Genomic DNA, 53621 nt, shown 5'->3' with positions numbered 1-53621 from the left:
GGGGGCGGGGGTGGTGACCGCTTCGGCGTTGGCGGCGTAGCCGCAGGTGTGGCAGTTGACGAAGGTGTCCTCGCCGGTGGGCGTGGGAGCCAGGAACTCCTCGGAGGCCGAGCCGCCCATGGCGCCGGAGGTCGCGAAGACGATCTTGTAGCGCAGGCCCAGCCGGTCGAAGATCTTGATGTAGGCCTCGCGGTGCTGCTCGTAGGAGCGCTTGAGGCCGTCGTCGTCGAGGTCGAAGGAGTAGGAGTCCTTCATCACGAACTCGCGCCCGCGCAGGATGCCGGCCCGGGGGCGGGCCTCGTCGCGGTACTTCGTCTGGATCTGGTAGAGCGTGACGGGGAAGTCCTTGTAGGAGGAGTACTCGCTCTTCACCATGTCGGTGAACAGTTCCTCGTGCGTGGGACCGAGCAGGTAGTCGCCGCCCTTGCGGTCCTTCAGCCGGAAGATGTTGTCGCCGTACTCGGTCCACCGGCCGGTGGCCTCGTAGTACTCGCGGGGCAGCAGCGCGGGGAAGAGCACCTCCTGGCCGCCCATGCGGTTCATCTCCTCGCGCACGACGCGGGCGACGTTCTCCAGGACGATCTTGCCCAGGGGCAGCCACGAGTAGATGCCGGGGGCGACGCGGCGGACGTAACCGGCGCGGACGAGGAGCTTGTGGCTCGGCACTTCCGCGTCCGCCGGGTCGTCCCGCAGGGTGCGAAGAAACAACGACGACATACGCAGCAGCACGGTGAGCTCCTCGGTCGGGCCGGAAGATGACGGCCTACGGGTTCATGAGTGCCTACAGGCTATCGACTCCGCGGCACCGCCGCCGCGCCTTATCCGGCCCACGGCCCCAGCAGGGCCAGCGCGAACAGGCCCGAGAGCGCGAGGGCGACCCCCAGCGCGCGCAGCCGCCCGCCGACGGTTCGGCGCAGGCCCAGCGGCAGGCACAGGGACAGGACGGCGAGCCCGGCGGCCGGCCAGGGCCAGAAGCCCGGCTCGTAGTCGAGGAAGCCCTTGCTCGCCCGGTCGATCACGTCGCTGACCAGCAGCGCGGAGATCGCGCCCGCGGCCAGGTCGCCCCAGAGGTCCGCCCGCCGGCTCGCGTAGCCCAGCAGGCCGAGCGCGACCAGGAGCACCACCAGGACGTTGAGCCCGGTGGCGTCGCCGCCGACGGAGTTGAGGTCGAAGTCGCCCTGCAGCGCGCCCGCGCCCATGGTCCCCACGACGCTGGAGGTCGCGGCCAGGAAGACGGCGAGGGCCGCCCAGGACAGGCCGCTGGCGGTGGCGCCCACCGCGATGATCAGCGCGAGGTAGGCGTAGGGGTCGTAGAGGCTGGCCAGTTGACCGGACGGGAGCAGGCCGAGCAGGCCGACGGCCACTCCCCCAAGGAAGGCGGTCAGCAGGTGGCGGAGGATGCCGCGCTGGCGCCGGTCGTACTCGGCGTAGTCGGCATATTCGACGGTGCTGCTCTTCATGATCGATTCTGGCCGTTTCACCTGTTCATCGCAAAAGGCCATACCGAACGATATGTGGTCTTACAGAAAAAGTAAATTTCGGTCAACCCTAAGTCAGTTGAGCAATTGCTTGGTTAAGATATCGCGGGTGAGCGACCCCGAACTCCCTGCCGCCGTCCGCTCCTATCTCGCCGCCCGGCCGGCCGCCGGCTGGGCCGCCTTCGCCGCCGACCTGGGGGTCGGCGGCCTCACCGTCCCCGAGGAGTACGGCGGGGCGGGCCGCCCCGACCTGGCCGAAGTCGCGGTCGTCGCCGCCGAGCTGGGACGGGTCCTGTCGCCGCTGCCGTTCCTGCAGAGCGCCGTGCTGGCGGTCGAGGCGCTCCGGGCGGCGGGCTCGGACCACCGGCTGGGCGAGCTGGCCGAGGGGTCGGTCAGCGCCACCGTGGTCTTCCCCGGCCCGCTCCGGCTGTCCGGGGGGCGGCTGTACGGCGTGGCCCGGCACGTGCTGGAGGGGGAGGTCGTGCTGGCCTACGCCGGAGGGGCGCTGGTCGAGGCCGTGCCTTCGCGGCGGGAGCCGTACCGCACCATGGACGCGAGCCGGCCGCTGGGCGAGCTGGTCTTCGACGGCGTGCCCGCGCGGGTGCTGGGCGACGGCGGCGGCTGGGAGCGGGTGCGCGACCTGGGGATCGTGGCGCTGGCGGCCGAGCAGGCCGGCGGGGCGGCGCGGTGCCTGGAGGCGGCGACCGCCTACGCCAAGGTGCGCGAGCAGTTCGGGCGGCCGATCGGGGCCTTTCAGGCGATCAAGCACAAGCTGGCCGAGGTGCACATGGCCGTGGAGACGGCCCAGGCCGCGGTGGAGGCGGCGGCGCGGGGCGAGCTGCCCGCGGTGGCAGCCGGGTCGGTGTGCGGAACGGCCTACCTGCTGGCGGCCGGGGAGAACATCCAGGTCCACGGCGGGATCGGGGTGACCTGGGAGCACGAGGCGCACCGGTACTTCAAGCGGGCGACCGCCGACGCGTGCCTGCTCGGCTCCCCGCGCGAGCACCGTGCCCGGCTGGCCGGCACCCTCTTCTAGCCTCCCTTCCCGACGGCCCGCCTTCCCGACGGCCCGCCTTCCCGACGGCCGCTCCTCAGGAGGCGCCTCGGGCGAGGTCAGCCGCCGAGGAGTTCCTCCCACGGGCGGCGGCCCGCGGTGGAGCGGGAGGTGTCGAGGGCCTCGGCCAGCCGCCAGAAGTTCTGCCGCCCCCGCGACCCGGTCGGGTCGATCGCCCGCAGCTCGACCCGGACGCCCATCACGTCGAGCACCGCGCTCGCGGGACCGCCCGGCCCGGCCAGGGCGGCGAGCGAGCCGTCGAAGCCCGGGTCGCGCACGCCGGCGATCAACGCCTCGGCCACCTCGTGCGCGTACGGGCCGTCCCGCCACTCCAGGTGCCAGGCGTGGTCGGCGCCGCGCCACCAGGTGAGGTCGCGGCACGACTCGATGATCTCCGCCTCCGCCGCCAGGGCCGCCATCACCCGGCCGAAGGCCTCGTACCTGCGCGCGCTCGCGAGCGCCGCCTCGTCGGCCGCGACCCGCCCGCGACGGAATCCCCTCATGGATGGGAGCGTGCCATCTTTCGGCCGCCTCAGGGCGTGCTTTCGCTTCACGATCATCCACTCTGATCCCCCGCGCACTTCCCGGCAACCCCCTCTACTGCTACGCTCGACCCAAGCGAGCGCTTGGTTAAGTGGGGAGGCAGTTGATGCGGATCAGCTTGGGATACGAGCTGGAGGTGCGGGGGCGCACGCGAGAGGTCGAACAGCAGGCGTTCCGCAACGTGATGGAGCAGGTCGTGCTGGGCGACCGCCTCGGCTACGACACCGCCTGGTTCGTCGAGCACCACTTCACCCGCGGCTTCTCCCACTCCTCCGCCCCCGACCTGGTGCTCGCCGCCCTGTCCCAGCGCACCGAGCGCATCCACCTCGGCCTCGGCGTCGTGCTGCTGCCCTTCCAGTCCCCCATCCGTACGGCGGAGCGGATCGCCACGCTCGACGTGCTGAGCGGCGGCCGGGTGGAGTTCGGCACCGGCCGCGGCGCCTCGCCCCTGGAGTACCAGGCCTTCCAGCGCCCCTTCGAGAAGTCCCGGCAGATCTGGGAGGACTCGCTGGAGGCGGTCCTGGCCCTCTGGTCGGCCGACGGGGAGCCGATCAGCCGGTCCAACGAGTTCTTCGAGATCCCCGACGTGGCGGTCTACCCCCGGCCGGTCCAGCGGCCCCACCCCCCGGTCTGGGTCGCCTCGACCTCGCTGGAGGGTTTCCTGTCCGCCGCCGCGCACGGCCACAACCTGCTCGCGATGACCATGCTCAAGGGCATCGACGACGTGGCCGAGGACATCGCCCGCTACCGGGAGGCGCTCGCCGGGCACGGCTTCGACCCCGACAGCCGGCGGGTGGCGCTGATGATCCCCTGGTTCGTCGGCCCGACCCGGGACGAGGCGGCCGCCACCGCCGCCGACGCGGTGCTCTGGTACATCCGGCGGCAGGTCAACCTGGTCACCCCGCCCGGCTACTACGACGCCCGGCACGCCACCCACCGGGTGCTCGGCCAGCTCGCCGCCGGGATGCCGCCCGCCGAGGCGATGGCCACGCTGCGCGAGCACCTCATGGTCGTGGTCGACGACGCCGAGGGCTCCCGCAAGGCGGTGGCCCGCATCGCCGAGGCCGGGGCGACCGACCTGATCCTGCAGGCGCAGGTCGGCGGGCTGGCGCACGACCTGGTGTGCGACTCGATGACGCGCTTCATGAACGAGGTGATGAGGTGACTCCAGCCCGTCCTCAGGAGCGGGGTGACGACGTGACCCGGCCCGTCTTCGTGACCGAGGTGATGAGGTGACCGGGTCCATCGGCGGGTCCGGGGGGCGGTGGCTGGTGCGGGACGACCTGGCCGCCGCGGCCGGCACGGCGACCGGGCTGCTGCTCGCCTCGCCCGACGCCGGCTCCGTCGTCACGCTCTCCCCCGCCGACCATGAGCTCACCGCCGCCGCCCTGACCGCGGCGGGCGTCGGCCCGGCCGACCGCGTGGTCGTGGCTCTGGCCGAACCGGCCGGGGCGCTGTGGGCGTCGGCCGCCGCCGAGGTCGCCGCCGCGGCCGCCGCCGTGGGACCACGCGGCCGGCTCCGCCTCCAGCACCTGCTCACCACGCTCAGGGCCACCACACTGGTCACCACCCCGACCGGGGCAATGGACCTGCTCGCCCGGCTGCACCTGGAGTTCCTGCTCGACCCGCTCGACCTGGGACTGCGGCAGATCGTGGTCACCGGGGAGATCGCCGCCCCGCACACCCTCGCGCACCTGGCCGCCGAGTTCGAGGCGACGGTCACCGAGGTCTACGCCAGCCCCTTCTCCGGGGCCGCCCTGGCGTGGCGCTCGGCCGCCGCCGACCCGCTCACCCCGCTGCGTGACGGGCTGGTACGGCACGCCGCCCTGGCCAAGGACGAGTTCGCCGCCGAGGGGCGGGGGGAGCTCGTGCTCGTGCGGGAGGACGCGGTGCTCCGTACCGGGCAGGTGGCCGCCCAGCCGGGTGCGGCGCCGGCGCACACGGTCGGCGAGCACCTGCTGGTGCGCGGGGTGTGGCTGAGCCTGCCGCGGCTGGACAAGGCCCTGGCCAGGATCGACGGCGTCGCCGCATGGGACCTGACGGTCAGCCGGCCGGGCACCCTCGACGTCGCGGTGCTGACCGTGCGGTATGCCCGTGCGGGGCTGGTCGGGAACCCGATGTGGAAGGCGCGCGTCGAGCAGGCGCTCCAGGCGTTGACCCCGGTCAGGATCGCCGTGGAGATCGACCCCGAGGTCGCCCCGCGCGGCGCCGGGGTGGTCACCGACCTCCGCGGCCAGCACCTGGGCCGCGACCGCGCCCTCGTCTGAGGAGGCACGGATGGAACCGGTGCCGGACTGGGGGACCGTGCCGCGGATGGTGCTGGAGCAGGCCGCGCGGCACCCGGACGTGCCGGTCCTGGACGGGGTGACCTATGCCGGGCTGCTGGAGCGGGCGCTGGCGGTGGCCGGGGATCTGCTGGCGCTCGGGGTCGAGCGGGGCGACCGGGTGGCGGTGTGGGGGCTCAACGACGCCGCCTGGGTCGTGCGTGCGGTCGGGGTGTGGCTCGCCGGGGCGGTGATCGTGCCGCTGTCGGCCCGGTTCAAGGCGCTGGAGGCGGCCGACGTGCTGGCGCGGACCGGTGCGAAGGCCCTGCTCGCCGCCGACGGCTTCACCCCACCCGACGGCTTCCCCCACCTGCTCACCGCCGACGGCTCCGCCCACCTCCGCACCCCCGAGGGCTCCGCCCGCCTCCGCACCCCTCGCCCCGTACGGCGGAGCCACCGGGCTGCCGTGCTGGAGCGGGCCGGAGCGGTCGAGCCCACCGACCTGTGCGAGATCATGTCCACCTCCGGCACGACCGGCACCCCCAAGGGCGTCATGCTCGACCACGCCCAGGTCCTGCGCGGCTACTGGGACTGGGCCGAGATCGTCGGCCTGCGGGCGGAAGACCGCTACCCGGTGATAGCGCCGTTCGCGCACGGTTTCGGGCTGAACGCGGGCCTGCTGGCGTGCCTGTTACGCCGGGCGACGATGATCCCGGTCCCGGTGTTCCGCCCCGAGCTCATCATCGACCTCCTCGAATCCCGGAAAATCACCGTCCTGGCCGGCCCGCCCACCCTCTTCCACCGCCTCCTGGACGAGCTCGACCGCGCCCCGCACGACTTCTCCTCCCTGCGCGTGGCCATCTGCGGCGCGGCAGCCGTACCCCCCGAGCTGGTCAGGCGGCTCCTCGACCGCACCGGTCTGGAGCGCATGATCAACGCCTACGGCCTGATGGAGGGCACGGTCGTCTCGATGACCCGGGCGGAGGACCCGGTGGAGGTGGTCGCGGGCACGGCCGGGCGGCCGGTGCCGGGCATCGAGGTCAAGGTCGTCGACCCGGCCGGGCACGCACTCCCGGCGGGCGAGCGCGGCGAGATCCTGCAACGCGGTTACGGGGTGATGCGCGGCTACTGGGACGACCCGGTCCGCACCGCCGAGGTGATCGACGCCGACGGCTGGCTGCACACCGGGGACGTGGGGTACCTCGACCCGTCGGGGAACGTGGTGCTGGTGGACCGGCTGAAGGAGTTGTACATCGTCAACGGGTTCAACGTCTCGCCCGCCGAGGTGGAGGCGCTGCTGTTGCGGGAGGGGTCGCTGGCGCAGGTGGCGGTGGTGGGGGTGCCCGACGCGCGGAGCGGTGAGGCGGGCTGGGCCTTCGCGGTGCCCCGGCCGGGGCAGGAGGTGGACGCCGCCGCGGTGCTCGGGTGGGCGCGGAGGCACCTGTCCTCGCACAAGGTCCCCAAGCACCTGACGGTCGTCGAGGAGCTGCCGCTCAACGCCACGGGGAAGGTGGACAAACAGGCCCTGCGCCGGCTCACCGCCTCCTGACCGGGGGACACACGGGGGGGCTCCTCGCCCACCGTCTCCTGGCCGGAGAGGCACCACCCGGGGCGGTTCACCTGGGCGGTGCGGGGGCGTTCGTGGGGGCCCCGGCGGGGTATGAGGCCGGTACGCGCCTACCTCGGGAGCCGTGCGATGTTGCGCCTGCTGGCCGGGGAGGCCGCACGCCGGTTCGGGGCGCGCGCGGCGGTCGTCTCCGGTTCCATGTCCCTGTCCTTCACCGAGCTCGACCGCCTGTCCGACCAGGTGGCGGCGGGCCTGACGCACCGCGGGGTGCGCGTCGGCGACCTGGTCGCGCTGGCGCTGCCGGACGGGCCGGAGTTCGTGCTCTGCTACCTGGCCGCGGCCAAGATCGGCGCGCTCACCGCAGGGTGCGGCCCAGGGAAGCTGCCCGACGGGCTGAGGCCGGACCTCGTCATCACCGAGCCGGGGCCCTCGCCCGCGCCTCCGGGGGTGGAGGTGATCACGCTGCCGGTGCGGCGCGGCCTGCCGTACAGCCTGAGAGGGGTGGCCCGCGACGAGCGCCCGCCACCGCCCTTCCCGCCCGACCCGGAGCGTCCGGTCGTGGTGGCGTTCACCTCGGGCCGGACCGGCCCGCGCAAGGGCGCGGTCTTCGGCGACCGGCAACTGGCCGCCATCCGCGCGCACGGCGCGGGGACCCGCTGGGGCACCGGCGACGCGCGGCTGGTGACGCAGCCGCTCGGGCACCTGTCGTTCGCCACCCGGCTGCCGATCTTCCTGCAGACCGGCCGCACCAGCCACCTGCTGCCCTGCTGGGAGGCCGGCGCGGCGGTGGAGGTCCTGCGCCGGCACCGGATCCGGGTGCTGCAGGGCAGCCCGCGCCAGCTCGCCGAACTGCTCGCCACCGGAGCCGAGCTGCCCGACCTGACCCTGGTGCTGAGCGGCGGCGCGCCAGCCCCGCCGGGCCTGATCCGGGCGCTGCGCGAGCGGTACGGCGTGCCGGTCTGCAACCGCTACCTCTGCACCGAGGCCGGGCTCGGCCTGGGCACCCGGCCGGACGACCCGCCGGAGGACGCCGAGGAGTCGGTGGGCCGGCCGCGGGCCGGGGTGGACGTGGCGATCCGCGACGCCGCCGGACGACCGGTCGAAGAGGGCGAGGAGGGCGAGGTGCTGCTGCGCTCCCCGGCCGTCATGACCGGCTACCTGGAGAGATCTCGTGATCGTTCGGTGTTCGCCCGAGATGGGTTCATCCGCACCGGGGATCGGGGATATATCGACCACACCGGCCGCCTGCGTCTGGCGGGACGCACCCTCCCCAGCGGCCCGGTGAGTTGAGGAGGCGGCACGGTGACGCTGACGGTCGCAGTCGTGGGCTCGGGCCCGGCCGGGATCTACACCGCAGAGGCACTCGTCAAGCAGTCCCCCGGCCCGGTGCGGGTGGACGTGCTGGAGCGGCTGCCCGCGCCGTACGGCCTGGTGAGGTACGGCGTCGCCCCCGACCACACCTCGATCAAGTCGATCGCCAACTACCTGCGGCGCGTGCTCGAACTCCCCCAGATCCGCTTCCTCGGCGGCCTCACCCTGGGCGCTGACCTGACCGTCGAGGAGCTGCTGAGCCACTACGACGCGGTGGTCTACTGCACCGGCGCGATGGTCGACCGGCGGCTGGGCATCCCCGGCGAGGACCTGCCCGGCAGCGTCGCCGCGACCGACTTCGTCAACTGGTACTGCGGGCATCCCGACGTCTCCCCCGACCGCTTCACCCTCGACAGCCCGGAGATCGCCGTCATCGGCGTCGGCAACGTGGCGGTGGACGTGGTGCGCATCCTCGCCAAGACCGCCGCCGACCTCGAAGGCACCGACATCCCGCACGAGGTGCTGGGCAACCTGGACGCCTCCCAGGTCAAGGCGATCCACATGATCGGCCGCCGCGGCCCCGAGCACGCCAAGTTCACCCTCAAGGAGCTGCGCGAGCTCGGCGAGGTGGGCAACGCCGACGTCTGCGTGCGGCCGGAGGAGGCCGTGGTGCTCGGCGGCGACTTCCCCCGGCAGGTCCGCGGCAACATCGACGTGCTGCAGTCGTGGGCGGCCCGGCCGCCCGAGGGCCGTCCCCGCCGCCTCGACGTGCGGTTCTGGCTGCGCCCGGTCGAGATCCTGGGTGCGGAGCGGGTCGAGGGCCTGCGTCTGGAGCGCACCCGGCTGTCGGAGGAGGGCCGCGTCGTCGGCACCGGCGAGTTCGAGACCCTCCCGGTGGGCATGGTGCTGCGCTCGGTCGGCTACCAGAGCGTGCCGCTGCCGGGGGTGCCGTTCGACACCGGCACCATGACCGTGCCCAACGTGGCCGGCCGGGTGCGGGATCGGGAGTACGTCGCGGGGTGGCTCAAGCGCGGGCCCACCGGCGTCATCGGCACCAACAAGTCCGACGCCGCCGAGACGGTCCGCACCCTCCTCGCCGACCTCTCGGATCGGGATCCCGTCGAGCGGGCCGGGCTCGACGACCTGCTCGCCGCCAAGGGCCTCACGCCGGTCACCTACGACGACTGGCTGCGCATCGAGGCGGCCGAGGGCGAGCTGGCCCGCTCGCTCGGCCGGGGCGACAAGGTCAAGCTGACCGGTCTGGAGGCGATGCTGGCCGCCTGCGGCCGGGGCTGACCCCTCCGACCCGGCGGGCCACCAGCACCACGACAGCGACGCCGAGCAGCAGCACCAGCGTCGAGGCGAGCCCGCCCTCCGGGCCGAAGGCGCCGCCGGTCACCACGTCGGGCCCCTGCTCGCGCAGGTCGACGACGGAGAGCACGCCGGTGGTCTGCCCGCTGACCTCGAAACCGAAGACGCTGCCCTGCGCCCAGTTCCAGGCGGCGTGCCACAGGCACACGCCCCACAGCGCCCCCTCGTAGAGGGCGTAGAGGCCGAGCAGCACCCCGACCAGCACGAGGTTGACGACGCTGAGCGGGGTGACGCCCGGGTTCAGCCCGTGCAGCAGCGCGAAGAGCAACGCCGAGACGCCCACCCCGGCGACGGCTCCCCAGCGGGCGCCCACCACCGGCATGAGGAAGCCCCGCACGAGGACCTCCTCGGTCGAGCTCTGCACGATCCACCCGGCCAGCACCACCAGCGCGGGCACGAACGCCTCGGGGACGTTCTCCCGCGCCGCGTACCCCAGGGCCACCAGCAGCCCGGTGACCAGGCCGAAGGACAGCAGGCCGGTGAGGAAGCCGCGCAGGCTCTTCCAGCCGGCGCGATCCCGGGTGAAGCCGAGAGTGCTCCAGCCGCGCCCCTCGAAGCCGCGCACCCACATCCACACGAGCGCCGCCGTCGGCGCGAACCCGAGCACCAGCAGAACCAGCAGCCGCACCGCCGGATCGGCGGGCACCGCGATCAGGCTCAGCAGGACCTCGCCCGCCGCCGAGCCGAACAGCAGGGCGCCCAGGGCGATCGCGATCGCCAGCAGAGGGTGGGTGGTGCGCCGCCCGGAACGGGCCAGGGTGAACAGCGGGTTGTCCGCGCCGAAGTGCCGCATGCGGTGGACATTAGGCTATGCCGCGTGCTCACAGGGTCTTTCCACTGGCAACCCGTCCACACGGTCTACGTGCCCGCCCACCGCTGGTCCGTCAGGACCGTGCGCGAGTGGGGCGAACAGGCCCGCGCGCTGCTGGAGGAGCACCTGGCCGGGCCGGAGGAACTCGCCGAGGTCTTCGGCGTCCCGCTCGGCCTGGCGCGTGCCGTACACCCGCGGGTGGCGGCCAAGCTCGCCACGGAGCCGATCGAGGACGTGCGCATCGACTTCGAGGACGGGTACGGCACGCGTCCCGCCGAGGAGGACGGGCACGCCGAGGCCGCCGCCGAGGCGGTGCTGGAGCTGCACCGGACCGGCGGGCTGCCGCGGCGCTGGGGGCTGCGGGTGAAGTCGTTCGCCGACGACGAGGAGCGCTCGCTGCGCACGCTCGCCCTGTTCCTGGAGCGGACCGGCGTGCTGCCCGGCTGCACGGTCACCTTCCCGAAGGTGCTGGAGGAGCCGGCCGTGCACCGCTTCGCCGAGCGGCTCCCGGCCGGTGCCGGCTTCGAGCTCCAGGTCGAGGACCCGCGCACGCTGCCGTTCCTGCGTCCCGGCCTGCACGAGCGGCTGACCGGCGCGCACTTCGGCGTCTTCGACTACACCGCCGCGCTCGGCCTGCCCCCGCACGAGCAGCGGCTCGACCACCCGGCCTGCGACCACGCGCGGCACCTCATGCAGACCGCCTTCGCGACCACGCCGGTCGAGCTGTCGGACGGTTCCCTGGCCGCCGCGCCCGCCTCCGAGGCGACGGCGGACGTGCACGTCCTCTGGGCCCGGCACGCGCAGCTCGTCCGGCACTCCCTGGGCAACGGCTTCTACCAGGGCTGGGACATGCACCCCTCGCACCTGGTCAGCCGCTTCGCCACCGTCTACGCCTTCCACCTGGCGCGCTACGACGAGTACGCGGCGCGGGTGCGGGCCTGGGAGGAGCAGCGGCAGGTCGGCGGCGTCCTGGACGAACCGGCGACGATCAAGAGCCTGGCCGCCGCCCTCCGCCGCGCCGACTCCGCGCTGGGTCACGCCGGATAGGCGTGCGTCTCGGCGGCCTTCACCGAGACCCAGACCTCCCGCCCGGTGGTGAGGTCGAGCTCGGCCACCGCCGCCGGGGTGACGTCGGCGAACGCGGTCACCGGGCCGGTCAGGTGCACCCGGACGTTATCGCCGTGCCGCTCGACCCCCTCGATGCGCGCCTGCCACAGGTTGCGCGGGCTGCCGTCGGGCCGGCTGCGGTACAGGGCGACCGCGGCCGGGGAGAAGGCCACGAACGCCGGGCCGTCGAGCGGCTCGCTGGTGCTGAAGAGCAGCTCGCCCACCTTCACCCGGCCCGCCGCGGCGGTGCCACGGTAGAGGTTGAGTCCCACCAGCCTGGCCACGTAGTCGGTGCGGGGCCGGGCGGCCACCTCGGCGGGCGGGCCCTCCTGGACGACGCGGCCCCGCTCGATCACCACCAGGCGGTCGGCCAGCACCATGGCGTCCAGCGGGTCGTGCGTGACCAGCACCGTCGCGCCGTCGAAGCCCTCCAGGTGCCGCCGCAGGCCCGACCGCACCTCCAGGCGGGTGTGCGCGTCCAGGGCCGCAAGGGGCTCGTCCAGGAGCAGCAACCTCGGCTGTACGGCAAGCGCCCGGGCCAGGGCGACGCGTTGCGCCTGACCGCCGGAGAGCTCGCCGGGCCGTACCTTCGCCAGGTCGGCCAGCCCGACGCGGGCGAGCAGCTCGGCGGCGAGCCGGCGGGCCTCGGTCTTGCCGCTCCCCCGGCAGCGGGGGCCGAAGGCGACGTTGTCCAGGGCCGACAGGTGCGGGAAGAGCAGGTAGTCCTGGAAGACCATGCCGACCGGCCGCTGTTCGGCCGGGCGGCGGTGGACCGCCTGGCCGTCGAGCTCGATGAACCCGTCCGCGGCCAGCGGGGCCAGCCCGGCCAGGGCGCGCAGCGCGGTCGTCTTACCCGCGCCGTTCGGGCCGAGCAGCGCGACGATCTCGCCTGGGGCGACGTCCAGCTCCAGGTCGAGGCGGAAGGCGGGCCGTTCGACGACCAGCCGGGCATGCAGGCTCATCCCGTCGCCGCCCCGGTCCAGCGGTCGCGCAGGCTGGCGAGGATGAGCACCGACACGGCGAGCAGGACGAGGCTGAGCACGATGGCCGCCTCCGGCTCGGTCTCCAGCGCGAGGTAGACCGCCAGCGGCATGGTCCTCGTGGTGCCGGGAAAATTCCCGGCGAACGTGATCGTGGCCCCGAACTCCCCCAGCGCCCGCGCCCAGCACAACACCGCCCCGGCCAGCACACCCGGCATCACCAGCGGCAGCGTCACCCGACGGAAGGCCGTCCACCGCGAGGCCCCGAGAGTGGCGGCAGCCTCCTCGTAACGCCGGTCAGCCGCCCGCAACGCCCCCTCGACGCTGATCACCAGAAAGGGCATCGCCACGAACGCTTCAGCGACGATCACCCCGGCCGTGGTGAACGGCAGCGACACCCCGAACGTGGACTCCAGCCACTGCCCCACCAGCCCCCGCCGCCCGAGCACCAGCAGCAACGCCACCCCGCCGACCACAGGCGGGAGCACGAGCGGGACCGTCACCAGCGCCCGCGCGATCCTGCGCCCGGGGAACTCGGCCCGCGCCAGCAACCACGCCAGCGGCACCCCCAGCAGCAGGCAGATCACCGTGGCGGCGGTCGCCGTCACCAGCGACAGCCGCAGCGCCTCCAGCACGTGCGGCTGGGCCAGCCGGCTCGGCAACGTGGACCACGGCGCGCGCACCACCAGCCCGACCAGCGGCAACACCAGGAACACCAGCCCAGCCATCGCCGGCACCACCAACACCCACGGCGCCCGCCCGCTGACCTTCACCGACCGCCCGCTCACCCTGACCGCCCGGTTGGGTTCCCTCTCCCCGGGCACGTGCGCCGCCCGAGCAGGCTCCCCCTCCGCCGGCCCTTGGGGCTCCCCCTCCGGCCCGTCACCACGCCTGGTCATGAGGTCTGGAATCCCGCCTTCGCCAGCACGGCCTGCCCCTGCGCCGACCGGACCAGCTCGACGAACCCCCGCGCCCCCTCGGCGTCGGGAGCCCTGGTCAGGACCACGATCGGATAGTCGTTGACCGCCTGATCCGCCTCAGGGAACGACAGCCCGGCCACCTTGCCCCCGGAGGCCAGCACATCGGTCTGGTACACCAGCGCGGCGTCCACCTCCCCCAGCTCGACCTTCGCCAGCGTCGCCTTCACATCCTGCTCCAAGGTGACCGGCTTGACCTTGAGCCCCGCCGCGGCCAGCGCCTTGACCGCAGCGGCCCCGCATGGCACCTGCTCCGCGCACAGCGCCACCTTGACCTTGGGATCGGCCAGATCGGCCAGCGAGTCCACCCCCGCCGGGTTGTCCTTGGGCACCGCGATCCGCAGCTTGTTCCGCGCGAAGACCGCGGCCGGCCCGGCCAGACCGGCGTCGGTGACCGTCTTCATGGTCGCCGGGCTGGCCGCGGCGAACACGTCAGCCGGCGCCCCCTGGACGAGCTGCTGCGCCAGCGTCGCGCTGGAGCCGAAGTTGAACCGCACCCTCGTCCCGGGACGCGCCCGCTCGTACGCCTGGCCGAGCTCGGTGAAAGCCCCGGTCAGCGAGGCCGCGGCGAACACCGTCACAGTGCCCTTCCCCGCCCCTGCACCCGCCCCGGAACCGCAGCCACCGGCCAGCAGGGTCAGCGCACCCAACAACATCACGACGATCGAGCGTTTCGCCGGCAAGGCGTCTCCTCAGGGGCTCGCCACGCGCGCGTGGCCGGGGATCTCGACGACGACGTTCGTGGACTTGATCACCGCGACCGCGACCACGCCGGGCTCCAGGCCCAGCTCGTCGGCGGCCTGGCGGCTCATCAGGGACACCACCCGGAACGGCCCCGCCGCGATCTCCACCTGGGCCATGACCGCGTCGCGGAGCACCTCGGTGACGATCCCGCGGAAGCGGTTGCGGGCCGAGGAGTGGCCGGCCTCGCTGTCCGGCCCCACCTGGGCCCGGGCGAACGCGGCCAGGTCGGGGCCGCTCACGCGACGATGCCCGTGCTCGTCGCGACTTGCCGGCAGACGGCCGGAGTCGACCCAGCGGCGGACGGTGTCGGCGCTCACGCCTAGGAGGGCGGCTGCTTCGCTGATGCCGAACGTGGTCACGGGGTCACTTTATCCTTGGCAGATGCTAGGTCAACTCGGGGTACGGCCTTGCAGAACCGAGGCTGCGGCCGCGGATACACCACCCATGGTTCCGCAGTCCACCCCCGAACCCGGTCCAGCGACGCGGCCCGGCTCACCGCTACCCCCGCCGTCAAGGGGCGGCCAAGGCGGTCGGCGGACCGCTCCCCTAGAGCCCCAACCTTCCTTCCTCCGCTTCCCAACTCCCCTTCACACCCTCGCCGACCCCAGCGCACCACCGCACAGGATCACGCACCACCGAGGGGGTCGCTCGCCGCATCAGTTAGGTGGGGGAAGCCCGGCGGGGAGGGCCGCGCCGCCGTTCAGGCAACCCGCCACGGCCGTTCAGCGTCCGGCGCGGTCCATTCATCCCCGGCAGACCGCCCAGTCCCCTGCTGGCCGCCCAGTCCCCTGCCGGCCGTTCGACCCTCCGGCCGCCAGTCCTCCGGTACGGCCGTTCAAGTCCCCGGCGCGGCTGTCAGTCCCCGGTGCGGCGGGTTAGGTCACGCCTCCGCCGACCCCGGTCTTCTATGCGGCGAGTAGCCGGGCGGTGGGGCGTGATCCTGGGCGGAGGGAGGGAGGAACGCCAGATAAAAAGAACCGGCTAGTCGCGGTCGATGAGAGTGCGCCATTGGGCGACGAGGGCCGGGTCGACGGGTTCGTGCCAGGAGGGCCGGACGGCGCTGCCGACGTGGAAGGCACGCACGCCGTACGACAGGAGGGTGGGGACGTGGGGCCGCTGGAGGCCGCCGCCGGCGAGGATGAGGGAGGCGTCGCCGGCCTCGGCCCGGGCCTTGAGGATGGCCAGCCCGTCGGAGACCCCGCTGGGCGCGCCGGAGGTGAGGACGGTGGCGAGGTTGGGCAGCAGCCGGACGGCCCGCCAGGCGGCGTGGACGTCGGCGGCGTGGTCGACGGCCCGGTGGAAGGTCCAGGGCAGCGGCGAGGCGGCGTGGATGAGCGCCTCGGTGGCGGCCAGGTCGACGGCCCCGGCGGCGTCGTGGAAGCCGAAGACGAACCCGGCGGCCCCGGCGGAGGCGAGTTCCTTGACCGTGTGGCGGAGCTCGTCGAGTTCGCCCTCGCCGAGGGTGAAGCCGGCGTGCGCGCGGATCATGACCATCTGCGGCAGCGCGCAGGCGTGGGCGATGGCGGCGACGGTCTCGGGCGCCGGGGTGAGCCCGTCGGCGGCCATGTCGGCGACGACCTCGAGACGGTCGGCGCCACCCCGCTCGGCGGCGATGGCGTCGCGCACGTCCAGGGCGATGACCTCCAGCAACGATCCCGTCATGACCCCTCACCGCTGTTTCGACTCACGCGGCAAAGGCTATCGCCTGTTCTGCCCCCTTCCGGGATGGAAGGGGGCATTTGACGGACCCTGTCAATGAGAGTCAGGGAGCCGGAAGGTCAGGCGTCGACGAGCTCGCGGACGCCGAGTTGGCGGAACAGGTCACCGCCGCCGGCCCGCCGCTGGAAGAGCGCGCCGGAGGCCCGGTGGGGCAGGTCCACGGTGCGCAGGTGGGTGAATCCGCGCCGCCGGTAGTAGCGCTGGAGCCCGGCGTTGTCCTTGGCGCAGTCGAGGCGGAGCCAGCCCAGCCCGGCGTCCCCCACGGTCGCGCCGGCCCAGTCGAGCAGGGCGTCGCCGAGCCCCATGCCGGACCACGCGCGGGAGACGGCCAGCTTGTGCACGTACCGCGCGTCGGCGGGCCGGTCGGCTGGGGTCCAGAACTCGGGGTCGGCATGCCCGTCGAGGGCGATGCAGGCGATTGGGCCCGCGGTCAGGCCGCCGAGGTCGGCGTCGAGCACGTGCAGGACCCGTTCGCCGATGAGCGGTTCGATGCGCTCGGGGCCGAAGCCGCCGCGCGGCCACTGTCGTACGCCCTGGGAGTGCAGCCATTCCGCGGTGTCGGCGAGGAGGGTGAGCACGCCTGACAGGTCGCCGGGTTCGGCTCGCCGCAGGGTCAGCGGGGGCCGAAGGGTGGACGAGGGGGCATGGGTGTGCGAGTGCATGATTCAACCCTTCGTTGCGATGGGTGTGCGCGTGAACACGGAGTGTGCTCGATTCATCGCGCACGGCACATAACCGGATATATATGGATAAATCGAAGTTTCGGGAGTATGCCCTACTCCCGACGCCGGTGCGGCAAGTCCGAAATGGCTCGCGAGGCACCGGGCGGCGCGATCACCCCCAAGCGAGCCCTGCCTTCAAGCTGGCCAGGAGAGGCCGAGCTCATATCTGATCAAGTGCTTGTCGGCGGGAAAGACCGACACGGCTACGCGGACCGGCGTGTCGCCGGCGTCGAACCCGACGCGCGTGTACACCAGCACCGGCGTGCCCACGTCGAGCTTGAGCTGTTCGGACTCCAGGTGCGTGGGCATCCTGCCCTGGATGTCGTCCACCACCCGGACCTGCTTGTGGCCCAGCTCCTCCAGGACCCGGTTGGCGCCCCGGCGGATGTCGCCGGGCCGGGCGATCTCCGACCCGGCCACGATCCGCTCGGGGAAGTAGGAGTCGTTGGTGTTGTACGGCTGGCCGTCCACGAACCGCAGCCGCCGGCGCACCACGGCGAACTCCTCGTCGCCGAGTTCGAGCCGGCTGGCGATCTCGTCCTCCGGGCGCAAGATCTGGATGGTGATGTCCTGACTGAACCCGCGGCCCTCGGCCTGGACGGCGGTCGCGAACGCCTCCCTGATCTCTCCTTCCGGCTGGGGTTCGAGTTCGCGTTGCGGGTGGATGAGCAGCGCCCGGCGTTCCCTGACGACGGAGCCGATGCGGGGCGTGCGGGTGATGAGGCCCTCGTTGAGGAGCATGGTGAGCGCGTTGCGCGCGGTGTTGCGGCTGACGCCGTACTGCTCCTGGAGCTTCTCTTCCGTGGGCAGCACGTCCCCTGGGCGGTAGACGCCGGAGTAGATGGCTTGCCGCAGGATCGCAGCCACCTGTCGGTAAAGCGGGGACGCTGCCACTTTCACCCCTTTTGTTCCAACAATTTAGACGATCTGGTTCTAGCAGGCCAGAACCCCTTGACCGAACGGCCTTGACAGCCGCATCATCCAATCGTTGGTACAAATCCATCGAAAGGCCGGTAAGGGGGTGAGAGCCGGTGCTGCCGGTTACGCCGTACCTGCCCTGGCACGACCCCCGCGAGGCAACACGTCTACTGCGTTACGCGTTGCATCGCCAGGGGTTCACCCACACCTACCAGAGCAATGGGAGCGGCATGTCCGTGTTATCCGTGCTCACCGAGTTGACTGTGTGGTGCAAGGACGGATCGTTCGTGTGGAGCGACGACGGCTCGACCGTCACCCACCCCATCGACGATCCCGTCGGCGCCGCGCAGCGCATCGCGGACCGTCACCGGCACCCGAACCATCGCCCAGCGGAGGATCACTCCCCCACCGGCTCTGTGCACGAGCACACGGGCTAGGACTCCAACCCTCGCCGGAGTCCTGGCACCGTACGTGCACGGAGAAGGAGGCGCGTCCTGGCGGGTCCCCCACGCCCGCCAGGACGCGTTTTCCGCCCGCCGGCGGAACGGGCGAGAGCTCCTGAGGTCACGGCCCCCAGTCGAGCCGGGTCCCCTCCGCCGAGCCGGTGAAGACCGGCCGCGCCGGGCCGCCCGCCTCGGGCTCGCGCTCCCCGGTCCAGCGCCCGTGGAAGACGCACCCGGCCAGCCGGACCCGCACGACGGTGACGCCGGGCTCGCGCCGCCGCTCCACGATCCAGCTCTCCACGACCCCTTCGGTCCCCGCCGATGTCCACTCCCACCGCTCGCCGCGGCAGCCCGCGCAGAAGGCCCGGGCGGGGAAACGCGTCCGCCCGCAGGTCAGGCAGCGCTGCACGAGGAGCTCGTGCCGGCCCAGCCGCTCCCACCACTCGCGCGAGTCGCGGTCCATCAGCCCCTCCGCAGGATCAGCGCCGAGGTGGCGGGCAGGATGTAGCCGGGCTGGGCGGTGGACAGCGCCACCTCTGCCCCTTCCACCTGTCGCGGGCCCGCCTCGCCCCTGAGCTGGGTGACCGCCTCGGCGACGTGGTTGATCCCGTGCACGTAGCCCTCCGACAGGAAGCCGCCGTGCGTGTTGACCGGCGGCCCCTCCCCCGAGGCCGCGTACGGCCCGCCCTCCCCCTTGGCGCAGAACCCGTAGTCCTCCAACTGCACCAGCACCGAGAAGGTGAAGCAGTCGTAGAGCATCGCCACGTCCACCTCGCCCGGCCCGAGCCCGGCCATGCCGTACAGGCGGGGGGCCAGCAGGGCGGCGGCCGAGACCGTCGGCTCGCCGGGTGCGAGGAAGGAGTCGCCGCCGCCCCAGGCGGCGGCGCTGATCAGCACGGGCGTACGGCGCAGCGACCGGGCCCGCTCGGCGGTGGTGACGACGAGCGCGCAGGCCCCGTCGGTCTCCAGGCAGCAGTCGAGGAGCCGCAGCGGTTCGCTGATCCACCGGCTGGCCAGGTAGTCGTCGAGGGTGATCGGCTCCCGCATGAGGGCCCGCGGGTTGCGGGTGGCGTGGTCACGCTGGCGGACCGCGATCTGCCCGAGCTGCTCGGCCTTGGTGCCGTATTTCAGCATGTGCGCCCGGGTGTACAGGGCGAAGTGCTGCACCGGCGCGACCAGCCCGGCCGGCTGCAGGTACTGCGCCTCGGGCGAGGGGTTGGCCGCCTGCCCCATCCGGAACTCCGAGCGCGCGTTGATCGCCCGGTAGACCACGACCGTCTCGGCCAGCCCGGCGGCGACGGCGAGCGCCGCCTGGCCGACCACCGAGTGCGAGACGCTGCCGCCGCCGAACTGGTCGAGGTACCAGGACGGCGAGGGCAGCCCGAGCGCCGGGCCGACCACGCCGGGGGCGACCGAGTCGCCGACGCGATGGGTGGCCAGGCCGTCCACCTCCTCGGGCCGGATCCCGGCGTCGGCCAGGGCGGCGAGGATCGCCCGGCAGGCCAGCGTCAGCGTGCTGACCCGGGAGTCCTTGCTGAACTCGGTCCAGCCCACGCCCGCGACAGCCGTGCGGTCCGAGAAAGCAAGCAAGCGCTTGGCCACAACCTCACGCTAGGCGCTTGACACCGTTCCGGCAACCCGCCTACCGTCCAAGCAAGCGCTTGGTAAGATGAGCGGTGAAGGAGGCGACCATGAGCACCCACGCAGCCCGGCTCCTTTCGCCGGAGGAGTGCGCGAGCCGCCGAGCCCACCGCAACGGAGTGGCCATGCACCCTGCGCAACACCCCCCGGGCAACGGCCACACCGACGGGCAGCGCTTCCGCTCGGTCCTCGGGCGCTTCGCCACCGGCGTCGTCGCCATCACCGCGCTCGACCCGGCCTCCGGCCGCCCCTGCGGCCTGGCAGCCAACTCCTTCACCTCGGTCTCCCTGGACCCGCCGCTGGTCGCCTTCTGCGTCGCCTACACCAGCACGAGCTGGCCCGTGGTGCGCGGCGCCAAGAACATCACGGTCAACGTCCTCGCCGAGCACCAGCAGCCGGTCTGCGCCCAGCTCGCCGCCCGCGGCGGCGACAAGTTCGCCGGCCTGGAATGGACCTCCTCCCCCGGCGGCAACCCGGTGCTGGACGGCGCGCTGGCCTGGATCGACTGCGCCGTGGAGGCCGAGCACCCGGCCGGCGACCACGTGATCGTCGTGGCCCGGGTGCTCCAGCTCGACACCCACGCCGACGGCGGCCCCCTGCTGTTCTTCCGCGGCTCCTACGGCCGGTTCGATGGCCCTGCGTGAGCAGGCGCGCGCCTGGCTGGAGGCGCAGCTCGGCGGGGAGTTCGCCGCCGCCCGCGGCCTCGGCGGCCCCGGACGCGAGCACGAGGGCTTCGAGCTGCGCCGCGCCTGGGAACGCGCGCTCGGCAAGGCCGGCTGGACCTGCCTGGCCTGGCCCGAGGCCTACGGCGGGCGCGCCGCCTCGCTGGCCGACCAGATCGCCTTCCACGAGGAGTACGCCCGCGCCGGCGCGCCCGCCCGGGTCGGGCACATCGGCGAGACCCTGCTCGGCCCGACGTTGCTGGAGCACGGCACCGACGCCCAGCGCCGCCGCTTCCTGCCGCCGATCCAGCGCGGCGAGGAGCTGTGGTGTCAGGGGTACTCCGAACCGGACGCCGGCTCCGACCTGGCCGCGGTCCGCACCCGGGCCGAACTGCGCGGCGGCGAGTGGGTCGTGCACGGGCAGAAGGTGTGGACCTCCCTGGCGCACGTCGCCGACTGGATCTTCGTGCTCTGCCGTACCGAACCCGGGTCCCAGCGCCACCGCGGCCTGTCCTACCTGCTGGTCCCGCTCGACCAGCCCGGCGTGCGGGTGCGGCCGATCGTGCAGCTCACCGGCGACTCGGAGTTCAACGAGGTGTTCTTCGACGGCGCCCGCACCGACGCCGAGCTGATCGTCGGGGCGCCGGGCGCCGGCTGGCGGATCGCGATGGCCACCCTCGGCCACGAGCGCGGCGTCTCCACGCTCGGCCAGCAGCTCGGCTTCCAGCGCGAGTACGACCGCGTGGTCGAGGCGGCCCGGCGCAGCGGCGTGCTGGACGACCCGGTCTTCCGCGACGCGCTCGTGCGCTCCTGGATCGAGCTGCGGCTCATGCGGCACCGTTCGCCCGGCTCCCCCACGGCCAAGCTGTACTGGTCGGAGTGGCACCGGCGGCTCGGCGAGCTGGCCCAGCAGGCGCAGGGCCTCGACGGGCTGATCGCCGCGGACGGCGAGCTCAACGACCTGCAGCGCCTCTACCTCTTCTCCCGCGCCGACACCATCTACGCCGGGTCCAGCGAGATCCAGCGCAACCTGATCGCCGAACGCGTGCTGGGACTGCCCCGGTGAAGGCGCACGGGCTGCTGGCCGGCCGGGCCGTCCTGGTCACCGCGGCGGCCGGGGCGGGCATCGGCTTCGCCACCGCGCGCCGCTGCGCCGAGGAGGGCGCCCGCGTGATCGTCTCCGACCGGCACGAACGCCGGCTGGCCGAGGCCGCCGCCACGCTCAAGGACCTCACCGGCGCCGAGCCGCTGGCCGTCCGGTGCGACGTGACCTGCGAGGAGCAGGTGCAGGCGCTCTTCGCCGCCTGCGGCCCGCTGGACGTGGTGGTCAACAACGCCGGACTCGGCGGTACGGCGGAGCTGGCCGAGATGACCGACGAGCAGTGGCACGCCGTCCTCGACGTGACGCTCAACGGGACCATGCGCTGCACCCGCGCGGCGCTGCGGACGATGATCCCACAGGGCTCCGGCGTGATCGTCAACAACGCCTCGGTCATCGGGTGGCGGGCCCAGCGCGGCCAGGCGCACTACGCCGCGGCCAAGGCCGGGGTCATGGCGCTGACCCGCTGCGTCGCGCTGGAGGCCGCGCCGTACGGCATCCGGGTCAACGCGGTCGCGCCCTCGCTGGCGATGCACCCGTTCCTGGAGAAGGTGACCACGCCGGAGACGCTGGCCGAGCTGACCGCCCGGGAGGCGTTCGGGCGGGCGGCGGAGCCCTGGGAGGTGGCCAACGTGATCGTCTTCCTGGCCAGCGACTACTCCTCCTACATGACCGGCGAGGTGGTCTCGGTGTCGAGTCAGCATCCGTGACATATCCTGACTGACAGGATATCGTGTCCGCTGTGACTATGACGGAGCCCATGTTCCTGGCGCTCACCGCGCTGGTGGACCGGCCGCGGCACGGATACGGGATCGTCCAGGAGGTCGACCGGCTCTCCGGGGGGACGGTCCAGCTCAAGATCGGCACCCTGTACGGCGTGCTGGACCGGCTGGCCGGTGACGGGCTGGTCGAGCTCGACCGCGAGGAGGCCGAGAACGGGCGGCTGCGGCGCTACTACCGGCTCACCGACAGCGGCGCGGGCGCGTTGCGGGCCGAGGCCGAACGGCTGGCCGCCAACGCCCGCACCGCGACCGAGCGGCTGCGCGCCCGGCCGGTGACCCCATGACCGCGCCCGACCCCACCCCTCCCGCCCCTTCTGAGCCCGCTCCTTCCGGGCCGTCCCTGCTTGAGCGGCGGTATCGCGGGGCGTTGCGGCTGCTCCCGGCCGGGTACCGGGCCGAGCGGGAGGAGGAGATGGTGGCCGCCTTCCTGGAGCTGTACGGCGAGGCTCCCGATGAGGCCAACCCGCGGCCCGCCTGGGCGGAACTGGCCAGCGTGGCGGCGCTCGCGGTACGGGTGCGGTTGAGCTGGACGCCCCGGGCGGCGGCCTGGGGCGGGGCGCTGCGGCTGCTGGCGGTGCTCGGGCTGGGCCTGCAGGCGATGGTCACCGTCGGGGTGCTGGCCGGGTTGCCCGCCGAGCAGGCCGAGGCGGTCGGGCCGGCGGGGTCGGGGGTGCTGCTCGTGCTCTTCGTGGCCGGGCTGAGCTGGTTGCCGGCCTTCGCGGCGTTGCTGCAGGGGTATGTGCGGGCGGCCAAGGCGCTGGCCCTGACCGGGCTGGCCGCCGAGCTCGCCTGGATCGCCACCCCGGCCTGGCTCGGCACCCTCGCCATCGGCGGCACCCCCACCGAAGCCCCCACCGCCACCTCCGCCGAGACCTCCACCGCTACCTCCGCCGGAACCTCCGCCGCTACCTCTGCCGGAACCTCCACCGCGATCCCCACCGCCGCCTCTGCCGGAACCCCCGGCGTCACCTCCGCCGACGCGGCCGGGGGCGCCCTCGCCACCGAGGGACCCGGCGGTGTCCTCGCGGCCGAGGATCCCGCTGGGGTCGGGGTGGCGGACGGGCTGGCGGGGGTGGGCGGGCTGGACTGGCACGCCGTGCTGACCGGTCACCTGCCCGCCCTGCTGATCATGGCCGTGCCGGTCCTCGCCCTCCTGCTCGGCCAGCACCGCGGCGCTCCAACGGGGATGCTCGGCCGGCACCGCGGCGCGACGGCCGCGGGGCGGGGGTGGTGGCCGGTGGGGGCTGTGGTGGTGGCCGGGGTGCTGCCGCTGGTGCTGGGCGCGACGGTGTTGCGGGAGCCGGGCACGCCGCCGTGGATCGCGGTCTGGGGCGACCTGCCGGGCTACGCGGCCCTCCTCGTCGTGGTGGCCGCGGTGCCCGCGCTGCGGCGGCGCTCGGCGGACGCCATGCTCGCCGTAGCCCTGCTGGGCGTCACCGCCCTGCTGGGGAGGGGCCTGTCGGGCCTGTGGGCGGGCCAGGAGACCGCGATCGCGATCCAGGTGATCACGGTCACCGTGCTCAGTGTGACGCTGGCGGCGGCAGGGATGCGGGGGCTGCCTGCCGTACCGAGGGAGAACAGCGGCTTGGCGCGCAGGTAGGGACGGCATATGTTGAGTCATGAGCTCCCGCGAGGCCCGCATTCTCGACGTGCTCCTGACCGAGTTCGGCGACTCCATCCAGCGTGAACCGGCGGCCTTCGCCCGGAAGTTCCGGAAGATGGCCGCCACCCCGTTCGCCTTCTACCGCGGCAGCGCCGCGCTCTTCTACGCGGACATGACCGGCGACTTCGCCGACTCCGCCTTCCTCGACGAGCGCACCAGCCACGTGTGGATCCACGGCGACCTGCACGCCGAGAACTTCGGCACCTACATGAACGCCTCCGGCGTGCTGGTCTTCAACGTCAACGACTTCGACGAGGCCTACGTCGGCCCCTACACCTGGGACCTCAAGCGCTTCGCGGCCAGCGTGGCGCTGATCGGGTATGCCAAGGCCCTGTCGGACGAGGCGATCTCGGCGCTGGTCGGCGAGTTCGGGCACGCCTACCTGACCGAGCTGCACGCCATCGCGCACGGCGGCGACGACGCGATCGGCTCGCTGACCCTGGAGACCACCAGCGGCGTCCTGCACCGCGTGCTGCAGACCGCGCGGCTGTCCACCCGGGTGGCCATGCTGGACGTGGAGACCACCATCGACGACTACGACCGCCGGTTCACGATCATGGAGGGCCGCGAGGCGGTCGGCGAGGCCACCCGGCGCAAGGTCTGCGCGGCGTTCGAGGACTACCTCGCCACGCTGCCGATTCCCTCCAGCCCGGTCGAGCACCACATCAAGGACGTGGCGCTGCGCAAGGGTGTCGGCATCGGCTCGGCCGGGCTGCCCTCCTACAACCTGCTGCTGGAGGGCCGCTCGCAGGCCCTGGAGAACGACGTCATCCTCTACATGAAGCAGGCGCAGGTGCCCGCGGTCGCCCGGCACATCACCGACCAGCGGGTCCGCGAGTACTTCCTGCACCAGGGCCACCGCACCGCCGAGTCGCAGCGCGCCCTGCAGGCCTACGCCGATCCGTGGCTCGGTTACACCACGCTCGACGGGGTGGGCCAGCTCGTCGCCGAGGTCTCCCCTTACTCCGCCGACCTCGACTGGGGCGACGTCAACGAGCCGGAGGAGCTGCGCTCGATCATGAGCGACCTGGGCCGCGCGGTGGCGCGCATGCACTCGGTGGCCGACGACGAGTCGAGCCACGACCTGGTCGACTTCTCCACCGAGGAGGCCCTCGCGGAGGTGATCGGCGGCGACGAGCGCGGCTTCCTGGCGATGCTGACGGATTTCTCGCATCGATACGGGGCACAGGCCCGCCAGGACCACCAGCTCTTCGTCGACCTCTTCAGGAACGGCCGCATGCCGGGACTCTGACGGGAGGAGCATGCCCGCCTTCGACTCGTCCACGGTGACCTTCGACCTGCCCGATCGCGGACGGCTGGCCGGGGTGCGCCTCTACCAGGAGGTCGGCCTGCGCACGCTCGACTTCGAGCCGGTCGCCGGGGGCTGGCGGCTGGTCACCGCCCGGCCGCCGGTCTCGCGCATGGAGTACCTCTTCGAGCTGCTGCACCGCGACGGCAACCGCGAGACCGTGCTCGACCCCGGCAACGCCCGGCGCGTGGCGGGCGTGTTCGGGGACAAGAGCGTGCTGGAGTTCGAGGACTACGCGCCGCCCGGCTGGCTGGCCGAGCCGCCCCGCGAAGGACACCGATCCGGTACGGCAGGCCGCCCCGAGGTGTCGTGGTGGTCGCCGGAGGCCGGGGACGAGCCGATGCCGCTGCTGCTGGTCCACGACGGCCCGGAGTACGACGCCCTGGCCTCGCTCACGCACTACGTCTCGGCCGGGATCGCGGCCGGCCGGCTACCCCGGCTCCGGGTCGCGCTCCTGCATCCGGGCGAGCGCAACGGCAGCTACAGCGTCAACGACGACTACGCCGACGCCCTGGCCGCGCTGGCCCGCGAGACCCCGGCGACCGTGCGGATCGGGATGGGCACCAGCCTGGGCGCGCTGGCCATGCTCCACGCCCACCGCCGCCACCCCGATCTGGCCGACGCGCTCTTCCTGCAGTCGGGCAGCTTCTTCACCGACGCCTTCGACCGGCACGAGCGGCGCTTCCCGGGGTACGCGCGCATCACCGCCTTCGTCGAGGAGGTCGGCCGTGGCGATCCGGTCCGGCCGGTCCCGGTGGCGCTGACCTGCGGAGGCGCGGAGGAGAACCTGCGCAACAACCGATCGATGGCCGAAATTCTGGACGCACAGGGGTACAAGGTGACATTTCGGGAAACGAGGGATGTGCACAACTACACCGCCTGGCGAGACGCCTTCCACCCCAGCCTGACCCGCCTGTTACAGGAGGTCTGCGCATGACCCGCGAGCTGGTCGACGGCGTCCTCGCCTACGGCCACTGGGGCCGCCCGATGATCGTCTTCCCCAGCGAGCAGGGCGACGCCCGCGACTTCGAGAACAACGGCATGCTCGCCGCCGTCGCCGACCTGGTCGAGGCGGGCCGCGTCAAGATCTACTGCGTGCACAGCGCCGACGCCGGCACCTGGTCCAACCGGGACATCCCGCTGGAGGAACGGGCCCGGCGGCACGCCGGCTACGAGGAGTGGATCACCGGCCGGGTCGCCCCGGCGATCCTGGAGGACTGCGCGGGCCAGGGCGAGATCATGCTCTTCGGCTGCAGTCTCGGCGCCTTCCACGCCGCCAACTTCGCCCTCAAGCGGGCCGACCTGTTCCCGCTGGCCCTCTGCCTGTCCGGCAGCTACGACCCCTCCCGCTGGCACGGCTGGGGCGAGCGCGGCGAGGCGACCTACTTCAACAACCCACTGGACTACGTGCCGCACCTGCACGGCGACCACCTCGACTGGCTGCGCTCGCGGGTCAGCCTGCTGCTGGTCTGCGGCCAGGGCCAGTGGGAGGACACTACCGGCGCGCTGGACAGCACCCGCGCCCTCGCCGCCGCGCTCGCCGCCAAGGGCATCCGGCACGAGCTCGACCTGTGGGGGCACGACGTGCCGCACGACTGGCCCTCCTGGCGCGCCCAGCTCGCCCACCACCTCGGGAGGTTCACATGAGACACCTGGTCGGCCTGCTGCTCGGCACGGAGGAGGACTGGCCGACGGCGTATGAGACCCTCATGCGCCGCGCGGCCCCCGGCTTCGACGTCGAACGGCTGACCATCGAGCCGTTCAACCTGCGGGACAAACCCCGCCACCAGGTCGTCATCGACCGGCTGGCCTACTGGTACTACCACCCGCGCGAGTGGTTGAAGAAGGTCGCGATGATGGACGACGTCTACGTCCTCAACAGCCCCTTCACCTTCCAGGCGATGGAGAAGCACACCGCCTACTGCGCGCTCATGCGGCTGGGCATCAAGGTGCCGGAGACGGTGCTCGTGCCGTACAAGAACCCGCTGGACAACGCGCGCTACGCCTACACCGCGGCCCGCTACAACCGCTCCTTCGACCTGGACGCGATCGCCGAGGAGCTCGGCTACCCGATCGTCATGAAGCCCTACGACGGCGGCGCGTGGCGTGGCGTGTCGATGGTGCGCTCGCCCGAGGAGCTGCACGCCGCCTACGACGCCAGCGGCGAGATGCTCATGCACCTGCAGAAGGCGATCGAGGACTACGACGCCTTCGCCCGGTCGCTGTCGATCGGCGCCGAGACCATGGTGATGAAGTTCCGGCCCGAGCTGCCCATGCACTCGCGCTACGCCGTCGACCACTCCTTCCTCTCCCCCGAGGTGGGCGAGGAGGTGGTGACCATCTCGCGGCTGGTCAACGCCTTCTTCCGCTGGGAGTTCAACTCCTGCGAGGTGCTGGTCAAGGGCTCGGACGTGCATCCGATCGACTACGCCAACGCCTGCCCGGACGTGGCGCTGACCAGCCTGCACTACTACTTCCCGTGGGCGATCAAGACGCTGGTCAAGTGGACCGTCTTCTGCGCCGAGACCGGCCGCCGGCCGCGCATCGACCTGGACACCCGCGAGTACTTCGCCGTCGAGGGCGGTTACGACGAGCGGCTGGCCGCCTACCGCAAGCTGGCCGACGACTACTTCGAGACCGAGCGTTACCACGAGTTCTGCGCCGACCGGCTGGCCGACCTCGACGAGGTGGTGCTGGACTGGGTGGCCGGGCCCGACTTCGACGACCTGCTGGTGGACACAGTGCGGCACACCTACCCGCCGCACGAGCACGAGCGCTTCGTCGAGCACTTCCGCGGCCTGATGACCCTGTGGGTGAAGGACAACTCCCACTAGTCTCCAGAACATGACTCTGTTCAACGTGGCGGGCAAGCACGTCGTCGTGACCGGCGGCTCCCGCGGCATCGGCCGCATGATCGCTCAGGGCTTCGCGGACGCGGGCGCCTCGGTCACCATCTCCGCGCGCAAGAGCGCGGAGGTGGGCCGGGCGGCCGAGGAGATGGGCTGCGCCGGCGTGGTGGCCGACCTGTCCACCGCCGAGGGCGTGGACACCCTGGCCGACGCGCTGCCCGACCGGATCGACGTGCTGGTCAACAACGCCGGGGCCACCTGGGGCGCGCCCCTGGAGGACTTCCCGGAGACCGCCTTCGACAAGCTCTGGAACATCAACGTCAAGGGCGTCTTCTACCTGACCACGCGGCTGCTCCCCCGGCTGCGCAAGTCCGCCACCGCCGACGACCCGGCCCGGGTGATCAACGTCGGGTCCATCGACGGCATCCGGGTGCCGTCGCTGGAGAACTTCCCCTACTCCGCCTCGAAGGCCGGCGTGCACATGCTCACCCGGCACCTGGCCAGGCAGCTCGCGCCCGAGCACATCACGGTCAACGCCATCGCCCCGGGCCCCTTCGAGTCGAAGATGATGGCCTTCGCGCTCGACGACCCGGCGACCCGCCGGCTCGTGGCCGACGGCGTGCCGCTCGGGCGCATCGGCCGGCCCGAGGACATGGCGGGCACCGCGATCTTCCTCGCCTCGCGGGCCGGCGCCTACCTGACCGGGACGGTCATCCCGGTCGACGGCGGCATCTCCTGTTAGAGCAGCTCGGCCAGGGCCCGGGCGAAGTTGGCGGCGGCCTGCTCGTGGCGCAGGTAGAGGTAGGGCTCGGTGAGCTCCAGCTCGATCACCGCCGGGGTGCCGTCGGACAGCCGGACCAGGTCGACGCGGGCGTAGAGCAGGTCCTCGGAGATGGTGGCCAGCACCTTCTCGGCCAGCTCGACCTGGTCAGCGGCCGGGGTGCGCGTGTCGGCCACGGCGTTGTCCATCTCCTTGCGCCCGGGGACGAGCATCGGAGTCCGGCGGACCGAGTGGCTGAAGCGCCGGTTGAAGTAGAGCAGCGACGTCTCGCCCTCGTCCTCGACCATGGTCAGGTAGGGCTGGACCATCGGGGTACGGCCGGCCGCCTCCAGGGCGGCGGCGTGCGCCGCGGCGACCTCACGGTCGGTGGTGCGGATCGTGTCGCGGGCCCCGGCGGAGATCGAGGGCTTGGCGACGTACTCCGGCCAGTCGGGCAGATCGGCCGAGGACCAGTGCGTGGGCACGGTCGGGACGCCGAGAGTGGCCAGGTAGGTCTTGTCGGTGTTGCGCTCGATGACGTCGGCCGGGTTGAGCAGCCGGCTCACCTCGGAAACGCGGCGGGTCCAGGCCAGGAACTCGGCGCGGCGGCCGACGTAGTCCCAGGCCGAGCGGATCACGACCGCGTCGAAGACGCTCCAGTCGGCCTCGGGGTCGTCCCAGCGGACGATCCTGCCGTCGATCCCGGCGGCTCCCCAGGCCTGCACGGCCAGGTCGCGCTCGTCGTCCGGCCCGTCATACGTCACATATGCACAAATAGTCACGCAACGGATGATATTTGCCGGTCAAGCGCACGGTCTGCGGACCCCCAGCTCCCGGGGGACCGGGCCCCCACCCCGCCCTGCCCCCCGGGAACCGGATGCCCGCCGTACCCCCGTCCCCCTTGGGGAAGGCGGGCGAGCCGGGCCGCTCAGGCCCGGCTCGCCGCGTCGGAACGGAGCTCCGGCGGGCGAACCCCCGCCGCTAGTCGAGCACGGCGAAGACACCGGCGCGGCTGCCGTTGGAGGCGGTCACCGCGTTGCCGTTGATGTTGTTGACGTTGGTGGCCCAGCCCCCGCCGACGTTGCTGGCGAAGACGTTGCCGAAGGTGTTGCCGGACTGTGAGGACTCGCTGTTCTTGCTCCAGTTCCGGGAGTGGCTGTCGGCGCTGGCGGGCGCGGCCATGAGGGTCACGCCGGCGGCGGCGACGACGATGGAGGTGACGCAGAGCTTCTTGAGCATGGGGATGTCCTTCCGGAGTGTGTGTGCGTGCCGCGAAGACAAGGGACGCGAAGAGAAGGGGATGGTCACCAGAAGATGTAGGTCACGGCGATGCTGCCGTTGGCGGCGGTCGTCGCGAACCCGTTGACGTTGTTCACGTTGGTGGATCCGAACCCGCCGCGGTTGGCCGTGAAGACGTTCCCGAAGGTGTTGCCGGACTGGGAGGACTCGCTGTTGTTGCTCCAGTTGCTGCTCCAGCGGTCCGCGTGGGCCGGGGTGGCCAGCAGGGTCACACCCGCCGCCGCTGCGAGGACGGCGCCGGTGGCGCACAGCTTCTTGATCACTTACAGCTCCTTCGCCGATGGCCGGCAGCCACGTGCCCGGGCCCTCAGGCACACGACTGCCCCTTTGACTCGGCTTGACCTTGGAGGTCAAAGCCAAAGCGATCATATAGCTCTAGGTCATCGAATGGTAGCGGAGAGTAATTAGAAGTTTCTTCGGCGTGTCTTTTCGCTGACATGGGTTGGCAGTGAGGCGGCGTTAGCGTGCGAGGCATGATCTACGAGTTTCGGCAGTACACGCTCCATCCCGGCGTGCGGGAGGAGTTCGTGCGGCTCTTCGAGCGGCACTTCGTCGAGTCGCAGGAGGAGGCCGGGATCAGCCTGGTCGGGATCTTCACCGATCTCGACCGGCCCGACGCGTTCGTGTGGATGCGCGCCTTCCCTGACATGGAGGCCAGGCGGGTGGCCCTGGAGGAGTTCTACCTGCGGGGGGCGGCCTGGCGGGAGCATCGGGACGCGGCCAACGGGATGATGATCGACTCCGACGACGTGCTTCTGCTGCGACTGGACGGCGTGCCGGTGGTGCCGGGCGGGGCGGGGCCGGTCGAGGCGGTGGTCGCGCCGGCGGCGGTGGAGCCGGGCGGGGCCGCGGTGGTCTTCGAGGGCGAGCACTCGGTGAACACCTTTCCCCGGCTGCCGGTGCGGGAGGGGGAGGACGTGCGGCTCTGGCTCGGGCGCGGGCTGAGCGCGCCCCCGGAGGCCCTGCAGCACCTCCGGCTCCTGCCGACTTCCCGGTCACCCATCCGCTGACGAGCCCACCCTCCGCCGAGGGGAAGCAGGCCGCGGAAAGAGACCGCTGGGGAAGGAGGCCGCTGAGGAGGGGGGCCGCCGGGGAGGGGGGCCGCCGGGGAAGGAGGCCGCTGGGGAAGGAGGCCGCTGGGGAAGGAGGCCGCTGAGGAGGGGGGCCGCCGGGGAAGGAGGCCGCGGGCGGATCGGTCGGTCAGCCGTCCGCCAGGGTGCGCCAGGCGGGTCGTTCGCCGCCGCCGTGGACGAGGAGTTCGGCGCCGGTCACGTAGCCCGGCCCGGCCAGCCACAGGCAGGCGTCGGCCACGTCCTCCGGCCGGGCCAGCCGCCCGGCCGGGACGGTCGCGGCCACCGCGGCGACCCGCTCCGCGCCGCCGTAGTGCTCCGGCACGCTCTCGGTCTCGGCCAGCCCCACCACCACGGTGTTCACCCGGACCGCCGGCGCCCACTCGGCCGCCAGGCAGGCCGCCAGGTGGTGCAGCCCGGCCTTCGCCGCCCCGTAGGCCGCCGTGCCGGGCGAGGGCCGCGCGCCGCTGGTGCTGCCGATCATCACGATCGACCCGCTGGCCGCCGCGAGCAGGGGGTGGGCCCGCTGGGACAGCAGCAGCGGGGCGATCAGGTTGAGCTCCACGATCCGCCGGTGCAGCCGCGGCGAGGTGCCCGCCACCGGCGCGTACGGCGAGCCGCCCGCGTTGTTGACCAGCACGTCCAGCCGCGCCAGCCCCTCCAGCAGCCGCTCGGCGTCGGCCTCCTCGCGCACGTCGGCCTGCACGAAGCGCGCGGTCCGCCAGGGATGGGCCGAGCCGGAGATCCAGGTGCGCACCGGCGCCGGCGGTTCCTTGCGCGCGCAGACGATCACCTCGGCGCCCGCTTCGAGGAAGCCGCGGGCGATTCCCGCGCCCAGCCCCTTGGTGCCGCCGGTGACCAGCACGACCTTGCCGGTGAAGTCGTATCGCGTGCGCACGGATGCTACCGTACCAAGCAAGCGTTAGGTAAACCATGGGAGCGGCATGGCCATAGACGCAGTCCCCGGCCCCATCACCGAGATCGTCATGAACGCCCCGCCGGTCAACGCCCTCACCGCGGCCGGCTGGCACGAGCTGGCGCGAGCCGTACGGCAGGCCGGAGAGGACCCCGAGACCAGGGTTGTGGTCCTGAGAGCCGAGGGCCGCGGCTTCAACGCCGGCGTGGACGTCAAGGAGCTCGACGCCGACGAGTCCCTCATGGTCGAAGTGAACCGCGGCTGCTTCGCCGCCTTCGCGGCGGTCTACGAGTGCGCGGTGCCGGTGATCGCCGCCGTGCACGGCCACTGCCTGGGCGGCGGCGTCGGCCTGGCGGGCAACGCCGACATCGTGCTGGCCAGCGAGGAGGCCTACTTCGGGCTGCCCGAGGTGGAGCGCGGCGCACTCGGCGCGGCCACGCACCTGGCCCGGCTGGTGCCGCAGCACCTGATGCGGGCCATGGTCTACACCTGCCGCACGGTCAGCGCCCGCGAGCTGCACGCCTTCGGCTCGGTGCTGGAGGTCACCTCCCGCGACTCCTTACGCGCCGCCGCGTTCGACCTCGCCGGGCGGATCGCGGCCAAGGACCCCGAGGTCATCCGCCGGGCCAAGGAGTCGCTCAACGGCATCGACCCCGTGGACGTGCGCCGCAGCTACCGCTTCGAGCAGGGCTTCACCTTCGAGCTCAGCCTGCTGGGCAAGCGCAGGGGGCTGGCATGAAGGTCATGACCGCGGCGCAGGTGGCCGGCCGGCTGGAGAGCGGGATGACCGTCGGCATCGGCGGCTGGGGCTCGCGCCGCAAGCCGATGGCGCTGGTCGCCGCGCTCGCCCGCTCGCCGCTGACAGACCTCACGATCGTCTCCTACGGCGGGGCCGACGTGGGCCTGCTGTGCGCCGCCGGCAAGGTGCGCCGGGTGGTCGCGCCCTTCGTCACGCTGGACTCCATCCCGCTCGACCCGCACTTCCGGCGGGCCCGGCAGGAGGGGCGGGTGGCCTTCACCGAGTGGGACGAGGGGATGTTCATGGCCGGGCTGCTGGCCGGGGCGCACCGGCTGCCGTTCCTGCCGACGCGGGCGGGGCTCGGCTCCGACGTGCTGCGGATCAACCCGGAGCTGCGGACGGTCCGCTCGCCGTACGGGGGCGAGGAGCTGGTCGCGGTCCCCGCGCTCACCCTGGACGCGGCACTCGTGCACCTCAACCGCGCCGACGCCCGCGGCAACGCCCAGTACCTCGGGCCCGACCCCTACTTCGACGACCTCTACGCCAAGGCCGCGACCGCGACCTACGTCTCCTGCGAGCGCGTCGTGGACACCGCCGACCTGCTCAAGGAGGGGCCCGTGCAGTCGTTGCTGATCAGCCGCTCGATGGTCGCCGGGGTGGTGGAGGCGCCCGGCGGCGCGTGGTTCACCAGTTGCGAGCCCGACTACCCGCGCGACGAGGAGCGGCAGCGGCGCTACGCCACCACCGGCTGGGAGGAGTTCCTCGATGAGCAGGGCTGACGTCTGCGTGCTCGCCTGCGCGGAGGCCTTCCGCGGCGACGGGGAGATCCTGGCGGCCGGGATCGGCGGCGCGATCACCGTGCTGGGCGCCCGGCTGGCCCGGCTGACCTTCGAGCCCGAGCTGCTCACCCACGACGGCACCTGCCTGCTCACCGGGGACGTGCCGCCGCTGGGCGAGGCTCCCGAGGTGGTGGAGGGCTGGCTGCCCTTCCGCGACCACCTCTGGCTGGTCCTGCACGGGCGCCGGCACGTCATGCTCGGCGCCTCCCAGATGGACCGGTACGGCAACAGCAACATCTCCTGCATCGGCGACTGGGCCCGGCCCAAGGCCCAGCTCCTCGGCGTGCGCGGCGCGCCGGGCAACACGTTGTGCAACCCGACCAGCTACTGGATCCCGCGCCACTCGCCGCGCGTGTTCGTCGAGCGGGTGGACCTGGTCAGCGGCCTCGGCACCGATCGGGGCGCGGCCGACCTGCGCCGCGTGGTCACCGACCTGGCCGTCCTGGACTTCCGCACCCCGGACGGCTCGATGCGGCTGGCCTCGGTCCACCCCGGCGTCACCGTCGAGCAGGTCGTCGCCGCCACCGGCTTCGAGCTGACCGTGCCCGCGCACGTGCCGGTCACTCCCGAACCCACCCCCGCCGAGCTGGCCGTCCTGGCCCGCCTCGACCCGGCCGGGCAGCGCCACCGCGAGGTGCCGTGAAGACCGCGCTCACCGAGCTGGTCGGCTGCCGGCACCCGATCGTGCAGACCGGCATGGGCTACGTCGCCGGGGCGCGGCTGGTGACGGCCACCTGCCGGGCTGGCGGGCTCGGCGTCATCGCCGCCGCGACCATGTCCGTCCCCGAGATGACCGCGGCCATCCGCGAGGTCAAGGCGGCCACCGAAGCGCCCTTCGGGGTGAACATCCGCGCCGACGCCGCCGACGCCGCCGAGCGGGCCGAGGTGATGATCCGCGAAGGCGTCCGCGTCGCCTCCTTCGCCCTGGCCCCCCGCCGCGAGCTCATCGCCCGGCTCAAGGACGCCGGCGTCGTCACCATCCCGTCGGTCGGCGCCCGCCGGCACGCCGAGAAGGTCGCCGCGTGGGGCGCCGACGCCGTCATCGTCCAGGGCGGCGAGGGCGGCGGCCACACCGGGCCGCTGGCCACCACGCTGCTGCTCCCCCAGGTGGTCGACGCGGTGGACATCCCGGTCGTCGCCGCGGGCGGCTTCTTCGACGGCCGGGGCCTGGTCGCCGCCCTCGCCTACGGCGCGGCGGGGGTGGCCATGGGCACCCGCTTCCTGCTGACCAGCGACTCGCCGGTGCCGGACCGGGTCAAGCGGGCCTACCTCGACGCGACCGAGACGCTCGTCACCACGCAGGTGGACGGCGTCCCGCACCGCGTGCTCCGGACCCCGTTCGTGGACTCGCTGCACCGCCGGGCCCGGCTGGTGCGGGCCGTACGCAACGGCCTGCGCCTTCGCGAGGTCTCCGGCCTCTCGCTCCGCGCGCTGCTCGGCGAGGCCCGGCGGATGAAGGCGAGCCGGGACCTCACCTGGGCGCAGGTGTTCCAGGCGGCCGGCACCCCGGTGCTGTTGCGCGCCGCCATGGTCGACGGGCGCGCCGACCTGGGCGTCATGGCCTCCGGGCAGGTGGTCGGGGTGATCGGCGACCTGCCGTCGTGCGCGGAGCTGATCGCCCGGATCATGACCGAGGCGGAGCGGACCCTGAAGCGCCTGCCGCCGCCCTAGACGACGTGCAGCCCGCGGTCGGCCAGGAGCGCGGCGGCCTGGGCGGGCGTGATGGCCGCGCCGGCCAGGACGCGCAGGGTCGCGTCGTCGGGATGGCCGAGGTCGGCGCCGCGCAGGTCGGACTTCGCGAAGACGGTGCCGATCATGCGCGCGCCGATGAGCCGGCAGTCGGCCAGGACGGCCCCGGTGAAGTCGCAGCCGGACAGGTCCGCGTCGTCGAAGCGGATGCCCTGGAGAGTGGCGTTGCGGAAGGAGCAGCCGCCCAGGTTGGCCATGGTCAGGTTGCTGCGCTCGACGTGGAAGCCGGTGCCGCGGGCGCCGGTGAGCTTGGCGCCGATCATGCGGCAGCCGGTGAAGGAGGCGTCGGTCAGCAGCGCGCCGCCGAACACCGCCGAGGACAGGTCCACGTCGGTGAAGACCGCGTCGAGCAGGTCGGCGTCACCGAACCGCGCGCCCAGGCCGCCACCGCCGTGGAACGCCGCGCCGTCGAGGTCGGCGCGGCGGAAGTCGGTCTGCTCCAGCACGCAGTTGTCGAACCGCGCACCCGCCAGCGACGCGCCCCACAGCTCGGTGCGGGTGAGGTCGCAGTCGCGGAAGGTGTGCGGTTCGGCGGGGAGATCGTCGAGCGTGCGGCCCGAGAGGTCCTGTCCGGTGAAGTCCATCCGAGGATGTTAGAGGCCCCCTGCGACAGTCTTGCCGTCGACCAGGACGGCCAGCGGCCGGGCGTCGCTGATCGCGGTGGCCGGGACGGCGAACAGGTCGCGGTCGAGCAGCAGCAGGTCGGCCTGCTTGCCCACCTCCAGGGACCCGGTCTGGCCGCGCATGCGGAGCTGGATCGCGGTGTTGAGGGTGTGCATGCGCAGCGACTGCTCCAGGGTGAGCGCCTGGTCGGGGCCGAGCGGCTTGGCGTAGCGCGGGTAGGCCTTCGGGTCGTCGATGGTACGGGTGATCGCGGCCTCGATCTGCCGGAAGGGGTTGAGCGGGTCGACCGGGAAGTCGCTGCCGCCGGCGACCAGCGCGCCGGCCCGCCACAACGAGCGGGCGGGGTACTGCCGCTTCCAGCGGGACTCGCCGAGGTGGGCGCGGACCGCGTCCACGGTGTAGGGGTCGCGCTGGGCCCACTGGAGCTGCAGGTCGGCGATGACCCCGAGCGGGCGGAAGCGCTTGAGGTCGGCGGGGTCGACGAGCTGCAGGTGCGCCAGCGAGTGCGGCTTGCCGGGCCCGTTGACCCGCCGGGCGTACGCGACGGCGTTCAGCGCCTGGTGCACCGCGCCGTCGCCGAGCGCGTGCAGGTGCACCTGCCAGCCCGCCGCGTCGAGGGCGGTGACCGTCTTGCGCAGGTCGCGGTCGCTGACGAAGCGTGTGCCCCGGTTCTTGCTCCCCACGTACGGCTTGCGCAGCAGGGCGGTCTGGGCGGGGTACTCGATGACGCCGTCGAGGAAGATCTTGACGCCGCCGATGCGGAAGTTGGGCCCGTCGAACTGCTCGGCCTGCGCGGCGAGCTTGGCGACCCCGGCCTCGGGGTCCTTGGCGAACTCCCGGGCGTCGATGCGCACGGTGGCGTCGAGCTTGATCGGGACCTCGCCCGCGTCGGCCAGCTCCTTCCACACCGGGAGCTGGTAGGGCTCCAGGATGACCGAGTTGGCGCCGGTGATGCCCGCCTTGACGGCGGCCGAGAGCATGGCCTTGATGCCCGCGCGCACCCGCGAGGCGGCGGGCTTGGGGATCACCTTGGTGATCAGGCGGCCGGCCTCCTCCTTGAGGTAGCCGGTGGGCCGGCCCTTGGCGTCCTTGACGATGACGCCGTTGGGCGGGTTCTTGGTCTTGGCGGTGATCCCGGCGAGCTTGAGCGCGCGGCTGTTGACCCAGGCGTTGTGGCCGTCGGTGGAGAACAGGTAGATCGGCCGCTTGGTCTTCAGCTTGTCCAGGAGCCGGCGGGTGGGGGTGAAGCCGGCCGGCTTCATGCCCTGCAGGTCCCAGTGGAAGACGGTCAGCCAGTCGTCGTCGCCGCCCTTGTCGGCGTCGAGGCACTTCTGCAGCCGCTCGAGCAGCTGGGCGGCGGTCAGCTCGGCGTACTCCAGGCTGCAGTCGAACAGCTCCGGCTCCAGGTGGATGTGGCCGTCGAGGATGCCGGGCATGACCATGCGCCCGTCGAGCCGGACGAGCTTGGTGCCCTCGCCGACGTAGGCGGCGGCGCCCTTCTCGTCGCCGACGTAGACGATCTTGCCGTCGTCCACCGCGACCGCGCGGGCGAGGCCGCCCTTGGCGGCGGTGTAGACGGTGCCGCCGGTGAAGACGGTGTCCGCCGGGTCGATCTCCGTTCCGGCGGACGCGGCGGGCGCGGACACGGCCAGGCAGGCCAGGGCGAGTACGGCGGAAGCCGCGGCGATGCGCCTCACGGGGCACACCTTCCTCTCCAGCATCAGGGGGATTGCTGAAGGACTGTGCCGGGTGAGGACGCCTGGCCGCAAGGGAGCAGTCTGTAACGGATTCCGAGTCGATATCGCCCGGTGACCGCAGATTCCGGGTCTATCCGGTGACGCCGGTGATGACTTCGGCCGCCGCCTGGCCGCAGACGCGGGCCGAGCCGTACGTGGCGATGTGCACCGCGCCGAGGTCCACCCGCTCGGGCAGGCCCATCTCGACCACCACGGCCTCGGGCCGGGCGCAGAGCAGGTGCTCCAGCGCCTGGAGCTGCCACGGGTAGCGGTGGGCGTCGCGGGCGACGATCACCAGCGGGCGCCCGTCGGTGGCGGCCAGCAGCGCCTCGATGGCCGGGCCTGCGGCGTTGTCCAGGCGGGTCACCGTGGTGCCGGGCATCAGCTTGGACAGCGGCTCGCCGACGCCCCAGGGGGTGCTCTTGTCGATGGCGAGGTTCATCTCCGGGGCCAGCTCGATCACCTGCGGCGCGGTGGCGATCGGCAGCACCGGGGCGGCCGAGCGGCGGGTGACGCGGACCGCGCGGCGGGCGGCGGCCAGGCCGCTCTCGTCGCGGGAGGGCTCGGGGGTGCCGGGCCGGCGGGTGGCGAGGCTCCAGTCGGCCAGGTCGGCGACGCGCTGGGCGGCGTCGGCCAGGCGGGACTCGGGCAGCCAGCCCTCGACGACCGCGTCCACGATGGCGTCGCGCACGGCGACGGCGGTGGCCTCGTCGGAGTGCTCGCCGCCCACGCAGATCGCGTCGGCGCCGGCCGCGACGGCCCGCGCGGAGGCGCCGCCCAGGCCGTAGACGCCGGCGACCGCGGCCATCTCGATGCCGTCGGTGATGATCATGCCGTCGAAGCCGAGCTCCTCGCGCAGCAGCTCGGTCAGGATGCGCGGGCTGAGCGTGGCGGGCAGGCCGGGGTCGAGCAGGGGCACGAGCAGGTGGCCGGTCATGACCGAGCGCACCCCGGCGGCGATGGCGGCGCGGAAGGGGATCAGCGCCTCCTCGTAGCCGGGGCCGACCACGGGCACGCCGTGGTGGGAGTCGACGGAGGTGTCGCCGTGGCCGGGGAAGTGCTTGGCGCAGGCGGCCACACCCATCGCCTGCAGACCGCGGACGAAGGCGGTGGTGTGCCGGGAGACCAGGGTGGGGTCGGCGCCGAAGGCCCGCAGCCCGATGACCGGGTTGTCGGGGTTGGAGTTGACGTCGGCGGAGGGGGCGAAGTCGACCCCGATGCCCACGGCGGCCAGGTCGCGGCCGAGGCCGCAGGCGACCGCCTCGGTGAGCGCCACGTCGTCCACCACGCCGAGCGCGTAGGGGCCGGGGCGGCTGCTGCCGGTGGCCACCTCCAGGCGGGTGACGTCGCCCGACTCCTCGTCCACGCCGACCAGCACCGCGGGATTCTCCGCGCGCATGGCCGCGGTCAGCTCCGCGACCTGGGTGAAACCGGCGATGTTCCGGGAGAAGAGCACCACACCGGCAAGGCCTTCGCCGAGGCGGCGACGCAGCCAGTCGGGCGGGGTGGTGCCTTGGAACCCGGGCAGGAGGACGGAGTCGGCAAGCCTGAGCAGGCCGCGGTCGCGCGTGGGCATGACCCGAAATCTAATAGGAAACTTTCCTATTTGCTAGAGGCATTTTCAAACGTCAGAACGCCGCACTCCCCTACCTTCTGTAACGAACTCCGCGATGGCCGCACCCGTCACCGCGTCCTTGACCGAGATGCGGAAGTCGGTGCTGCTCGCCGTACCGGACAGGTAGCCGCGGCGGCCGTCGAAGAACCGCAGATGCGGGTTGGCCGCGAGCACGGCCGGGGCGTCGGTGACCGGCGGGCGGCTGGAGACGGAGCTGGCCACGAACTCCGAGCCGACGATCGCCGAGGCCGGGTCGAGGAAGTCGGCCAGCAGGTCGCCCACCCAGGTGTTGTGCACGTCGCCGCTGAGCACGACCAGCCCCTCGGGCCGGGTGGCCAGGATGCGGGCGCGCTGGGCCTGGAAGCCATCCCAGGCGTCGAGCCGCAGGCTGGGCGGGTTGCCGGGGACCAGGCGGCGGGCGAAGAAGAGCGGCTGCACGAGCACCTTCCACCGCATCGTGCTGACCTTGAGCCGGTCGAGCAGCCACGCCTCCTGGGCCTTGCCGAGCATGTCGCCGGGCACCCGGAACTGGCGCGAGTCGAGCACCATGAAGTCGGCGATCCGCCCGTAGCTGCGGCGCCGGAACATCTGCAGCAGGTGCCCGTCGGGTTTGACGCGGATCGGCATGTTCTCGTAGAAGGCCCGGTAGGCGTGGGTCCGCCGGGCGAAGAAGGCCGGCGCGCCGGTGTAGTTGTCGGCGACCTCGTGATCGTCCCAGGTCGCCACCCACGGCGCGGCGGCGTGCGCGGCCTGCAGGTCCTTGTCGAGCTTGTAGCGCGTGTAACGCAGCCGGTAGGCGGCGAGCGTGGCGGCCTCGCCCGGATCGGGCAGCGGGCGTACCGGGTCGGCCGCCTGCCGCGACTCGTAGATGTAGTCGCCGACGAAGAAGACCACGTCGGGACGCTCGGCGGCGAGGTGCCGGTAGGCCTGGTAGAGCCCGTGCTCGTAGCGCTGGCAACTGGCCAGCGCGAAGCGCACGGGCGCGGTGGAGGCCGGGTCGGGGGCGGTGCGGGTGCGTCCGGTGGGGCTGACGTCCCGGCCGGCGCGGAAGCGGTAGAAGTACTCCGCGCCGGGGCGCAGCCCGTCGACGCGGGCGTGGACGCTGAAGGCCCAGGCGGGCTGGGCCTGCAGGCGGCCCGAGCGGACCACCTTGGTGAAGCGACTGTCCTCGGCGACCTGCCACTCGACGGCGACCGGCCGAGCCGGCAGGCCGCCGCCGGGCTGCAGCGGCCGGGGAGCTAATCGGGTCCAGAGGACGAGGCCGTCGGGGAGCGGTTCCCCCGAGGCGACGCCCAGCGTGAAGGGGTCGGCCATCCGGCCAGGCTAGTTGAAGCAGTCCTGCGCGTTCAGGCCCAGAGCCAGCTCGTAGACCTTGCCCTTGGCGTCGAGCAGGAAGGAGTAGTAGGCCTTCGCGTTGCCGGGCACCGGCGTGTACGGGTAACCGCTGGCGGCGGTCTTCAGCTTGGGATAGGCCTTCTTGATCTGCTTGAGGGTGGCGCCGATGCCGATGCCCTCGGGCGTCTTCATGCCCTTCCAGCCGAAGATCGCGGCGACGCCGTGCTTCTTCGAGATGTACAGGCCGACCGTGTCCTTGCCGGTCGGGTGGGCCTTGAGGTCCCAGCCGGAGCAGGTGCCCTCGCCGGCCTTCATCTTCAGGACGATCTTGCCTGTGGCGTATGCCTTCTTGGCGGTCATGCCGAGCTTGACCGCGCCGTATCCGTTCGGCCCGAGCGTGGACTTCGGCGCCGCCAGCGCCGGGGCCGAACCACCGATCACCAGAGCACCGGCCACCACTGCCGCTCCCAGAATCTTCATGACCGTTACGACTCCTCTGAGCGGCCGGAAGTTCACAGCCGTTCGATGATCGTGACGTTGGCCTGGCCGCCGCCCTCGCACATGGTCTGCAGGCCGTAGCGCCCGCCGGTGCGTTCCAGCTCGCCCAGGAGCGAGGTCATCAGCCGGGCGCCGGTCGCGCCGAGCGGGTGCCCCAGGGCGATGGCGCCGCCGTTGGGGTTGACCCGCGCCGGGTCGGCCCCGGTGTCGGCGAGCCAGGCCAGCACCACGCTGGCGAACGCCTCGTTGACCTCGAAGGCGTCGATCTCGCCGACGGACAGCCCGCTGCGGGCCAGGGCGTGCGCGGTGGCCGGGATGGGCGCGGCGAGCATCATGATCGGGTCCGCGCCGCGCGCCGACAGGTGGTGGATCCGGGCGCGCGGGGTCAGCCCGTGCTCGCGTACGGCCCGCGGCGAGGCCACCAGCAGGGCGGCCGCGGCGTCGGACAGCTGTGAGGCGAGCGCCGCGGTCAACCGGCCGCCGGGCAGCAGCGGCTTGAGCGCGGCCATCCGCTCCGGCGTGGTGTCGCGGCGCGGCCCCTCGTCCACGGCGACGCCCTCGACCGGGGCGATCTCGGCGGCGAAGCGGCCCTCGTCGATCGCGGCCAGGGCGCGGCGGTGCGATTCGAGGGCGTAGCGCTCCATCGCCTCGCGGGTGAGGCCCCACCGGCGGGCGATCTCCTCCGCGCCGGCGAACTGGGAGACCTCGCGCGTGCCGTACCGCTGGGTCCAGCCCTTGGAACCGGCGAAGGGCGTCTCGAAGCCGAGCGCCCGGCCGGCCAGCATGGCGGTGGAGATCGGGACCAGGCTCATGCTCTGCACGCCGCCCGCGACGACCAGGTCGGCGGTGCCGCTGAGCACGGCCTGGGCGGCGAAGTGCACGGCCTGCTGCGCGGAGCCGCACTGGCGGTCGACGGTGACGCCGGGCACGTGCTCGGGCAGGCCGGCGGCCAGCCAGCAGGTGCGGGCGATGTCGCCGGCCTGGGGGCCGACGGTGTCGACGCAGCCGAAGATCACGTCCTCCACGGCGCCCGGGTCGAGACCGGTGCGGTCCATGAGCGCGGTGAGCACGTGCGCGCCGAGATCGGCGGGGTGCAGGGCGGACAGGCCGCCGCCGCGGCGGCCGACGGGGGTGCGGACCGCGTCGACGAGATAGGCCTCACGCATGGACGAACCCTATCAAGCGCTTGGTTAAACTCGAACCTGGCGAACAAGCGATTGCGCAAGGGCCATAATGGTTCCGTGCCCACCACCAGAAAGAACACCGCTCCGGCCACCACCACCCGGCGTCAGCGGCCGGCGAGCGGATCCGCCTCCGAGCGTCGCGACCACCTCGTGAAGCTCGCCGCGGAGCTGTTCGCCCGCAAGGGGTTCCAGGCCACCACCGTCCGCGAGATCGCCGACGAGGCCGGCATCCTGTCCGGCAGCCTCTACCACCACTTCGACTCCAAGGAGACCATCGTCGACGAGGTGCTCAGCACCTTCCTCGACGACCTGGTGGGGCGCTACCGCGGGGCGCTGGAGGCCGGGGGCAGCCCGCGCGAGGTGCTCTCCGAGATGGTGCGCATCGGCTTCTCCACGCTGGAGCCGCACCGCGCGGCCATCACCGTGATGCAGAACGACTGGAACTACCTGCGCTCCCTGCCCGGCGACCGCTTCGACTACCTGGTCAAGGTCGAGGAAGAGGTCGAGCGCATGTGGCTGGAGCAGATCAAGGCCGGCCAGGCCGCCGGGCAGTTCCGGCCCGACGTCGACCCCAAGCTCACCTACCGCATGATCCGCGACACCATCTGGGTCGCCGTGCGCTGGTTCCGTCCCGGCGGGCGGCTCAACACCACCGGGCTGGCCGAGCACTACATCACCATGCTCTTCGACGGCCTGGCCACCGGCGAGCGGACCTCCCAGCAGGCATGAGCGTCGTCGAGGCGGCTCGCGCCGCGCTCCGCCGGGTGGCCGAGCCGGAACGGGCGGCGTCCATGCAGGCGTACATGAAGTCCGACATGCCCTTCCTCGGCGTCCCGGCCGGGCCCCGGCGGGTGGCGCTCAAGGCCGCCTTCCTCGCGAACCGCCTCGACAGCGCGCCCGAGTGGCGGCGCGCGGTGCTGGAGCTGTGGCGCGAGGCGGAGTACCGCGAGGAGCGCTACGCGGCGATGGAGCTGGCCGGGTTCCGGCTCTACCGCGACTACCAAACGCTCTACACCGTGCCGATGTACGAGGAGATGATCGTCACCGGCGCCTGGTGGGACGTGGTCGACGAGCTCGCCACCCACCGCATCGGCGGGCTGCTGGCCGCCTTCCCCGACACGATGCGCTCGCTGATGCTGGAGTGGGCGCACGACAGCGACCTGTGGAAGCGCCGCACCGCGATCCTGTCCCAGAACCGGTTCAAGGACCGCACCGACACCGCGCTGCTCTACGCCTGCATCGAGCCGAGCCTGTCCGACCACGACTTCTTCGCCCGCAAGGCGATCGGCTGGGCGCTGCGCGAGTACGCCAAGGTCAACGCCCGCGAGGTGGTGCGGTACGTGCAGGCCAAGGGCATCAGCGGGCTGAGCCGGCGCGAGGCGCTCAAGAACGTCGCACCAGCCCCAGGATGAGGTACGGCACGGCCGCCAGGCAGAAGAGCTGCCACGACGCCAGCCACCCCGAGCCCAGCCCGTACCCGGCGTAGACCAGCACGACGACCGTTTCCGTGCCCAGCCCGGACAGCGAGGTGACCGTCGCGCGGGCGGTGTCGTCGATGCGGTCCTGGAGCCTGGTGTCGGCGGCCACGACCGCCCATCTGAAGATCCCGAACGCCACCGCGACCAGCGCGAACCCCGCCACCGTCCCCCAGCCGCCGACCCCGTCCGGGAACCCTGGCGCTGGCGTCGCCCTTCCGATCGTCACCGCACCCCCGGCCAGGCAGAGGGCCGCCACGATCAGGAGCGGCCGTTCGGCGCGCAGGCCGCGCCCGGCCAGCCAGCCGCCCGCCGTCTCCCCCGCGGTCACCACCGTGACCAGCAGAGCCGCACCGGCCGGGCTCGCGCCGCCCTCGACCGCCAGCAGCGGCAGGAACTCGTCGATCCCGGTGCACCCGTACACCGCCACCAGCAGCAGGAGCGCCCGCCGGACCCCCGGGCCACGCCGTACCTGTGCCACGCCCGAGCGCAGCACCTGCCGGAAGGTCGGCTCCTCCTCCGGCTCGCCCCGCGTCTCCGGCAGCGACCAGCCGGCCAGCGCCGTCAGCAGGGGGACCACCACGCTGGCCACCCCGAGCGCGACGTAGCCGCCCGCCTGCAGCACCGGCGCGGCCAGCGCGGAGGCGAGCATGATCGCGACCGTGCTCGCCACCTCGGCGCGGCCGATCACCCGGGCATAGGAGTCTTCAGCGCCGAGCCGGGCGAGCTCCTCGTAGACGAGCGCCTCCCAGGCCCCCGACCGCACCGCCCCGGCCGCGCCCCACAGCACGAAGCCCACGGCGAAGGCGGGATAGCTCGGCAGGAAGGTCCACAGCGCGTAACCGGCCCCGGCCAGCAGCGGCGACAGGGCCATCAGCTTGCGGCGGGAGAACAGGTCCGCCCACACGCCCGAGGGCAGTTCGAGCACGAACCCGGTGACCGACCAGATCACCAGCAGCGAGGAGATCTCGCCGGGCGACAGGCCGTGCGCCGCGAACAGCAGCGCGTAGACCGGGTAGACGAGGATGAAGTCCTCGAGGAACGCGTAGGCGTAGAGCCGGCGCGTCAGCCGATGTTCAGGTGTGGATCAATGTCGGCGTCTCATGCGCCTCAGCCTAGACGACCCTTTCGCGGCGAGGCGAGCGGATTTCGCGCGGGCCAGTCACCTGGTCGTGTCACCTGGTCCTGTCACCTGGTCGTGTCACCTGGTCCACAGGGAGTCCTGGACCGCCTGGACCAGCGCCATGAGCTCGGCCACCGGGCGGTCGGCGGACCAGGCGAGACCGTAGGTGAGGCGCAGGTCGGGCGGGTCGAGCGGGACGAACTCCACGTCGTCGCGCCGGATCGTGCGGGTGAGGAGCTGCGGCACCGGCAGCACGCCCGCGCCCGCCGCCACCAGGTCGAGCGCGGCGGCGAAGTCGTCGAGGTCGTCGGCGACCACGCGGTGCCGCCCGCCCCACCGGGCCGCCACCGCCGCCCACGCCCCGCCGACCGGGCGGTTGCGCGGCACCAGCAGCACGTCCCTGGCGCCGCGGCCCGGGTGGGCGGGCCTGGCGAGGCGGTCGAGGGCGACGTGGAAGCGCGCGCCGGTCACGAAGCCGGCCGGGGCCGGCACGGCCATCAGGGCGGCGGAGACCTCCCCCGCCTCCAGCGCGGCCGCGGCGGCCGCGCGGCCCGCCAGGCGCAGCTCGACCGTCACCGGCGGGGTACGGCCGGCCAACCGGCGGGCGGCCCGGGCGGCGAGCGGCCCGGCAAGGGGTGGATAAGCCAGATGGATGACCGGCCGGGCCAGCCGCTCGGCCTCGGCCTCGAAGGAGTCCATGGCGGCGAGCACCTGAAGGGCGTGCTCCAGGAGCGTCCTGCCCTGGGGTGTCAGCCGCACCGCGCGGGCGTTGCGCTCCAGCAGCCGCAGCCGCGTCGCCTTCTCCAGCCGGGTGACCGCCTGGCTGACGGCCGGCTGGGACAGGCCCAGGTCGGCGGCGGCACGGGAGAAGCTGCGCGCCTCGGCCACCCGGACGAAGCACTGCAGCTCGCGAAGCATAAGCAGCACGAATAGATGATGCACCACCGCGCCGGGACAGCAGAGGATGCCGGGCGACCGACCGATCGTCCCCTGGGGGTTTCTGATGCCGACTTTTCCGTCTTCGACAGTGCTGGGCTATCCGCGGATCGGCCCGGACCGCGAGCTGAAGCGGGCGCTGGAGTCCTACTGGGCGGGCCGCACGACCCGCGCCGACCTGGAGGCGACCGGCGCGGAGCTGCGTGCGGCGACCTGGCGGCGGCTGGCCGAGCTCGGCTTGGAAGGACTGCCGTCCGGCACCTTCTCCCTCTACGACCAGGTGCTCGACACCGCCGTGCTGCTCGGCGCGGTGCCGGAGCGCTACCAGGAGGCCGAGGACCCGTACTTCGCGATGGCCCGCGGCACCGACGGGCTCGCGCCGCTGCGGATGACCAAGTGGTTCGACACCAACTACCACTACCTCGTGCCCGAGCTCGGGCCGGCCTTCAAGCTGGACTCGGCCAAGGTGCTGGGCGAGGTGCGCGAGGCGCGGGCGCTGGGCTTCGAGACCCGGCCGGTGGTGCTGGGGCCGGTGACCTTCCTGCTGCTGGCCGGGGCGCTGGAGCGGCTGGAGGAGGTGCTCGGCTGCTACGAGGAGTTGCTGGCCGAACTGGCCGCCGAAGGGGTGGCGTGGGTGCAGCTCGACGAGCCCGCCCTGGTGGCCGACCGCAGCCCGGCCGAGCTGGAGGCGGTGCGGGCGGCCTACGACCGGCTCGGATCCGTTCCGGCGCGGCCGGCTTTGCTGGTGGCCGCCTACTTCGGGGACCTGGGCGAGGCGCTGCCCGTGCTGGCGGCGAGCCCGGTCGAGGGGCTGGCGCTCGACCTGGTGCGCGGGGCCGTGCCGCCGGAGCTGCCGGGGAAGGTGGTGCTGGCCGGGGTGGTGTCGGGGCGTGAGGTGTGGCGGACCGATCCCGCTCGGGCGCTCGGGGTGCTGCGGGCCGTACGGGCGGGGCAGGTGGTGGTGAGCACGTCGTGCTCGTTGCAGCACGTGCCCTACAGTCTGGCCGGGGAGGACGGGCTCGCGCCCGGGTTGCGGGCGCGGCTGGCGTTCGCCGAGGAGAAGGTGGGCGAGGTGGTCGAGCTGGCCCGTCTGCTGGCCACCGGCGACAACCCGCCCACGGTGCCCGGCCCGGCCCCCGCAGCCAGCCCGGCCCCCGGGTCCCCCACCTCCACCACTTCGACCACCTCCGCCGCTTCCCCCGCTTCCACCGCGTCCCCCACCTCCCCCGCTTCCACCGCCTCCCCCATCTCCGCCGCTTCCACCGTCTCCCCCGCTTCCACCGTCTCCCCCGCTTCCACCGTGGACGGTGCGCCCGCGCGCTCGCCGTACGCCGTGCGGGCGGCGGCGCAGGAGGCGCACCTCGGGCTGCCGCCGCTGGCCACCACCACGATCGGCTCCTTCCCGCAGACCGGCGAGCTGCGCGCCGCCCGCGCCGCCCTGGCCGCCGGGACGCTCACCGACGCCGACTACGACGCCCTGGTCGAGCGCGAGATCGAGCACGCCATCCGGGTGCAGGAACGCCTCGGCCTGGACGTGCTGGTCCACGGCGAGCCCGAACGCAACGACATGGTCCAGTACTTCGCCGAACACCTCGACGGCTTCGCCGTCACCCGCAACGGCTGGGTCCAGTCGTACGGCTCGCGCTGCACCCGCCCGCCGATCATCCACGGCGACGTGGCCCGCCCCCGGCCGATCACCGTCCGCTGGGCGCGCTACGCGCAGTCGCTCACCGAGCGGCCGGTGAAGGGCATGCTGACCGGCCCGGTCACCATCGTGGCCTGGTCGTTCGTCCGGACCGACCTGCCGTTGCGCGAGGTGACCCACCAGGTCGCCGAGGCGCTCGCCGGCGAGGTGGCCGACCTGCAGGACGCCGGCATCTCGATCATCCAGGTGGACGAGCCCGCCCTGCGCGAGCTCCTCCCGCTGCGCGCGGCGGCCCAGCAGGACTACCTCGCCTGGGCGGTGGCCGCCTACCGCCGGGCCACCGCCGTCGCCGCCGACCGCACCCAGATCCACACCCACCTGTGCTACTCCGACGCCGACCAGATCCTGGCCGCCGTCGACGGCCTCGACGCCGACGTGACCACCATCGAGTCGGCCCGCTCGGGGGCCCGCATCCTGGACGGCGTGGCCGGCTTCACCCGGGGCCTGGGGCCGGGCGTCTACGACATCCACTCCCCGCGCGTCCCGTCCGAGGCCGAGGTCGAGGCCCTGGTCGAGGCCGCGCTGGAGCGCGTGCCGGCCGGGCGGCTGTGGATCAACCCGGACTGCGGGCTGAAGACCCGCACCTACCCCCAGGTCGAAGCCGCGCTGACCACCCTGGTCACCGTGGCCCGGCGAGCCCGTGCCGGGCGCTGAACTCCTCGACGGTGATCCCGAACAGCAGGATGTCGTCGTAGCGCCCCCCGGCGTACCTCGACCTGCGCAGGCGGCCCTCCTCCACGAAGCCGAGCCGCCTGTGCAGGGCCTGGGAACCCTCGTTGACCCCGTACACCCGCACGTCGCACTTCTGGAAGCGCCGCTCGCCGAACATGTACCGCAGGAGCACGACGATGGCGTCGGCCGCATACCCCTTCCGCTGATGCGGCCGCCCCACCCCGACCCCGTAGGAGAACAGCCCGTGCTCGGGCTCCACCGAGGTCGTGTTGACCGTGCCGACCGGGGTGTTGTCCGCGAGCGTGGCGATGACCAGCTCGAAGACGTCCAGATCGGGATCGGTCTCGGCGAGTTCCTGCATCCGCCGCCTGGTCCGCTCGGCGGAGACCGGCGGGGCCAGCCGCCAGCCGTTGCGCTCGTCGTCGGTGTACTCGGCGTAGGCGGCGAAGGCCGTCCAGTCCTCGGGCTCGGCGGCGCGGAGCCGGACCAGGTGTCCCGTCCAGGCGGAGGTCATGGGCACACCCAAGCACCCGGGGGGCGGGCGGCCCAACTGGTTTAAAGCGCGGTCAGTCCTGGGCGGCGCGGGTGGACAGGGGGCGGCGGCGCTGGGCGGGGTCCTTGAGGGCGGGGCGCTGCCAGGCGCCGTCGGGCGGGTAGATGTCGGTGCCCGGCGGCACGATCTCGTCGATACGGTCGAGCGCCGCGTCGTCGAGGACCAGCGAGGCGCCCTTGAGCAGGCTCTGGAGCTGCTCCATCGTGCGCGGGCCGGTGATGACCGAGGTCACGGCCGGGTGCGCGGCGGCGAAGGCGACGGCGAGTTCGGGCAGGGTGCAGCCGATCTCGTCGGCCAGTTCGACGAGCTGCTCGACGATCTCCAGCTTGGCCGCGGTGAGCGGGTTGTCCGGGTCGAAGCGGAACGGCACGATCGTCGGGCGGCCGGTGCTGAGGTCGAGCGGCCGGCCCTTGCGGTAGCGGCCGGTGAGGAACCCGGAGCCGAGCGGGCTCCAGGTGAGCACGCCCATGCCGAGCCGCTGGGCGGTGGGCAGGATGTCCTTCTCGATGCCGCGCGCCAGGATGGAGTACGGCGGCTGCTCGGTGCGGAAGCGGTAGAGGCCGCGTCGCTCGGCCACGTGGTAGGCCTCGACGATGTCCTCGGCGGGGAAGGTCGAGCAGCCGAAGGCCCGGATCTTGCCCTGCCGTACCAGATCGGTGAGGACGGCGAGCGTCTCCTCGATGTCGGTGGTGGGGTCGGGCCGGTGGATCTGGTAGAGGTCGATCCAGTCGGTGTCCAGCCGGCGCAGGCTCTCCTCGACCTCGCGCACGATCCAGCGCCGCGAGTTGCCGCCGCGGTTGGGGCCCTCGCCCATCTGGAAGTGCACCTTGGTGGCCAGCACGACCTCGTCCCTGCGGCCCTTGAGCGCCTTGCCGACGATCACCTCGGACTCGCCCTGGGAGTACATGTCGGCGGTGTCGACGAAGTTCACCCCGTGGTCGAGGGCGGTGTGGATGATGCGGACGGCGTCCTCGTGGTCGGAGTTGCCGACCGCGCCGAACATCATGGCGCCGAGGCAGTGCACGCTGACCTCGATGCCCGTTCCGCCAAGCGTTCTGTAGCGCATTGTCATGCCCGCGACCCTAGGAGCTAGAGTCGGCTCTAGGTCAACTCCGGGGAGAGGATCCATGGGTCTGAGCATCGGGCAGGTCGCCGAGCGCACCGGGCTGAGCGTGCACACGCTCCGCTTCTACGAGAAGGAGGGCCTGTTCAGCCCGGTCGTGCGCGACGCGGGCGGGCGCCGGGTCTACGACGACGAGGATCTCGACTGGCTCCAGGTCTGCATCCGGCTGCGGGCCTCGGGCATGCCGTTGCCGGCGATCCGGCGCTACAACGAGCTGGTACGGCAGGGCCACGGCAACGAGGCCGAGCGCCTCGACCTGCTGCGCGAGCACCAGGAGCGGGTGCGCGAGCAGATCGGGGAGCTCTCGGCGTGCCTCGACCTGATCTCGAGGAAGGTCGGCGTCTACGAGGGCCGCCTGTCCGGCTGCAGCCTCGGCTGACCCTGCCCTCCTGAAACGGCCCTCCTGAAACGGCCCTCCTGAAACGGCCCTCCTGAAGCGGGGTCAGCGGCCCAGGAGGGTGACGACCTCTTCGGCCAGGGCGCCGGCGCTCTGCGGGTTCTGGCCGGTGGCCAGCCGGCCGTCCACCACGACCTGCGGCTGGAAGTCCGGCCCCGGCACGTGCGTGGCGCCCGCGGCGGCGAGCCGGTCGGCGAGCAGGAACGGCACGACCTCGGTCAGCCCCACGGCCGCCTCCTCGGCGTTGGTGAACCCGGCCACCCGCTTGCCCGCCACCAGGTGGCTCCCGTCGGACAGCGTGAGGTCCACCAGCGCCGCCGGCCCGTGGCAGACGGCGGCGACCACGCCCCCGTTCTCGTAGACCTCGCGCCCCGCCCGGGCGACGCCGGGGTCGGACGGGAAGTCCCACATGGTGCCGTGGCCTCCGGCGTAGAAGACCGCGTCGTAGGCGGCCGGGTCGAGGTCGGCCACCCGCGCGGTGGCGCTCAGGTCGAAGGTCTCGACGAACTCCCGCTGGACGGGGTCGTCGGCGTCGAAGCCGTCCTGCGGCGCCTCGCCGCCGGCGACGCTGGCCACGTCCACCTGGTAGCCGGCCTTGCGGAAGACCTCCCACGGATGGGCGGCCTCGGAGACGTAGAACCCGGTCGGCCGCTCGCCGCCCAGGTCGTCGTGGCTGGTCAGAACGATCAGGATGCGCTTGCTCATGCCTCGATGATGCCCCTCGCCCGCCATCGGCCGCCAATAGCGCGAGGCCGGGTCTGCCATCAGAATTCTGATATGACCCTTTCGCTTGACCTGCTGCGCAGCTTCCTGGCGGTGTACCGAACCGGCTCGATCACGGCGGCGGCCGAGACGCTCGGGCTGTCGCAGCCCGCGGTGACCGCCCAGGTCAAGGCCCTGGAGGCGGCTCTCGACCGGCCGCTGTTCGACCGGCTGCCGCGCGGCGTCGCGCCGACGGCCGCGGCCGACGAACTGGCGCGGCGGGTGGGCGGAGCCCTGGACACCCTCGGCGAGGTGATCGGCGGCGAGTTGCCGGCCGGCCGGACCGTGCTGCTCGGCGGCCCGGCCGAGCTGTGCTCGGAGGTGCTGGTGCCGAGGCTGGGCCCGCTGCTCGCGGAGGGCATCCGGCTGCGCCTGGTCTTCGGCCTGACCGACGACCTGCTGGGACGGCTGGCGGCCGGGCGGCTCGACCTGGTCGTCTCCACGATCCGGCCCCGGCTGCGCGGGGTGCGGGCCGAGCCGCTCTACGACGAGGAGTTCGTGCTCGTCGCCGCGCCGGGGCACGAGGACGGGCCGCTGATCGCCTACGCGGAGGATCTGCCGATCATCCGGCGCTACTGGCGCACGCTGTTCGGGACCCGGCCGTCGATGTCGGCCGCGCTCGTGGTGCCCGACCTGCGCGGGGTGCGCAACGCCGTACGGGCCGGGCTCGGGGTGTCGGTGCTGCCCTCCTACCTGTGCCGCGAGGATCTCGCCGCCGGGCGCCTGGTGGCCGTGCGTGAGCCGGAGCTCGCGCCGATCAACACCGGCTACCTGGCCATCCGTTCGGGTGCGCGCGCCGACCCGGCGGTTGGGCGCGCCTTCGACTTCCTCCTGACCTCGCTGCGCGACGTCACTTGAGCGCCCCCGCGGTGAGCCCGGACTGGATCTGCCGCTGGAAGATCGTGTAGATGACCAGCATCGGCAGGATGGCCAGGGTCAGCGCGGCGAACAACGCCGACCAGTCCTGGTCGTAGCCGGCCGCGGTGGAGATGTCGGCGATGCCCTGGGTCAGCACCCACTTGTCGCGGTCCTGGAGCAGCACCAGCGGCTTCTGGTACTGGTTCCACTGCCCGAGCACGTTGAAGATGGTGATGCTGACCAGGCCGGGCCGCGCCATCGGGAGCATGATCTGGAAGAAGATCCGGGTGTGCGAGGCCCCGTCCACCATCGCCGCCTCGGCCACGGCCGTGGGCAGGCCGCGGAAGAAGGCGGCCAGGAAGAAGATCGTGAACGGCAGCGAGTAGGCGATGTAGACCAGCACCAGCCCCGCGTGCGTGTTCAGCCCGATGAACGGCACCCACTGCCCGAGGTTCTGCACCACGAAGAAGAGCGGCGTCAGCGCCAGGTAGATCGGGAACGCGAGCCCCGACACGAACAGCAGGTAGATCGCCCGGTTGCCGCGGAAGGGATAGCGCGCCAGGACGTAGGCGGCCATCGCCCCGAGCACCATCGTGCCCGCGACGCCGAAGAAGACGACGATCACGCTGTTGAGCATGTACTGCCCGATCTGCGCCTGCTCCCAGGCCCGGGCGAAGTTGTCCCAGCGCAGCGTGGCCGGCAGCGACCAGGCGTCGCCGAAGATCTCGTCCTCGCTCTTGACCGAGGCCAGGAAGGCCCAGATCAGCGGGATGATCACCAGCAGCGCCCACACCGCCAGGGCCAGGTGCGACAGGATCGACCAGGGTGTGCGCCGCATCAGAACTCGATCCGTTCCCGCCGCGACAACCGCAGCGACAGTACGGCGAAGCCGAGGACGAAGAAGAACATCACCACACCCAGCGCCGAGGCGTAACCGAAGCGGAAGTACTGGAAGGCGTTGCGGTAGATCTCCGCGGCCATCACCGTGGTGGAGAAGTCGGGCCCGCCGTGCTGGTCGGTCATCACCCAGACGATGGCGAACGCGTCCAGCGCCAGGATGCCGAGGTAGACCCACGCCACCTGCACGGTGTCGCGCAGCAGCGGCAGCGTGATGCGGAAGAACAGCGCCACCCGCCCGGCCCCGTCGATCTGCGCCGCCTCGAACAGCTCGCGCGGCACCGAGGCCAGCCCGGCGGAGAAGAGCACCACGTAGAAGCCGACCGCCTGCCAGATCAGCACGCCCAGCACCGACCACAGCGCGATGGACGGGTTGGACAGGAAGCCGACCGGCCGCAGGCCCAGCTCCATCAGCGGCCCGTTGATCATGCCGCCCGCGTCCGGTCGGAAGACCTGGGCGAACAGCACGGCGACGATGGTCACCGCCAGGACCTGCGGGAAGAAGAACAGCACCCGGTAGACCTTCGACCCCCACACGCCGCCCACCCCGGCCTTCCCGCCGACGTTCAGCAGGAAGGCGAAGACCAGCGCGATGGCGATGGTGATGAGCGGCAGCAGGAGCAGCAGCAGGCCGTTGTGCAGGGCCGCCTTCCAGAAGACGGTGTCGTCCAGCAGGCGGCGGAAGTTCTCCAGCCCGATGAACTGCGGGTTGGCGCTGACCCCCCGCCAGTTCGTCATCGAG

General features: G+C 72.8%; 58 protein-coding genes (2 of these 58 only partly in view). 28 read left to right on the top strand and 30 right to left on the bottom strand.

Features of this window, described 5'->3' with window-relative positions; all coding sequences use genetic code 11:
• Window positions 1-729, bottom strand: partial view of a proline--tRNA ligase gene (locus ACIBG7_RS06910; RefSeq protein WP_397335466.1) — the 5' end (the start) only. Its footprint begins 1005 nt before the window's first position; the window shows 729 of its 1734 coding nt (coding positions 1-729); its start codon is at window positions 727-729; the stop codon falls past the left edge of the window.
• An 89-nt stretch (window positions 730-818) separates the two neighbouring features.
• Complete coding sequence (locus tag ACIBG7_RS06905) at window positions 819-1460, bottom strand: hypothetical protein (protein ID WP_357932690.1); 642 nt, start codon at window positions 1458-1460, stop codon at window positions 819-821.
• A gap of 127 nt (window positions 1461-1587) precedes the next feature.
• On the opposite strand from ACIBG7_RS06905, the gene ACIBG7_RS06900 reads away from it, so the two are divergent.
• Complete coding sequence (locus ACIBG7_RS06900) at window positions 1588-2514, top strand: acyl-CoA dehydrogenase family protein (RefSeq protein ID WP_397335465.1); 927 nt, start codon at window positions 1588-1590, stop codon at window positions 2512-2514.
• A gap of 77 nt (window positions 2515-2591) precedes the next feature.
• On the opposite strand, the gene ACIBG7_RS06895 is transcribed toward ACIBG7_RS06900, so the two are convergent.
• Window positions 2592-3035 (bottom strand): hypothetical protein, encoded by a 444-nt coding sequence (locus tag ACIBG7_RS06895; protein WP_357932695.1) that lies wholly within the window; start codon window positions 3033-3035, stop codon window positions 2592-2594.
• 146 nt (window positions 3036-3181) lie between these two features.
• Between ACIBG7_RS06895 and ACIBG7_RS06890 the strand changes: the two genes are divergently transcribed.
• The 5 genes from ACIBG7_RS06890 to ACIBG7_RS06870 all read left to right on the top strand — a co-directional run bounded on the left by ACIBG7_RS06890 (window position 3182) and on the right by ACIBG7_RS06870 (window position 9513).
• Window positions 3182-4240, top strand: coding sequence for an LLM class flavin-dependent oxidoreductase (locus ACIBG7_RS06890; RefSeq protein ID WP_357932698.1), 1059 nt, complete (start codon window positions 3182-3184; stop codon window positions 4238-4240).
• 67 nt (window positions 4241-4307) lie between these two features.
• A complete protein-coding gene (locus ACIBG7_RS06885; protein WP_397335464.1) occupies window positions 4308-5342 on the top strand; it encodes a hypothetical protein in 1035 nt (344 codons plus the stop codon).
• 10 nt (window positions 5343-5352) lie between these two features.
• Window positions 5353-6888, top strand: a complete 1536-nt coding sequence (locus ACIBG7_RS06880) for an AMP-binding protein (RefSeq protein ID WP_397335463.1) — start codon at window positions 5353-5355, stop codon at window positions 6886-6888.
• A 147-nt stretch (window positions 6889-7035) separates the two neighbouring features.
• Window positions 7036-8196 (top strand): class I adenylate-forming enzyme family protein, encoded by a 1161-nt coding sequence (locus ACIBG7_RS06875; RefSeq protein ID WP_397335462.1) that lies wholly within the window; start codon window positions 7036-7038, stop codon window positions 8194-8196.
• 12 nt (window positions 8197-8208) lie between these two features.
• On the top strand, window positions 8209-9513 hold the full coding sequence (locus ACIBG7_RS06870; RefSeq protein ID WP_357932709.1) for an FAD-dependent oxidoreductase: 1305 nt from the start codon (window positions 8209-8211) through the stop codon (window positions 9511-9513).
• On the opposite strand, the gene ACIBG7_RS06865 is transcribed toward ACIBG7_RS06870, so the two are convergent.
• Window positions 9464-10381, bottom strand: a complete 918-nt coding sequence (locus ACIBG7_RS06865; protein ID WP_397335461.1) for a CPBP family intramembrane glutamic endopeptidase — start codon at window positions 10379-10381, stop codon at window positions 9464-9466. The two genes, ACIBG7_RS06870 and ACIBG7_RS06865, sit on opposite strands and share 50 nt — an antisense overlap.
• A gap of 24 nt (window positions 10382-10405) precedes the next feature.
• Here ACIBG7_RS06865 and ACIBG7_RS06860 point away from each other — a divergent pair, with 24 nt between their 5' ends.
• Window positions 10406-11446, top strand: a complete 1041-nt coding sequence (locus tag ACIBG7_RS06860) for a DUF6986 family protein (RefSeq protein WP_397335460.1) — start codon at window positions 10406-10408, stop codon at window positions 11444-11446.
• Here the strand turns inward: ACIBG7_RS06860 and ACIBG7_RS06855 are convergent.
• The 7 genes from ACIBG7_RS06855 to ACIBG7_RS06825 form a co-directional block, all read right to left on the bottom strand.
• Window positions 11434-12468 carry an ABC transporter ATP-binding protein gene (locus ACIBG7_RS06855; protein WP_397335459.1) on the bottom strand — a complete coding sequence of 345 codons (1035 nt, stop codon included), beginning with the start codon at window positions 12466-12468 and terminating at the stop codon, window positions 11434-11436. The genes ACIBG7_RS06860 and ACIBG7_RS06855 overlap by 13 nt on opposite strands.
• Window positions 12465-13214: an ABC transporter permease gene (locus tag ACIBG7_RS06850; protein ID WP_397335458.1), complete on the bottom strand. Its 750-nt coding sequence runs from the start codon at window positions 13212-13214 to the stop codon at window positions 12465-12467. The genes ACIBG7_RS06855 and ACIBG7_RS06850 overlap by 4 nt, the downstream gene beginning before the upstream one ends.
• Before the next feature lie 167 nt (window positions 13215-13381).
• Window positions 13382-14119, bottom strand: coding sequence for a molybdate ABC transporter substrate-binding protein (modA, locus tag ACIBG7_RS06845; RefSeq protein ID WP_397335941.1), 738 nt, complete (start codon window positions 14117-14119; stop codon window positions 13382-13384).
• Between the two features lie 36 nt (window positions 14120-14155).
• Window positions 14156-14566 carry a helix-turn-helix transcriptional regulator gene (locus ACIBG7_RS06840; RefSeq protein ID WP_357932725.1) on the bottom strand — a complete coding sequence of 137 codons (411 nt, stop codon included), beginning with the start codon at window positions 14564-14566 and terminating at the stop codon, window positions 14156-14158.
• Window positions 14567-15188: 622 nt separating this feature from the next.
• The gene (locus tag ACIBG7_RS06835; protein WP_397335457.1) at window positions 15189-15869 is read right to left on the bottom strand and encodes a copper homeostasis protein CutC; all 681 of its coding nucleotides are present in this window, start codon (window positions 15867-15869) and stop codon (window positions 15189-15191) included.
• Window positions 15870-15985: 116 nt separating this feature from the next.
• Window positions 15986-16588, bottom strand: a complete 603-nt coding sequence (locus ACIBG7_RS06830; RefSeq protein ID WP_397335456.1) for a GNAT family N-acetyltransferase — start codon at window positions 16586-16588, stop codon at window positions 15986-15988.
• 195 nt (window positions 16589-16783) lie between these two features.
• Window positions 16784-17515 carry a GntR family transcriptional regulator gene (locus tag ACIBG7_RS06825; RefSeq protein WP_397335455.1) on the bottom strand — a complete coding sequence of 244 codons (732 nt, stop codon included), beginning with the start codon at window positions 17513-17515 and terminating at the stop codon, window positions 16784-16786.
• Window positions 17516-17796: 281 nt separating this feature from the next.
• On the opposite strand from ACIBG7_RS06825, the gene ACIBG7_RS06820 reads away from it, so the two are divergent.
• Window positions 17797-18003, top strand: a complete 207-nt coding sequence (locus ACIBG7_RS06820) for a hypothetical protein (RefSeq protein ID WP_357932737.1) — start codon at window positions 17797-17799, stop codon at window positions 18001-18003.
• A 127-nt stretch (window positions 18004-18130) separates the two neighbouring features.
• Here ACIBG7_RS06820 and ACIBG7_RS06815 read toward each other — a convergent pair whose 3' ends face one another.
• Both ACIBG7_RS06815 and ACIBG7_RS06810 read right to left on the bottom strand, forming a co-directional pair.
• Complete coding sequence (locus ACIBG7_RS06815; protein ID WP_397335454.1) at window positions 18131-18472, bottom strand: Zn-ribbon domain-containing OB-fold protein; 342 nt, start codon at window positions 18470-18472, stop codon at window positions 18131-18133.
• Window positions 18472-19611, bottom strand: coding sequence for a thiolase C-terminal domain-containing protein (locus tag ACIBG7_RS06810; RefSeq protein WP_397335453.1), 1140 nt, complete (start codon window positions 19609-19611; stop codon window positions 18472-18474). Before ACIBG7_RS06810 ends, ACIBG7_RS06815 begins: the two co-directional genes overlap by 1 nt.
• A gap of 89 nt (window positions 19612-19700) precedes the next feature.
• On the opposite strand from ACIBG7_RS06810, the gene ACIBG7_RS06805 reads away from it, so the two are divergent.
• From ACIBG7_RS06805 to ACIBG7_RS06760, 10 genes are read left to right on the top strand one after another with little or no spacing between them, the layout of a single operon-like run.
• A complete protein-coding gene (locus ACIBG7_RS06805; protein WP_397335452.1) occupies window positions 19701-20294 on the top strand; it encodes a flavin reductase family protein in 594 nt (197 codons plus the stop codon).
• Window positions 20281-21378, top strand: coding sequence for an acyl-CoA dehydrogenase family protein (locus ACIBG7_RS06800; RefSeq protein ID WP_397335451.1), 1098 nt, complete (start codon window positions 20281-20283; stop codon window positions 21376-21378). Before ACIBG7_RS06805 ends, ACIBG7_RS06800 begins: the two co-directional genes overlap by 14 nt.
• Window positions 21375-22121, top strand: a complete 747-nt coding sequence (locus ACIBG7_RS06795; protein WP_397335450.1) for an SDR family oxidoreductase — start codon at window positions 21375-21377, stop codon at window positions 22119-22121. The genes ACIBG7_RS06800 and ACIBG7_RS06795 overlap by 4 nt, the downstream gene beginning before the upstream one ends.
• A gap of 38 nt (window positions 22122-22159) precedes the next feature.
• Entirely contained in the window at window positions 22160-22477 is a 318-nt protein-coding gene (locus ACIBG7_RS06790; RefSeq protein WP_357932976.1) for a helix-turn-helix transcriptional regulator, read from the top strand.
• Entirely contained in the window at window positions 22474-23793 is a 1320-nt protein-coding gene (locus tag ACIBG7_RS06785; RefSeq protein WP_397335448.1) for a hypothetical protein, read from the top strand. The genes ACIBG7_RS06790 and ACIBG7_RS06785 overlap by 4 nt, the downstream gene beginning before the upstream one ends.
• 19 nt (window positions 23794-23812) lie before the next feature.
• Window positions 23813-25108, top strand: coding sequence for a DUF2252 domain-containing protein (locus ACIBG7_RS06780; protein ID WP_397335447.1), 1296 nt, complete (start codon window positions 23813-23815; stop codon window positions 25106-25108).
• A gap of 10 nt (window positions 25109-25118) precedes the next feature.
• Complete coding sequence (locus ACIBG7_RS06775; RefSeq protein WP_397335446.1) at window positions 25119-26102, top strand: alpha/beta hydrolase; 984 nt, start codon at window positions 25119-25121, stop codon at window positions 26100-26102.
• A complete protein-coding gene (locus ACIBG7_RS06770) occupies window positions 26099-26812 on the top strand; it encodes an esterase family protein (protein ID WP_397335445.1) in 714 nt (237 codons plus the stop codon). Before ACIBG7_RS06775 ends, ACIBG7_RS06770 begins: the two co-directional genes overlap by 4 nt.
• A complete protein-coding gene (locus ACIBG7_RS06765) occupies window positions 26809-27999 on the top strand; it encodes a RimK family alpha-L-glutamate ligase (RefSeq protein WP_397335444.1) in 1191 nt (396 codons plus the stop codon). Before ACIBG7_RS06770 ends, ACIBG7_RS06765 begins: the two co-directional genes overlap by 4 nt.
• A gap of 10 nt (window positions 28000-28009) precedes the next feature.
• Window positions 28010-28756, top strand: a complete 747-nt coding sequence (locus ACIBG7_RS06760; RefSeq protein WP_357932761.1) for an SDR family oxidoreductase — start codon at window positions 28010-28012, stop codon at window positions 28754-28756.
• On the opposite strand, the gene ACIBG7_RS06755 is transcribed toward ACIBG7_RS06760, so the two are convergent.
• The 3 genes from ACIBG7_RS06755 to ACIBG7_RS06745 all read right to left on the bottom strand — a co-directional run bounded on the left by ACIBG7_RS06755 (window position 28753) and on the right by ACIBG7_RS06745 (window position 30336).
• A complete protein-coding gene (locus ACIBG7_RS06755) occupies window positions 28753-29556 on the bottom strand; it encodes a hypothetical protein (protein WP_357932764.1) in 804 nt (267 codons plus the stop codon). The two genes, ACIBG7_RS06760 and ACIBG7_RS06755, sit on opposite strands and share 4 nt — an antisense overlap.
• A 199-nt stretch (window positions 29557-29755) precedes the next feature.
• Window positions 29756-30013, bottom strand: coding sequence for a hypothetical protein (locus ACIBG7_RS06750; RefSeq protein ID WP_357932767.1), 258 nt, complete (start codon window positions 30011-30013; stop codon window positions 29756-29758).
• A 65-nt stretch (window positions 30014-30078) separates the two neighbouring features.
• Entirely contained in the window at window positions 30079-30336 is a 258-nt protein-coding gene (locus ACIBG7_RS06745) for a hypothetical protein (RefSeq protein ID WP_357932770.1), read from the bottom strand.
• Window positions 30337-30546: 210 nt separating this feature from the next.
• Between ACIBG7_RS06745 and ACIBG7_RS06740 the strand changes: the two genes are divergently transcribed.
• Window positions 30547-31083 carry an NIPSNAP family protein gene (locus tag ACIBG7_RS06740; protein ID WP_357932773.1) on the top strand — a complete coding sequence of 179 codons (537 nt, stop codon included), beginning with the start codon at window positions 30547-30549 and terminating at the stop codon, window positions 31081-31083.
• A gap of 190 nt (window positions 31084-31273) precedes the next feature.
• Here ACIBG7_RS06740 and ACIBG7_RS06735 read toward each other — a convergent pair whose 3' ends face one another.
• On the bottom strand, window positions 31274-32041 hold the full coding sequence (locus ACIBG7_RS06735) for an SDR family oxidoreductase (protein WP_357932776.1): 768 nt from the start codon (window positions 32039-32041) through the stop codon (window positions 31274-31276).
• Between the two features lie 46 nt (window positions 32042-32087).
• Between ACIBG7_RS06735 and ACIBG7_RS06730 the strand changes: the two genes are divergently transcribed.
• From ACIBG7_RS06730 to ACIBG7_RS06715, 4 genes are read left to right on the top strand one after another with little or no spacing between them, the layout of a single operon-like run.
• Window positions 32088-32798 (top strand): enoyl-CoA hydratase family protein, encoded by a 711-nt coding sequence (locus tag ACIBG7_RS06730; RefSeq protein ID WP_397335442.1) that lies wholly within the window; start codon window positions 32088-32090, stop codon window positions 32796-32798.
• A gap of 5 nt (window positions 32799-32803) precedes the next feature.
• Complete coding sequence (locus tag ACIBG7_RS06725) at window positions 32804-33577, top strand: CoA-transferase (protein WP_357932978.1); 774 nt, start codon at window positions 32804-32806, stop codon at window positions 33575-33577.
• Window positions 33564-34280 carry a CoA-transferase subunit beta gene (locus tag ACIBG7_RS06720; RefSeq protein ID WP_397335441.1) on the top strand — a complete coding sequence of 239 codons (717 nt, stop codon included), beginning with the start codon at window positions 33564-33566 and terminating at the stop codon, window positions 34278-34280. Before ACIBG7_RS06725 ends, ACIBG7_RS06720 begins: the two co-directional genes overlap by 14 nt.
• Window positions 34277-35308 carry an NAD(P)H-dependent flavin oxidoreductase gene (locus ACIBG7_RS06715; RefSeq protein ID WP_397335440.1) on the top strand — a complete coding sequence of 344 codons (1032 nt, stop codon included), beginning with the start codon at window positions 34277-34279 and terminating at the stop codon, window positions 35306-35308. Before ACIBG7_RS06720 ends, ACIBG7_RS06715 begins: the two co-directional genes overlap by 4 nt.
• Here the strand turns inward: ACIBG7_RS06715 and ACIBG7_RS06710 are convergent.
• From ACIBG7_RS06710 to ACIBG7_RS06685, 6 genes are all read right to left on the bottom strand, one after another.
• Window positions 35305-35970: a pentapeptide repeat-containing protein gene (locus ACIBG7_RS06710; RefSeq protein WP_357932787.1), complete on the bottom strand. Its 666-nt coding sequence runs from the start codon at window positions 35968-35970 to the stop codon at window positions 35305-35307. The two genes, ACIBG7_RS06715 and ACIBG7_RS06710, sit on opposite strands and share 4 nt — an antisense overlap.
• A gap of 9 nt (window positions 35971-35979) precedes the next feature.
• On the bottom strand, window positions 35980-37707 hold the full coding sequence (locus ACIBG7_RS06705) for an amidohydrolase (protein WP_397335439.1): 1728 nt from the start codon (window positions 37705-37707) through the stop codon (window positions 35980-35982).
• 130 nt (window positions 37708-37837) lie between these two features.
• Entirely contained in the window at window positions 37838-39322 is a 1485-nt protein-coding gene (locus ACIBG7_RS06700; protein ID WP_397335437.1) for a glycoside hydrolase family 3 protein, read from the bottom strand.
• A gap of 45 nt (window positions 39323-39367) precedes the next feature.
• Window positions 39368-40675, bottom strand: a complete 1308-nt coding sequence (locus ACIBG7_RS06695; protein ID WP_397335435.1) for an alkaline phosphatase D family protein — start codon at window positions 40673-40675, stop codon at window positions 39368-39370.
• Window positions 40676-40684: 9 nt separating this feature from the next.
• Entirely contained in the window at window positions 40685-41176 is a 492-nt protein-coding gene (locus ACIBG7_RS06690; RefSeq protein ID WP_357932797.1) for a hypothetical protein, read from the bottom strand.
• A 32-nt stretch (window positions 41177-41208) separates the two neighbouring features.
• Entirely contained in the window at window positions 41209-42360 is a 1152-nt protein-coding gene (locus ACIBG7_RS06685; RefSeq protein WP_397335434.1) for an acetyl-CoA C-acetyltransferase, read from the bottom strand.
• 75 nt (window positions 42361-42435) lie between these two features.
• On the opposite strand from ACIBG7_RS06685, the gene ACIBG7_RS06680 reads away from it, so the two are divergent.
• Window positions 42436-43107, top strand: a complete 672-nt coding sequence (locus ACIBG7_RS06680; protein ID WP_357932803.1) for a TetR/AcrR family transcriptional regulator — start codon at window positions 42436-42438, stop codon at window positions 43105-43107.
• Window positions 43104-43790, top strand: a complete 687-nt coding sequence (locus ACIBG7_RS06675; RefSeq protein WP_357932806.1) for a DNA alkylation repair protein — start codon at window positions 43104-43106, stop codon at window positions 43788-43790. Before ACIBG7_RS06680 ends, ACIBG7_RS06675 begins: the two co-directional genes overlap by 4 nt.
• Here ACIBG7_RS06675 and ACIBG7_RS06670 read toward each other — a convergent pair.
• Together ACIBG7_RS06670 and ACIBG7_RS06665 are read right to left on the bottom strand one after the other, a co-directional pair.
• On the bottom strand, window positions 43762-44880 hold the full coding sequence (locus ACIBG7_RS06670) for an MFS transporter (protein WP_397335940.1): 1119 nt from the start codon (window positions 44878-44880) through the stop codon (window positions 43762-43764). The two genes, ACIBG7_RS06675 and ACIBG7_RS06670, sit on opposite strands and share 29 nt — an antisense overlap.
• Window positions 44881-45054: 174 nt before the next feature.
• The gene (locus ACIBG7_RS06665; RefSeq protein WP_397335939.1) at window positions 45055-45894 is read right to left on the bottom strand and encodes a LysR family transcriptional regulator; all 840 of its coding nucleotides are present in this window, start codon (window positions 45892-45894) and stop codon (window positions 45055-45057) included.
• 85 nt (window positions 45895-45979) lie between these two features.
• Between ACIBG7_RS06665 and metE the strand changes: the two genes are divergently transcribed.
• Window positions 45980-48271 (top strand): 5-methyltetrahydropteroyltriglutamate--homocysteine S-methyltransferase, encoded by a 2292-nt coding sequence (gene metE, locus ACIBG7_RS06660; RefSeq protein ID WP_397335433.1) that lies wholly within the window; start codon window positions 45980-45982, stop codon window positions 48269-48271.
• On the opposite strand, the gene ACIBG7_RS06655 is transcribed toward metE, so the two are convergent.
• A complete protein-coding gene (locus tag ACIBG7_RS06655) occupies window positions 48237-48803 on the bottom strand; it encodes a GNAT family protein (protein WP_357932811.1) in 567 nt (188 codons plus the stop codon). The two genes, metE and ACIBG7_RS06655, sit on opposite strands and share 35 nt — an antisense overlap.
• A 52-nt stretch (window positions 48804-48855) precedes the next feature.
• Window positions 48856-49914 carry an aldo/keto reductase gene (locus tag ACIBG7_RS06650; protein WP_357932814.1) on the bottom strand — a complete coding sequence of 353 codons (1059 nt, stop codon included), beginning with the start codon at window positions 49912-49914 and terminating at the stop codon, window positions 48856-48858.
• Between the two features lie 55 nt (window positions 49915-49969).
• Here ACIBG7_RS06650 and ACIBG7_RS06645 point away from each other — a divergent pair, with 55 nt between their 5' ends.
• Window positions 49970-50344, top strand: a complete 375-nt coding sequence (locus tag ACIBG7_RS06645) for a MerR family transcriptional regulator (protein WP_357932816.1) — start codon at window positions 49970-49972, stop codon at window positions 50342-50344.
• A 63-nt stretch (window positions 50345-50407) separates the two neighbouring features.
• On the opposite strand, the gene ACIBG7_RS06640 is transcribed toward ACIBG7_RS06645, so the two are convergent.
• Entirely contained in the window at window positions 50408-51067 is a 660-nt protein-coding gene (locus ACIBG7_RS06640) for a type 1 glutamine amidotransferase domain-containing protein (RefSeq protein ID WP_397335432.1), read from the bottom strand.
• A gap of 72 nt (window positions 51068-51139) precedes the next feature.
• On the opposite strand from ACIBG7_RS06640, the gene ACIBG7_RS06635 reads away from it, so the two are divergent.
• Window positions 51140-51982 carry a LysR family transcriptional regulator gene (locus tag ACIBG7_RS06635; protein WP_397335431.1) on the top strand — a complete coding sequence of 281 codons (843 nt, stop codon included), beginning with the start codon at window positions 51140-51142 and terminating at the stop codon, window positions 51980-51982.
• Here ACIBG7_RS06635 and ACIBG7_RS06630 read toward each other — a convergent pair.
• Together ACIBG7_RS06630 and ACIBG7_RS06625 are read right to left on the bottom strand one after the other, a co-directional pair.
• A complete protein-coding gene (locus ACIBG7_RS06630; RefSeq protein ID WP_397335430.1) occupies window positions 51975-52820 on the bottom strand; it encodes a carbohydrate ABC transporter permease in 846 nt (281 codons plus the stop codon). The two genes, ACIBG7_RS06635 and ACIBG7_RS06630, sit on opposite strands and share 8 nt — an antisense overlap.
• A protein-coding gene (locus tag ACIBG7_RS06625) for a sugar ABC transporter permease (RefSeq protein ID WP_357932827.1) crosses the window boundary here: on the bottom strand, window positions 52820-53621 show its 3' portion. Its footprint extends 95 nt past the window's final position; the window shows 802 of its 897 coding nt (coding positions 96-897); its start codon lies off the right edge, out of view; its stop codon occupies window positions 52820-52822. The genes ACIBG7_RS06630 and ACIBG7_RS06625 overlap by 1 nt, the downstream gene beginning before the upstream one ends.

This window comes from Nonomuraea sp. NPDC050328, from assembly GCF_044459405.1.
GTDB lineage: Bacteria > Actinomycetota > Actinomycetes > Streptosporangiales > Streptosporangiaceae > Nonomuraea.
The sequence above is the reverse complement of the archived record's forward strand: the minus strand, read 5'-3'. Positions and strand labels throughout refer to the sequence as shown.

Excerpts from the sequence above, each read along its gene's own strand:
- ACIBG7_RS06725 (WP_357932978.1), top strand. The coding sequence starts at position 32,804 with ATGACCGCGGCGCAGGTGGCCGGCCGGCTGGAGAGCGGGATGACCGTC.
- ACIBG7_RS06765 (WP_397335444.1), top strand. The coding sequence starts at position 26,809 with ATGAGACACCTGGTCGGCCTGCTGCTCGGCACGGAGGAGGACTGGCCG.
- ACIBG7_RS06685 (WP_397335434.1), bottom strand. The coding sequence starts at position 42,360 with ATGCGTGAGGCCTATCTCGTCGACGCGGTCCGCACCCCCGTCGGCCGC.
- ACIBG7_RS06875 (WP_397335462.1), top strand. The coding sequence starts at position 7,036 with ATGTTGCGCCTGCTGGCCGGGGAGGCCGCACGCCGGTTCGGGGCGCGC.
- ACIBG7_RS06630 (WP_397335430.1), bottom strand. The coding sequence starts at position 52,820 with ATGCGGCGCACACCCTGGTCGATCCTGTCGCACCTGGCCCTGGCGGTG.
- ACIBG7_RS06635 (WP_397335431.1), top strand. The coding sequence starts at position 51,140 with ATGACCCTTTCGCTTGACCTGCTGCGCAGCTTCCTGGCGGTGTACCGA.
- ACIBG7_RS06880 (WP_397335463.1), top strand. The coding sequence starts at position 5,353 with ATGGAACCGGTGCCGGACTGGGGGACCGTGCCGCGGATGGTGCTGGAG.
- ACIBG7_RS06740 (WP_357932773.1), top strand. The coding sequence starts at position 30,547 with ATGATCTACGAGTTTCGGCAGTACACGCTCCATCCCGGCGTGCGGGAG.
- ACIBG7_RS06785 (WP_397335448.1), top strand. The coding sequence starts at position 22,474 with ATGACCGCGCCCGACCCCACCCCTCCCGCCCCTTCTGAGCCCGCTCCT.
- ACIBG7_RS06710 (WP_357932787.1), bottom strand. The coding sequence starts at position 35,970 with ATGGACTTCACCGGACAGGACCTCTCGGGCCGCACGCTCGACGATCTC.
- ACIBG7_RS06780 (WP_397335447.1), top strand. The coding sequence starts at position 23,813 with ATGAGCTCCCGCGAGGCCCGCATTCTCGACGTGCTCCTGACCGAGTTC.
- ACIBG7_RS06665 (WP_397335939.1), bottom strand. The coding sequence starts at position 45,894 with ATGCTTCGCGAGCTGCAGTGCTTCGTCCGGGTGGCCGAGGCGCGCAGC.
- ACIBG7_RS06720 (WP_397335441.1), top strand. The coding sequence starts at position 33,564 with ATGAGCAGGGCTGACGTCTGCGTGCTCGCCTGCGCGGAGGCCTTCCGC.
- ACIBG7_RS06700 (WP_397335437.1), bottom strand. The coding sequence starts at position 39,322 with ATGCCCACGCGCGACCGCGGCCTGCTCAGGCTTGCCGACTCCGTCCTC.
- ACIBG7_RS06695 (WP_397335435.1), bottom strand. The coding sequence starts at position 40,675 with ATGGCCGACCCCTTCACGCTGGGCGTCGCCTCGGGGGAACCGCTCCCC.
- modA (WP_397335941.1), bottom strand. The coding sequence starts at position 14,119 with ATGTTGTTGGGTGCGCTGACCCTGCTGGCCGGTGGCTGCGGTTCCGGG.
- ACIBG7_RS06895 (WP_357932695.1), bottom strand. The coding sequence starts at position 3,035 with ATGAGGGGATTCCGTCGCGGGCGGGTCGCGGCCGACGAGGCGGCGCTC.
- ACIBG7_RS06650 (WP_357932814.1), bottom strand. The coding sequence starts at position 49,914 with ATGACAATGCGCTACAGAACGCTTGGCGGAACGGGCATCGAGGTCAGC.
- ACIBG7_RS06760 (WP_357932761.1), top strand. The coding sequence starts at position 28,010 with ATGACTCTGTTCAACGTGGCGGGCAAGCACGTCGTCGTGACCGGCGGC.
- ACIBG7_RS06770 (WP_397335445.1), top strand. The coding sequence starts at position 26,099 with ATGACCCGCGAGCTGGTCGACGGCGTCCTCGCCTACGGCCACTGGGGC.
- ACIBG7_RS06850 (WP_397335458.1), bottom strand. The coding sequence starts at position 13,214 with ATGGCTGGGCTGGTGTTCCTGGTGTTGCCGCTGGTCGGGCTGGTGGTG.
- ACIBG7_RS06750 (WP_357932767.1), bottom strand. The coding sequence starts at position 30,013 with ATGCTCAAGAAGCTCTGCGTCACCTCCATCGTCGTCGCCGCCGCCGGC.
- ACIBG7_RS06835 (WP_397335457.1), bottom strand. The coding sequence starts at position 15,869 with ATGACGGGATCGTTGCTGGAGGTCATCGCCCTGGACGTGCGCGACGCC.
- ACIBG7_RS06815 (WP_397335454.1), bottom strand. The coding sequence starts at position 18,472 with ATGGACCGCGACTCGCGCGAGTGGTGGGAGCGGCTGGGCCGGCACGAG.
- ACIBG7_RS06640 (WP_397335432.1), bottom strand. The coding sequence starts at position 51,067 with ATGAGCAAGCGCATCCTGATCGTTCTGACCAGCCACGACGACCTGGGC.
- ACIBG7_RS06690 (WP_357932797.1), bottom strand. The coding sequence starts at position 41,176 with ATGAAGATTCTGGGAGCGGCAGTGGTGGCCGGTGCTCTGGTGATCGGT.
- ACIBG7_RS06645 (WP_357932816.1), top strand. The coding sequence starts at position 49,970 with ATGGGTCTGAGCATCGGGCAGGTCGCCGAGCGCACCGGGCTGAGCGTG.
- ACIBG7_RS06865 (WP_397335461.1), bottom strand. The coding sequence starts at position 10,381 with ATGCGGCACTTCGGCGCGGACAACCCGCTGTTCACCCTGGCCCGTTCC.
- ACIBG7_RS06820 (WP_357932737.1), top strand. The coding sequence starts at position 17,797 with ATGTCCGTGTTATCCGTGCTCACCGAGTTGACTGTGTGGTGCAAGGAC.
- ACIBG7_RS06790 (WP_357932976.1), top strand. The coding sequence starts at position 22,160 with ATGACGGAGCCCATGTTCCTGGCGCTCACCGCGCTGGTGGACCGGCCG.
- metE (WP_397335433.1), top strand. The coding sequence starts at position 45,980 with ATGCCGACTTTTCCGTCTTCGACAGTGCTGGGCTATCCGCGGATCGGC.
- ACIBG7_RS06775 (WP_397335446.1), top strand. The coding sequence starts at position 25,119 with ATGCCCGCCTTCGACTCGTCCACGGTGACCTTCGACCTGCCCGATCGC.
- ACIBG7_RS06800 (WP_397335451.1), top strand. The coding sequence starts at position 20,281 with ATGGCCCTGCGTGAGCAGGCGCGCGCCTGGCTGGAGGCGCAGCTCGGC.
- ACIBG7_RS06655 (WP_357932811.1), bottom strand. The coding sequence starts at position 48,803 with ATGACCTCCGCCTGGACGGGACACCTGGTCCGGCTCCGCGCCGCCGAG.
- ACIBG7_RS06675 (WP_357932806.1), top strand. The coding sequence starts at position 43,104 with ATGAGCGTCGTCGAGGCGGCTCGCGCCGCGCTCCGCCGGGTGGCCGAG.
- ACIBG7_RS06730 (WP_397335442.1), top strand. The coding sequence starts at position 32,088 with ATGGCCATAGACGCAGTCCCCGGCCCCATCACCGAGATCGTCATGAAC.
- ACIBG7_RS06855 (WP_397335459.1), bottom strand. The coding sequence starts at position 12,468 with ATGAGCCTGCATGCCCGGCTGGTCGTCGAACGGCCCGCCTTCCGCCTC.
- ACIBG7_RS06805 (WP_397335452.1), top strand. The coding sequence starts at position 19,701 with ATGAGCACCCACGCAGCCCGGCTCCTTTCGCCGGAGGAGTGCGCGAGC.
- ACIBG7_RS06905 (WP_357932690.1), bottom strand. The coding sequence starts at position 1,460 with ATGAAGAGCAGCACCGTCGAATATGCCGACTACGCCGAGTACGACCGG.
- ACIBG7_RS06890 (WP_357932698.1), top strand. The coding sequence starts at position 3,182 with ATGCGGATCAGCTTGGGATACGAGCTGGAGGTGCGGGGGCGCACGCGA.
- ACIBG7_RS06830 (WP_397335456.1), bottom strand. The coding sequence starts at position 16,588 with ATGCACTCGCACACCCATGCCCCCTCGTCCACCCTTCGGCCCCCGCTG.